The organism is Methylobacter sp. BBA5.1 (assembly GCF_000746145.1).
In the GTDB taxonomy this organism is placed as follows: Bacteria; Pseudomonadota; Gammaproteobacteria; order Methylococcales; family Methylomonadaceae; genus Methylobacter; species Methylobacter marinus.
In genome coordinates this window covers 1-57,671 of sequence record NZ_JQKS01000001.1, presented here as the reverse complement: position 1 = coordinate 57,671, position 57,671 = coordinate 1, and the positions used below count along the sequence as shown (strand labels likewise).

The following is a 57,671-nucleotide window of genomic DNA, read 5'->3' as shown; positions in this document are numbered from 1 at the left end:
CCGAACTGCACAATCTTTACGGCCCGACCGAAGCCTCCATCGACGTCACCGCGTGGCAATGCCAAAAAGCCGATACTGACCCTTGTGTGCCTATCGGACGCCCGATTGCCAATACCCGTACCTATATCCTTGATCGCCATTTCAATCCTGTGCCGGTAGGCGTCCCCGGCGAACTCTGCTTGGGCGGGGTGCAATTGGCGCGAGCTTATCTAAACCGCCCCGACCTTACAGCGGAACGTTTTATCCCTGACTCCTACAGCGGGCTTGAAGGTGAACGGCTGTACCGGACCGGCGATCTGGCCTATTACCGCGCCGATGGCAATATCGATTATCTGGGCCGCATTGACCGCCAGGTTAAAATCAGAGGCTTTCGAATCGAGCTTGGCGAAATCGAAGCCTGCTTGCTGCAACACCCCCTCGTCAAAGAAACCGTTGTGATCGTTCAAGAGCAACCGTCGATCGGCAAACGTCTGATTGCTTATGTTGTAAAAAGAGCGTCATCTGTTGATAGTGATGCGCTTCGAGCACATTTAAAAGCCATGCTTCCCGAATATATGCAGCCCGCCCTGTTTATATTCCTGGAAACCCTGCCCTTGACGGTCAGCGGCAAGCTGGACAGAAAAGCCCTACCTGTTGCTGATGGCAATCAGTTAGCAAGCGCCGGTTATATTGCTCCAAGCAATCCAACAGAACAAACACTGGAAGGACATTGGCGCGATGTCTTGGGCATAGAAAGGATCGGCATAAACGACGATTTTTTTGCCTTGGGTGGACACTCCATTTTGGCGACGCAGTTATTATTCAGAGTCAGGGAGGAGTTTAGCTGTGCAATACCTTTGCTGGATTTGTTTCAGACACCGACCATAGCCGCTCAAGCCCGCTTATTGGCTATGGATGAGGCTAATGAACACGCGAATGCGGGTTCTATCGATTGGCAAGCTGAGAGTGTGCTTGATGAATCTATTCGTCCGCTTGCTGCGTATTGTCCGGAAGTTGCATTAAAGTCGGTTTTTTTAACGGGCGCCACCGGATTTCTTGGCGCTTTTTTGTTGCAAGAATTGTTACAACAAACCCCGATGGTCATTTATTGTCTGGTGCGCGCGACCAGCACCGCCCAGGGTTTTGAAAAAGTCAGACATAATCTGGATAGTTATGGCTTATGGCGTAACGATTTCAGCTCCAGAATTTATCCCGTATGCGGCGATTTAACCAAGCCGCTTCTTGGCATTCAAGCCAGCCAATGGCAACAACTGGCCCAAGACATTGATGTCATTTACCACAACGGCGCATTAGTTAATTTTACTTATCCTTATTCAACCTTAAAACCCGCCAATGTGTTAGGGACTCAAGAAGTATTGCGGCTTGCCTGTACAACCAAAAACAAGCCCGTGCATTATATTTCCACCGTGTCCGTGTTCGAAGATAATTTGGATCTCAGTTTAAATACCGTGATGGAAGAAGACTTCCCTGAAGACGGCGCTACCTTAGTAGGCGGTTATGCGCAGTCGAAGTGGGTGGCGGAAAAATTGGTTAGAGAGGCGTCTTGCCGAGGCTTGCCGGCATCCATCTATCGTCCGTCCATTATTACCGGTGATAGCCGCTCAGGGGTTTGGAATACCGGCGATTATTTGAGTAAGGTGATCGGCAGCTGTTTGTTATTAGGCAAAGTGCCGATGCAGGAAGCATTGTTTAATGCCGTTCCTGTCGATTACGCTAGCCGGGCGCTGATCTTTTTGTCGGGGCAATCTCAAGGCATAGGTAAAACCTATCATTTAACGAATCCTAGTCCGCTTTCCAGTAACCAACTGTTTGCTTGGGCGTGTGCTGCCGACTTAGCGCTGGAAAGGGTCGACTTTAATGATTGGCTGAAAGAGTTACGTAATCTTGTCGGCAATTCATCTGACCATCCGTTTTTCTCCTTAGTGCCCATGCTCGATCAAGAACGGGCTAATTTAACAAACAATAACGAATCACCTGAGCGTGTGCTTATCTTTGACCATCGTCATGTCAGTGCTGGATTAAGCGGAACAGGGATTAGTTGTCCAATACCTGACCAGCATTTATGGCAGTTGTATTTTCATTATCTTCAAAAGGCTTATGCCGGATATTCCTCTGTGGCGGTTTTGAAATAGGGGGGAATGGATGAAGCAAAAAAAGTTCTGGCGGATATTTTTTATCATGCTTGTAATGCTAATTGGTAGTGGGTGCATTGGCGTCTATTGGTTCCTACAATCCACATTGTCCACTATGGGGGGGCAACATTATTTGTCGGGTCTTTCTTCCAAAACTACCGTGGCCTTTGATGAAAAAGGAATCCCGGTCATTTCGGCAAAGTCGCGTGAGGACGCATTTCATGCGTTAGGCTTCTTAACCGCCCGCGACCGCTTGTTTCAGATGGATTTAATGCGCCGACATATAGCGGGGAACTTGGCCGAAGTGATGGGGCCTGAATTAAAAGAGACCGACCACTGGCATCGGGTGATGGGTTTTGAGCAAGTGGCGCAGGCCATTGTTCAGCGTCTTCCGTCCGATCAACGCCGAGTCTTGAAAGCCTATGCTCAAGGCGTCAACCAAGCGATGGCCACATTAGCAGTATTGCCGCCCGAGTTTTTGCTATTGGCTTATCGTCCTGCCGCTTGGCGGCCTGAAGACAGTGTGCTGGTAGTGCTGGGTATGGAAGAAGATTTGGGTTGGACAGGCGACGCCGAGCGCCGGGCCAGCGTCATGGAGGCGGCATTGCCGGGAGCGGTCAGAAAATTTTTCATGCAGCCCGTTGACCGCTATACCGCGCAACTGCTGAACACCAACACTACGGAAACACCTGGGTATTCTATTCCGAAGGCAGAGCTATCCGCGTTACTGAATGATCCCGGCAATCATCAGCTGCACACCGCTCTGGTAGCCGACGCTGCGCCGCCTAAAGGCTCGAACGGCTGGGTGGTCGGGCCGTCAAAAACCTGGGATGGTAGGGCTATTCTGGCTAATGATATGCACTTGTCGCTACGCGTGCCGAACATTTGGTATCGGGCTGAAATCCGTTACCGCAATGTGCGCCTTACCGGCTTCACCCTGCCCGGCGTGCCTCTGATGGTAGTCGGCTCTAATGGCAAAATGGCTTGGGGATTTACCAATATTGAAGGCGATTTCGTGGATTTGGTGGCGTTGGAGCTTGATCCTAAAAAGCCCGACAGTTACCGCACGGCCAAAGGCTTTGTCCGCTTCGGCGAGCGCCAAGAAACGGTGCATGTGAAAGGCGAGCCGGATTTAACCTTCAAGGTGCAAACGACTGAATGGGGACCGGTACTGCCCGAACCCTTACTCTCCAAACAGGTCGCTGTACATTGGACGGCGCTGGACCCCGCCGCTACTGATTTAAACCTGCTGAATTTGGACGCCGCCGACACGGTGATGGCGGCGCAAGCGGTGTTTAACAAGGCGGGCGGGCCGCCTTTGAATGCACTGGCGGCTGATGATCAAGGCAATATCGGCTGGACTTACTCCGGTAAAATCCCTAAACGCTTCGGATTGGACGGTTCGGTGAGCCGTTCCTGGGCCGATGGTGCAAAAGGTTGGGCCGGTTATATTTTGCCTGAAGAGTTGCCGCGCTTGCTCAATCCCAAGGTAGGTTTCATCGTCAACGCCAATCAGCGTATGCTCGGCGACGATTATTCTTATGTGATCGGTCATGATTTCGACCAAGGCCATCGCGCTTACCGGATCGCCGAACGTCTGAGCGAGGCAAATAACCTCAGCGAGCGCGATATGCTGGCTTTGCAATTGGATACCCGAGTCGAGTTTTACCGTTTTTACCAACGGCTGGCGTTGTCTCTGCTACACAATAGTAATGATAAAACCCAAATGCGGCTTAAACAGGATTTAACCGACTGGGACGGTTTTGCCGAACGGGAGTCGGTGGGATTCGCCGTTCTGGTCGAGTTCCGCAAACGGTTACTGGAAGCCGTGATGGCGCCTTTCATGGCGAAATGCCGGAACTACGATGCAGCGTTCCGTTTCATCTCGCCGATGATAGACACACCTTTACAGCAACTGTTGGCGACCAGACTGCCGGAGCTATTGCCCGATAAGCGCCATTACCGGGACTGGGATGAGTTTTTGCTTAATCTGCTGATGCAGGCATCTCACAAGCTATCTGCAAACGATAGCGCCGGTTTTTCGGAAAGCTTGGCTTGGGGTGCGGCCAATCAAGTAATTATTTCGCATCCTTTTTCAGAGGACTTACCGGTGTTGAAGCGCTGGCTGGATATGCCGCCAGTGGAGCTACCCGGCTGTGCGCAATGCGTACGCGTAGCAACGCCCGGTTATGGCGCCAGCGAACGGCTGGTGGTCGCGCCGGGCCATGAAGGTAATGGCATTTTGCAGATGCCCGGCGGTCAATCCGGCCATCCGTTGTCGCCGCATTATCGTGATCAACAGCAGGCTTGGGTGGAAGGCATTGCCGTGCCGCTGGAAACCGGAACTGGCGTGTACCGGCTGGAGCTGGTACCGGCGCCAATAAATCGGGACTAGAGAGCTGATGCCGATGATTTTACTGGTCATTTTTTGCACCTGCAAAAATGCGGACCTAACCCATGGTTTACTAAAAATATGATGCTTTTTTTATTGCGTCACTCCAGTTGGCTGCTGGTCTTGTCGATAATCGCCGGTGTGTTCAGCGGCATAGTCGGCGCCGGTCTGATTGCCGTGATCAACATGGCTTTGAATAACGGGCAGGAGGCTTTAACCCAACTGGGTTGGCTGTTTGCCGGTTTGTGCATGCTGCTGGTGCTGGCCCGAATGATTTCGGCTTTTTTATTGATGCGCCTTGGTCAAAAGGTGATTTTCGATTTGCGGATGAAACTGAGTAAGCAGATTTTACGCGCCTCGTTTAAGCGTTTGCAGGCCATTGGACCGGCGCGAATATTGGCCTGTCTGACACAGGATGTCGCCACGTTGGCGGAAGCATTTCGATGGTTGCCAATACTCTGCGTGAATGCAGCTATTGTGGCCGGCTGTCTGCTGTATTTGGGGTGGTTGTCCGGCGTATTGTTGGTTCTTGTGCTATTGGCGATAGTGATGGGAGTGTGTGGTTTTCGGCTAATAGAAAACCGGGCGCTGCATGGGTTGAAAATGGCGAGGGAGTCTGACGATAGGTTGTACACGCATTTTCGCAGTCTGACGCAAGGGATGAAAGAACTGAAATTACATGAACTACGACGCAACGCCTTTATTTCCGAATATCTGGAAGTTGCCGCCTTAGACTATCGGCTGCATTATTTAAAAGGTAGCGGTTTCTATATTCTGGCCGGAAATTGGGGCAACTGTTTGTTTTACCTAATCATCGGCGCAGTGCTTTTTTTACTGCCCAATGCTCAGGAAGCGACTGCCCGATTAGCGGCAATTGCCGGGTTGAACCTGGCAGGACGGGCAATTTGGTTTGAAATGACGCCTGAGATTATACGCGGTTATTGTTTGACCATCCTGTACATGATGACTCCATTAACGGCATTAATGGACGGCTTGCCCGTTTTTGCCAATGGAGCTATCGCATTAAAAAAAATCGAAGCACTAGGCTGTGATGCCAGCGAACCTGAATCGGCAAAGTCAAATGACGCCCTGCCGTTTGCGCATCCGGCGGTTTTGCAGCTCAGCTCTGTAACGCATCGTTACCACCGTGAAGATGAGGACCGTGCTTTTACCTTAGGCCCGCTCGATCTGACCTTGCAACCCGGTGAGCTGGTTTTTCTTACCGGCGGCAACGGCAGCGGCAAAACCACATTGGCGCTATTATTGGTCGGTCTTTATGCGCCGGAGCAAGGCGACATCCGATTGGGCGGACAGCGCATCACCGACGCCAATCGGGAAACTTACCGACAGCAATTTTCAGCGGTTTTTTCTGATTTCTATTTGTTCGATAGCCTGCTCGGCTTTGCCGGCAAAGAGTTGGACGCCGAAGCGCGCATTTATCTGGCGCGTTTGCAATTGGATCATAAAGTCCGGATCGAAAACGGCGAGTTTTCGACATTGGATTTGTCGCAAGGCCAGCGCAAGCGGCTGGCGCTATTGGTTGCCTATCTGGAGGATCGGCCTTTTTATCTGTTCGATGAATGGGCGGCTGATCAGGATCCGGTATTCAAGAAAATTTTCTATACAGAAATATTGCCCGCGCTGAAAGCCAAGGGCAAGACTGTGGCGGTGATTTTACATGATGACAATTATTTTCATGTGGCCGATCGATGTTTGAAAATCGAGGACGGGATGCTCTGTGAAATTGCAAATAGTGCAAATAGTGCAAATGGTTCCCACGCTTTGCGTGGGAACCCAGCCAAGGATGCTCTGCGTCCCGAACCGCTGGAGCGGTTCAGGATGCATTCCCACGCAGAGCGTGGGAACGATAAGAAGTAGCAAAGAAGACACGCACTCAGTTGAATTTGTCGATGGCATGATTACGGGACCCGGAAGTTCATGAGAGTGATAATTGAAAAATAATGTGGAGATGTCGCTATGGTGCAAGAAGTTATTCAACCTGAAATGAGTTACGCTTTCGATGGAGAGCCCTTATTACAGCCGTTTATCGATGAAGAAACGGTTGTTATTGAAGCTCAGGGCAACGACTATTACCTGGATCGGCAGTCGGGGTTCGAGTCTAGCGCTCGAAGTTATCCTCGCCGTCTTCCTATCGCTATTCGCCGGGCGGAGGGTGTGTTTGTTGACGATATGGATGGCCGTCGTTATATCGACTGCCTGGCGGGAGCGGGGGCGTTGGCGTTAGGTCATCATCACCCAGTAGTCGTGGAGGCGATTAGGCGGACCTTGGCGGATGGCGTGCCTTTCCAAACGTTGGATCTGACGACGCCGGTTAAAGACCGGTTTGTCGAGGCGTTATTTTCCAGTTTGCCTAAGGCGTTCGCCGATCAGGCCCGCATTCAGTTTTGCGGCCCGTCCGGTGCCGATGCGATTGAAGCCGCCGTTAAACTGGTGAAGACGGCTACCGGGCGGCGATCGATCCTGGCTTTTCACGGCGCCTACCACGGCATGACGCACGGTGCATTAGGGTTGACCGGCGAAATCGGTCCTAAACTGCACGTATCCGGGTTGATGCCGGATGTGCATTTTCTGCCTTTTCCGTATCTTTACCGATGCCCTTTCAGCTTGGGCGGCGAAGTCGGCTGGCGCTCATCGCTAGCCTATATCGAACGGCTCCTGGATGACAGCAACAGCGGTATTACGCCGCCGGCCGCAATGATTTTGGAAGCGGTGCAGGGGGAGGGCGGCGTTATTCCCGCGCCGGATGAATGGCTGCGGGAAATCCGCCGAATGACCCGGAAGCGGGGCATTCCGTTGATTATCGATGAAGTACAGACCGGTATCGGGCGGACCGGACGCATGTATGCTTTCGAGCATTCCGGTATTCAGCCGGACGTTCTGGTGCTCTCGAAAGCCATAGGCGGCGGATTGCCGTTGAGCGCCGTGGTATACCATAAGGAATTGGATCGCTGGCAACCCGGCGCTCATGCAGGTACCTTTCGCGGCAATCAGCTTGCGATGGCCGCAGGGACCGCGACACTTCAGTACGTAAAAGAGCATAGGTTGGATCTCCATGCCCATGAAATGGGCGAACGGTTGATGGCTATTCTTCGAAATATTCAAAAAGATAAACCGCAAATCGGCGATGTGAGAGGGCGCGGGCTGATGATTGGCATCGAGATAGTCAATCCGGTTGACTCGCCGGATGCGCTAGGCGTCTATCCGCCCAATCGGAAATTGGCTTGCCGCATTCAGACCGAATGTTTGAAGCGGGGGGTAATTGTGGAGTTGGGAGGACGCCAAGGCAGCGTGGTCCGAGTTTTACCGCCCTTGATTGTGACGACCGATGAAATCGATCAAATCGGTACTATTTTTGCCGAAGCTGTTCGGGTATCGATTGTTACATAACCGAGAATACTTTTGGGGGGGGCTGACCTTACATCCGCCAAAACCTTGCCGATAAGCGTAACCCGAGGCCCGCAAGCACGTACTGCACGGCAAGGTTTTACCTGGCTGGACGGCCATCGGCAAGCATCTGGCCAGCGCCTTAAATATCGCGGCAATCCTGCGGAAGTACTCGAACAATCCTTACTGGCGCATAGAATAATCATGGCCTTTAAACCGCAATCAGATAACGAAGACGCTATGAGTGAAATCAACGTCACGCCGCTGGTCGATGTGATGTTGGTATTGCTGATTATCCTGTTGGTGACCGCTCCGCTATTGACGCAATCCGTGCATGTGACCCTGCCCAAAACCGCCGAGACTACAGCTGATGTGGAAAAGCAGCCGTTGCAACTGGGTATCGACGAGCAAGGGATGATTATCCTGAATAAATTTCCGATGGCCGATCTCACTGCATTAGAAACAGCTTTGAAGGATGAACTTGCGAAAAATCCGGAAGCCGCTTTGCATTTATACGCCGATCAAGCCGTGGTTTATGCCAAGGTGGCTGAAGTCATGGCGACTGTTCAGCATGCGGGACTCACAAAAATAGCTTTCGTGACGGTGGAACAGTAGTCTGCATGTTTTACGGAAAGCCTATACGCCTGCCAAAGCAAATGCTGGATATGCGTTATGCCTGCACCCCAGTATGGAGCTATGTTCGCGTGGACTGTGAGAATGATAAAAATATAAAGATGAGTTCATTTGTCCAATGGGCGATTAAGATCACCTCCACAACTGTTATAGGATACGAACTGCGTACCTTTGTTAGGCTTGGGATAGAAAAACGGTACGCGATGCGTACCAGACTGTGAAAGTATTCAGAATTTCTCTCTTCAATGTCTATATGTTGTTATATGCAAATATCAAATACACAATATATTGTGATAAAAATTTCAAAAAACGAATACTTTCACAGTCTCGTACCTTACATGATTTATTCGGCATCTGTCCTCATTCATAGGTCGACGGGCAAGCATGAGTAAAAAGACAAGCATCTCAGCCTTGTTGACGGCATTGCTTCTGAACGCATGCAGCGGCACACCGGAGCGCCATTCCACCGATGTGGGGGTTTCGGTGCCATCCCATTGGAGCACGGCCGGTGGCCCCAAGGGTCCGGTAGCCGAACAATGGCTGAGGGATTTCAATGATCCGGCGCTGTCCGGCCTGGTCAGGGAAGCCTTGTCCGGCAATTACGATCTGAAGGCGGCGGCGGCGCGCGTGAAGGCCGCGCGCGAGCAGTCGCTGATCGAAGGGGCCGCACGCTGGCCGCAGCTGTTCTTCATAACGGGCATCAACCGCGAGAAGGATTTCGAGACCCCTGAATCCGGTTCGTTCGACGCCCTGTTCAACCTGAGCTGGGAAATCGATGTCTGGGGCCGCATCCGCGCGGCGCAGCGGGCGGCCGAGCAGGAAGCCGATGCTACGCAGGCCGACTTTGACGGCGCCCGCCTGTCGCTGGCCGCGCGCACGGCCCAGACTTATTTCGAACTGGCCGAGGCGCGCCAGCAGGCCGACGTGGCGGCGCAGTCGATCCGCGACCGCCAGACCATCGTCGAACTGGTGCGCGGGCGGTTCGCGCGGGGCCTGACGCGCGGCCTGGATTTGCGTCTGGCGCTGACCGATCTGGCGAATGCCGAAGCGCAGCTGGCGCAGGCGCGCAATCAGGTGCAAAACAGCGCGAAGCAGTTGGAATTGCTGCTGGGGCGCTATCCGGGCGGCTTATTGAAGGAAAATTCAAATCTGCCGGCGCCGCCGGCCGCAATACCGGCAGGACTGCCATCCGAGTTGCTGGAGCGGCGGCCCGACATCATCGCCGCTTTCGCGCGGCTGCGGGCGATGGATTATCGCGTGGAAAGCGCGAAAAAAGCGCTGTTGCCGCGAATCACGCTGTCCGCGAACGGCGGCGCCAGCAGTCCGGCCCTGACTGAGCTGATCGACCCGCGCGCTGCGGCCTGGAACTTTGCCCTGGGACTGGCGCAGCCCTTGTTTACCGGCGGCCGCCTGAAAGGCGATATCCGGCTGAACGAGGCGCTCACGGACGAGGCGCTGAATCGGTACTGCGGCACGGCGCTGAACGCGTTCCGCGAAGTGGAGCAGGCGCTGGCGGCCGAGCGCTGGCTGCGGGAACAGGAGCAGGCGCTCAAGGAAGCCGTCGAACAGACGGAGGCCAGCCGCAAGCTCGCCGTGTATTCGTATCGCCAGGGGCTGATCGAGATTCTGACCCTGCTCGACAGCTATCGCAGCACCCTGAATGCGCAGAGCGCCTATCTGGCAGTCAGGCGGCAACTGCTCAGCAACCGCATTAACCTGTATCTGGCGTTGGGGGGCGGCATTTGATGAGGTCGACAAAATTTCTGAAAATCCTGCTGCCCGTCGTGGTGCTGGCCATAGGCATCGCATCGGCCTGGGGCATCGTCGCTTACAAGCCATCCCTGGAACAGCAGCCAGCCAAGATTGAACCGCCGCGGGTCACTGTCATCCGGGCCGAGCCGCAGACAGTACGGCTGAATATTGACTCCCAAGGCGTCGTCAGGCCCCGAATGGAGATCGATCTGGTGCCGGAAGTGGCCGGCAAGATCGATCAGCTGAATCCGGTTTTTTTCACCGGCGGCGCCTTCGCCAAGGATGAGCTGTTGGCCGCCATCGATCCGCGCGATTACGATCTTGCGATCGCGGAAGCCGAGGCGCGGATCGCCGAAGCCCGGCGACAACTGGCGATGGAAGAGGCCCAGGCCGAGCAGGCGCATGACGAATGGCGCGCCTTGGGCGACGGGCAGCCCACGCCGCTGGCCATGCGCGAACCGCAGCTGGCGGAAGCGCGCGCCAAGCTCAAGGCGGCCGAGGCCGACCGGGCCAAGGCGCGCCTCAGACGCAGCCGATGCGAATTGCGCGCGCCGTTCGCCGGCATCGTGCATGCCCGGCATATGGGCGTAGGCCAGTATGTCCAGCCCGGCGAAAAGCTCGCGCACCTGTATTCCACCGAGGCGGCCGAAGTCCGCCTGCCGCTGTCCACCGATCAGCTCGCCTTTCTGGACTTGCCGCTGGGCGCGGGCCGCAGCGCGCCCGCGCAACATGTCAAAGTCACCTTGACGGCCGATTTCGCCGGCGTGGCCCGAACCTGGGAAGGCCGTATTGTGCGCACGGAGGGGATGCTGGACGGGACCAACGGGCAGTTCTATGCGGTCGCGGAAGTGCCGGCCCCGTATGCGCAAAAAGACAGCCAGCCGCCGCTGCTGGCCGGCCTGTTCGTCAAGGCGGTCCTGCAGGGCAGGGAAATGCGCAACCTGTTCGTCCTACCGCCGACGGCGCTCAATGCCGCCCAAGAGGCGCTGCTGGTCGACAGCGAACAGCGCCTGCGCATTCGCCGGTTGAGTGTGATCCGCACTGAGTCGGACCGCATTCTCGTGGCTGGCGGGCTCAATGCCGGCGACCGCATCATCGTTTCGGGCGTTCAGGTGCCCGTTGAGGGCATGTTGGTCAATGTGGATCCGAATCCGCCGGCCGAACCGTCCAGGACGGCCGCCCGGTGACGGCGAACCGACCGTCTTCCGGGCTGATCGCTTGGTTCGCATCCAATCCCGTAGCGGCCAATCTGCTGATGCTGCTGATCGTCATCGGCGGCCTGTACGGCCTCAGGACCACAGACACCGAAGTGTTCCCGCACTTCAAGCCGCACCAGATCGAGGTCATGGCGCATTACCCGGGCGCCGGGCCGCTGGAAATCGAGGAGTCGGTGTGCGTGCGCATCGAAGAGGCGATTTACGATGTGCCGGGCGTCAAGCGCCTGAATACCGAAATCTGGGAAGGCCGATGCCGGGTCATGGTCTCGATACTGCCCGACCATGACAAGGAAATCATGATGAGCACGCTGCGCGGGCGCATCCAGGCGATACAGCGCTTGCCGAAGGGCATGGAGAAGATCGAGGTGCAGGAGGCTTCCCGCGCCAATGACGACGGCGTCATCTGGGTGGCGCTGCACGGGCCGACCGATCCGCTGACCTTGAAGCATGTCGGCGACCGCATACAGGAAGAGCTGGCGGCCATTCCCGGCGTCACCCGCGCGCTCAACTACAATGACATTCCCTATGAGATCGCCATCGAAGTGCCGGCCGAAAAACTGCGCCAGTATCGTTTGTCCCTGCACGATATTGCCGAGGCCGTGCGCCGGACTTCGCTGGATCTGCCGGGCGGGCTGGTCAAGACGCCGAACGGCGAGTTGTTGCTGCGGGTCAAGGGCAAGGCGTCGGATGCTGCCGCCATCGGCGCGCTGGTGCTCAGAACCGAGCCTGACGGCACGCGGCTTCGGCTCGATGCGGTTGCCCAAATCAAGGACGGCCTGGAAGAACGCCTGTCGGAATGGCATCACAACGGCGAGACCGCGCAGGGCTGGGAAATTCACGCCGAGCACGATACCGTGGCCGTCGCCAGGCGCGTCAAGGACTATATCGCCGAGATGCGGCCGAAACTGCCGGAAGGGCTGGTGCTCATCACTTGGTGGGACGATTCCCAGGCCTATGACGAGCGGGTCAGGACATTGGTCGAGGACGGCCTGAGCGGATTCGCGCTGGTCTGCATCGTGCTGACCCTGTTTCTGCGCCTGCGCGTGGCGCTGTGGGCCGGCGCCGGCATCCTGACCTCGATTTTCGGCGCGCTCTGGCTGATGCCGGCATTCGATGTCTCGCTGAACATGCTGTCGCTGTTCGGCTTTCTGCTGGCCATGGGCATACTGGTGGATGATGCCATTATCATCGGCGAGAACGTGCACGCGCATCAGATCAGCGGCGCCCATGCTTCAAGCCTGGCCGCGACGATTTTCGGCGTACGCGAGGTGGCGCTGCCGGTGGTGCTGGCGGTCATGGTGGCGCTGACGGCTTTCCTGCCGGGGCTGTTTCTGCCGGGCTGGGCCGGCCAGATGATGCGGCCGATTTGTCTGGTGATGATGCTGACGCTGATTTTTTCGCTGGTCGAAGCCATGCTGATCTTGCCCGCGCATCTGGCTCATGCATCTGTCCGCCGAGGCGCGCCTTCCCGGCTGGAGCGGCTGCGGGACTGGCTGAACGCAGGGCTGGAGCGGTTCGTAGACCGGTTCTACCGGCCGCTGCTGAACCAGGCGCTGGAATGGCGCTATCTGACCATCGCCTGCTTCATGGTGCTGCTCATGATCAGTCTGGCGCTGGTCATGAGCGACCGCGTCCGCCAGTCGCTTAATCCCGATGTCACCAAGGACAGTTTCTGGGTCAACCTGACCGTACCCCAGAGCGCGCCCTACAATGAAGTCCGCAGGCTGTCCGCGCAGGTCGAGCGGGCGCTGTTCGATCTGCGCCGGGAGCTGGACGCGCGGCAGCCCGACAAGCCCGGCGTGGTCGTCGGCCTGGAAACGCTGATCTGGGAGCATGACGCCGGATTCTGGATCGAATTTTCGGAAGAAGGCCGCAAGCGCATCGTCGTGGACGAGTTCGTGCGCCAGTGGCGCAGGCGCATCGGCGACATAGGGCGCGCCAAGATCGATTTTCTGTACAAGGAAGGCGATGTGCCTTACGACATCGAGCTGGATCTGGGGGCCGCCGATCCCGATAGGCTGGCGCCTGCCGCCGAGCAGCTCAAGAGCCGGCTTGCCGCTTATCCGGGCGTTTACGACGTCGTCGACTCAAACGAGCCGGGCAAGCCCGAAATCCGCCTGAGCCTGAAGCCGGAGGCCGAGCGCTTGGGCTTGCGCCTTGAAGATCTGGCCGAGCAGGTCCGTTACGGCTATTACGGCGAGGAAGTCCACCGCTTGCAGCGCGGCCGCAGCGAAGTCAAGGTCATGGTGCGCTATCCGCGCGAGGAGCGGCAGTCGCTGGAGAATCTGCGCGCCCTGCCGGTCAGCCTCGCCGACGGCGATTCGGCGCCGCTGGGTTCCCTGGCGACGGTGGCGCCGACGCCAGGCTACGCCAAGCTGATCCGGCAGAACCGCCACCGCGTGCTCAAAGTGCAGGCGCGGGTCGATCCCAGGCAGGCCGACGTCAACGCGATTTATGCGGCCTTGGAAGAAAGGGATCTCAAGGCGCTGAAGCAGCGTTTCCCGAGCTTGAATGTCAGCATCGGACAGGACCGCCTGGAGCAGGAAGCCATGGCCGAAACGCTGGGCCTCAACACCCTTATCGCGCTGGTCGTGATTTACGCCCTGATCGCCGTGCCGTTCCGGTCTTACCTGAAGCCGCTGATATTTTTGCTGGCCGCGCCCGTGGCCTGGTGCGGCGCGGTGCTGGCGCACTGGCTGGCCGGTTTGCCGCTGTCCATGGAATCCTTGGTCGGCATGATCGCGGCCAGCGGCGTGGTCGTGAACGACAGCCTGGTGTTGCTCGATTACATCCGGGAACGCGGCGATTCCGGACTGCCGGTAGCCGACCTGATCAGCGAGGCCTGCACGGCACGTTTTCGGCCGATTCTGCTGGCGTTCCTGACCAACTTTGCGGGCTTTCTGCCCACGCTGCTGGAAACCAGTCCCCAGGCCCAGTTCCTGATTCCGATGACATTGTCCCTGTCGGCCGGCCTGCTGCTAGGCATGGCGGCCAGCCTGATCTTGACGCCGGTCTGTTATGCCGTGCTGGGGCGAAAATGAGGCTTAGGAACGCGCATAAAATAACTTCCTCAAGTGTGCGGATGAATTTCCGGTGTAGGTGCGAATTCATTCGCACTGTGCGAATAAATTCGCACCTACAATTCCCTGATTTATTCCATGCCCATTACTTAGTTAGTAGTGATCGTTTCTGGTAAGTTATACGCTCAATCAACATCGCTTAAACCACCTGCATGATCGTGCGCCCCTGGTTTCCGCGCCCCCCGAGTTATGTGGCTTATGTTCAACGTTTGAATCGGGTGACCGAGGTGTTTGCGCCTTTGCTGGAAACCATACAACAAGAGCAGGCGCCTGCAAGCCATCATCAAGCCTGGCTGATCGATTCCTTTCCCGTGGCCTTGGTCAAACAGGGGCATCGTTTTAAAGCTCGTGTTGCGAAAGAGCTGGCGGACTCAAGCTATCGTGCCACCAAGAAGCTGTACTATTATGGCGTGCGTGTGCATGTGATCGGCAGCCGTCAACCGGGCAGCTTGCCGGCACCTGAATATATTGGGATGAGGGGCGCCAGCATTCATGATGGCAAGGTGCTGGATCAGATTCGTCCGTACGTGCATGACCAGGATCTGTACGGCGATAAAGCTTATCAGCGGCCCGATGCCGATGCCGTCAGGCAGACCCAGAATCTGACTATCCTGACACCGGTTAAAAAACAAAAAGGGCAACACTATCTGGAGCCGCAGGATCAATGGCTGTCCACCGCGGTTTCTCGCGTTCGCCAGCCGATTGAAGCTTTATTTGCCTGGATTGAAGAAAAAACAGGTATCGAATGTGTCAGTAAAGTACGCTCTTACAATGGACTGATGGTGCACGTCTTCGGCAAGCTCGCGGCGGCTCTGTTTTTCTGGAATTTTTTACGAACCAGCTCTTAATTCACATTTAACATTAGATCAATGAAGGAACAATTCTCTTATGCGCCACTCAGTAGTTATTGCCGCCGCTTGGATGGCTGGTGCGTTGATCTCGTTTTCCGCAATGGCCGTGGCGGTACGCGAGCTCTCAGCTGATTTTGGCACGTTCCAGCTTCTAGCCATCCGCAGCTTTATCGGTTTGCTAGTTATCTCGGCCATACTCACAAGAGTGGGCTGGACGCAGGTCTCAGTGCGGAATATAAAAACGCATTTTGCTCGTAACCTTGTTCACTTCGGTGGGCAGTTCGGTTGGTTCTATGCTATTGCCCTTATTCCACTGGCCGCGGTGTTTGCCATTGAGTTCACCGTGCCGCTTTGGACAATGATATTTGCGGCGCTTCTTCTGAATGAGCGCATCAGCGCGACTCGGCTGCTAGCCATTGCCCTTGGCATAACCGGCGTCGTCGTTATCCTCCGCCCCGGTTGGTCTGTGGTGCATCCAGCCGCCTTTGTCATGCTGTCCGGCGCCTTTGCGTATGGTCTTTCTCATACGCTGACTAAGAAACTGGCAGAGCAGGACACGCCGCTATGCATCCTCTTTTACATGATGATGATTCAACTTCCTCTGGGTTTAGTCCCTGCAGTCTTTAATTGGGTCACTCCCGCAGCAGCGCAGTGGCCCTGGTTGATTGTGGTCGGCATTACGGGCTCAGCGCGCACTACTGTATGGTGCGAGCTCTTTCCTTGGCAGATGCATCGGTGGTGGTGCCCTTGGATTTTCTCCGGTTGCCACTTATAGCGCTCGTCGGCTATGCACTTTACAGCGAGCGCGTGGATGAGTTTTTGGTTTTGGGTGCTGGCTTGATAATGGCAGGCAACTTAATTAACCTGCTTTGGGAGCAGAAGAGAAATCAGTCTTTGCAACTCGTCCAGCAGGTAAACACCAATTCTGACACTAGGCCAAGCCGGCGTTGGACATTTCGGTAAATGCCCAGGATCTGCGTCATATTTGATTTGGACGGTACGCTCGTCGATAGCGAGGGACTGTGCAATCAAGCATTTCTCGATCTGCTTCCGCAGTTGAACGAGACGGTGGCGGCATTGACCCGACGGAACCGGGGCAAAAAATTGGCTCAAATTCTTGCCGATCTTGAGCGCCGTCTCTGCCAGACATTGCCTGATACTTTTGAACAACAGTATCGCCAGCGTGTGGCGGAACTCTTCTCTCATGAACTGAAGCCGATGCCCGGCGTTCTTGAAATGCTCGATGTCATGAACTTCCCTAAGTGCATCGCCTCAAGCGGGCCGCCATTGAAAATCCGTCAGGCGCTGCAAGTCAGCGGCCTCGCACCTTATTTTGGCGATAATCTCTTCAGTTCGTATGAAATGGGTTCTTGGAAGCCGGAGCCTGGGTTATTCCAATATGCCGCCGAGGCGATGGGGTTTATGCCTGGCCAATGCGCGGTGATAGAAGATAGTGATGTGGGGATTGAGGCGGCCGCAGCAGCCGGCATGAGAGCATTCCGGTATGTGCGAAATGGCGAAACCTCGCCGCGGAAAGCCGGAGAGACAGTGCTATTTGACGATATGCTGGAGCTGCCTGAATTGCTCGCTCACTTTGCCAAAGGCTAAATGAACAACTATCGAAGACTCAATGGGTTGCGTGTTGGCGGAATAAACTTAATTGTCGAAAAGCCGTTAACTAGAAAAAATCAATTGTTTGCAGCCTCTTTTTGGGCTAAAAACAGGCTATTCCCACTGCTTTGTTATAACTTATAGGAACCGGAATGAGTACACACGCAACTTCCCAAAGAATCACCATTCCCCAGATTAGATCGACAAAGGGAAGAGGGCGGCTTGTCTCTCTTACAGCGTACACAACGCCGATGGCGAAACTAATGGATGAGCTCGTGGATATCATTATCGTAGGGGATTCCACGGGAATGGTTGCGTATGGCATGGATTCAACCTTGCCGGTTACGCTTGACATGATGATCAATCACGGGAAGGCCGTCACTCGCGGGGCATCTCGCGCTTGTGTCATTATCGATATGCCCTTTTCAACATATCAGGAATCTCCTCAACAGGCTTATCGAAACGCTGCTAAAGTAATGGCGGAGACTGGCGCTCAAGGCCTTAAGTTAGAGGGCGGTATTGAAATGCTGGAAACCGTCGACTTCCTTACCAGTCGTGGTATTCCGGTAATGCCTCATATCGGCCTAATGCCCCAATACGTCAATGCCATGGGGGGATTCAAGTTTCAAGGACGTACACCAGACGAGATAGAACGACTTGTCGCGCTTTCGTTGGAACTCGAAAAGTGCAACGCATTCAGTCTCCTGATAGAAGGGACATGTGAGGAAGCGGCACGGAAAATCACTAATTCTGTAAAAATTCCAACCATTGGTATTGGAGCTTCGCCCGAATGCGATGGTCAAGTATTGGTAACTGAAGATGCTCTAGGTCTATTCTCTGACTACACCCCGCGATTCGCGAAACAGTACATCGACTTGAGTGCATTGATACGGGAATCGTTCGCGAGATTCGAGGATGATGTTCGCTCCGGTGCCTTTCCGACATTGGAACACTGCTTTGATGTTGCCAATAAGTCATAATTCCCCATTTCACCAGACCAACGGGAAAGCCGGGCAGGCCAGTGTATTTCAGGCATTAGATTAACCAAAGGAACGTAGGATAATATCGATGAATCGCAAGGACATAGGACTGGCCGTCTTGGTAGTGGCCATTTGGGGATTCAACTTCGTCGTTATTAAAGTGGGTCTGAAAGAAATTCCGCCCATTCTGCTTTGCGCGCTCAGATTCTTTCTCTCCGCGTTCCCAGCGGTCTTTTTTATCAAACGTCCCGCCGTACCTTTCCGTAGCGTTATGGCCTTCGGACTGGTGATGTTCGCCTCTCAGTTCGCGCTGCTGTTTTCCGGCATGTATGCCGGAACAACAGCCGGCATGGCGTCTTTAGTGCTTCAGGTTCATGTGTTTTTCACGGTTGCATTGGCTGTCGTATTTCTGGCTGAACAGCCCTCTGTCTGGCAGATCATTGGCGCCTTGACGGCATTCTCGGGCATCGGGCTGGTTGCCGCCCATACAGGCGGCGAAATCTCGGCGCTGGGCCTGATTTTAATCGTTGCTGCCGCTGCCTCATGGGGCATAGGCAACCTGATTGCCAAGAAGCTCGGTAAAGTCGATATGCTGGCACTGGTGGTTTGGGGAAGCCTGGTTGCCTGGCCGCCGCTTTTGCTGCTGTCGTATCTACTGGAGCAAGACAGCTGGAGCCTTGAAGGCATGGCTTATCTTTCATGGCCCACTATCGGGGCAGTCGGCTATATCACCTATCTGTCAACTCTGCTGGGTTTCGCCGTGTGGAGCTGGCTGCTGAGTCACTATCCCGCGGCGACAGTGGCGCCGTTTACGTTGCTGGTGCCGGTATTCGGCTTTACGAGTTCAGCGCTGGCCTTGGGGGAGCCGCTGTATCCGTGGAAGCTAGCCGCCGCCGTTCTGATTATCGCTGGGCTGTGCATCAATCTGGCTGGCGCTCGTATCGCCATGCGCCTCCGTCCGGCATGAGCAACCTGGTACCGGAACCGTCCGAGAAGCCGTATTGGCCAAGTTTGAACAATCAGTTCATGGAAAATCAAATACATATGATCCCGCTTTTGGCTGGCGGGTTTTTCTACCACATCATCAGACCACTCAAAGGAGTTGAACGTAATGCGTAAATCGATAGCCCTGCTTGGTGAATATACACCGACATTTCCACCCCATGCTTCAACCGATGCGGCCATCAAGCATGTCCGAAACTTTTTGGCTATAGACATAACAGCGGAATGGATTTCAACGGAAGATATTGACCAAAGCCTGTTTGATCGCTATTCCGGCATATGGGTGGCGCCTGGCAGCCCGTACAAGAACATGGAGAAGACGCTATGGGCCATTCGCTATGCGAGGGAAAACAAGATTCCCTGTTTGGGCACTTGTGGCGGGTTTTAGCACATTGTGATTGAATACGCCCGTAATATCCTGGGCTTTAAGGAGGCGCAGCACGCCGAATACGATCCATACGCCTCAAGCCTGTTCATTTCGCAATTGGCTTGTTCACTCGCTGGCCGTGAGATGCAGCTTAATTTTGTACCGGAATCTCAAGTGAATGTAATTTACGACAGTTTGTCGGCGAAAGAGCGGTACTACTGCAATTTCGGCGTTAATCCGGATTGCATCCCTCTATTGAAGCAAGGGCCGATGATTATTTCCGGCTCAGATGCCGAGGGTGAAGTGCGCGTCATTGAGTATCCGAATCACCCCTTTTTCATTGGCACATTGTTTGTACCGCAGGAGCGCTCTACACCTGAACAGCCACATCCGCTGATTACAGCTTTCTTAGCGGCTGTAGTGAGTTATTCAGTTTAACATCCCTAGCGTTCAACATTAGCCATCAAAGACCTACATGATCACTTGCTATCTACGTTACATCATTGACCCCTACAAGCTTAAAGAGTTTGAGCATTACGGGAAGCTGTGGATTCCTCTCGTGGAAAAGTTCGGCGGAAAACATCATGGCTATTTTATGCCTTCGGAGGGTGCGAACAATGTTGCGCTGGCTCTGTTTACCTTTCCGAGTTTTGCACGCTATGAGGAATACCGAGCCCAATCGCTCCAGGACCCAGCGTGCCAAGCTGCGTTCGAATATGCCGAACAGACACGTTGTATCCTGAGTTATGACCGTAGCTTCTTCCGTCCGGTTTTTGAATGAGCTCAAACGCTATGTACCAATCCGACCGTTCGCATCGCCTTACACATCCGTTCGGCATCACGGCGTACCTCATCCATTAGTTCAGCGAAGACCAACGTTTGACATCACTAGGAGACTGAATCATGTTTGACATCCAGAACTACGCGAGCTTTATCGCAGCAATTCTTATTTTTCAGCTGATTCCTGGACCAGGCACACTGGTGATTCTCACGGCCACGGCACGCCACGGTATCGGCGCGGGATTCGGTGCCGTTATGGGTACCTTGCTCGGTGATTTCATATACATGAGCGGAGCGGTTCTCGGCCTGGCCACCGTGATGCATGCGTACCCGCTTGTGTTCGAGGCACTGCAAGGGGTTGGTGCTGTTTACTTGGGCTGGCTGGGCATTCAGTTGCTCAGGTCGCCTGCTGCCAACGTAGCGAGCACACCCCCACAGAAAAAGAGCAGCTGGCGCTATTTTCAACAGGCCTTCCTGGTCAGCCTCACCAATCCCAAAGTTATTCTGTTCTTTCTGGCCTTCTTCCCGCTGTTCCTGTGTGCGGATGCATCGTCTATTACGCTGGGTGGCCTGATGGCGCATGTTACGCTCATCAGCTTTTTGTATCAGGCAGGCCTCGTGCTCGTTGGCAACGCGTTGGCTCGCAAGCTGTCGCCATTGCCATCGGTGCGTAAAATCGCGGCCCGGCTTGCGGGCGTGGCGCTCATTGGCTTTGGCGTAAAACTGGCGGCAAATAACCGATGAAGTTAGATCCCATCCCTTATTTCACTAGATAAGCCGCTGAATTCGGCATCAAGCATTTTATTACTTACTGTTGTTACGCACGGAAGATTTTATCCCGTTTGCCGCGCCGAGCACCGCAGCTTTCGGCGAGAACAGCCCGAAGGGGCGCTGCATGGATGCAGCGCGTTGCCAAAGGGACAGGAAGTCCCTTTTGGCAACCCTCGCCGAAAGCGAGGAGCGCAAGGAAAAAGCGGCAACGGGCGGCCTTTTCTTTGGTTACTTTCTTTTGGCCGCGCAAAAGAAAGTAACTCGCCTTCGGGTGCGATAAACCCGATTCAAATAATCGTCGCGCTAGCGACACCTTGCTAAACCGATCTGAATTCAACTTACTGCGTAACATCAGTTACTTATGGCTAGAAATATTGAAATCAAAGCTCGAATTGAAAGCGTCGAATCACTGCAGTCGGTGGTAGCAAAGATCGCGGACGAAGGTCCCATCGAAATACACCAGGACGATACGTTTTTTGCTTGTCCCAACGGCAGGCTGAAACTTCGCGCTTTCTCTGAGCATGATGGGCAGCTGATTTTCTATCAGCGCCCAGACAGTGCAGGCCCCAAGGAATCTTTCTATGTCATCTCGCCGACCGCTTCCCCTGATTCAATCCGTCAGGTGTTGTCGCTGGCCTATGGCGAAATTGGACGTGTGCGCAAACACCGCACCTTATTCTTGGCAGGGCGAACGCGAATTCATTTGGATAAAGTGGACGAATTGGGAGACTTTCTGGAACTGGAAGTCGTCCTGGCTGATGGCGAACCTAACGAAGCCGGTGTATCAGTGGCTCATGAATTGCTGGAACAATTGACTATCTCCCCGCAACAGTTAGTAGAAGAGGCCTATGTGGACCTACTGGCAAAATTGCCCAATAAAGCGATCCTTTCTCCGACTTCTGTCGGCAGGTGAGTTGAAGCGCTAAATACTATAAAGAGACAATCATGAATTCCGCCATCAAAATAACTGTCGGGGCCGAAGCAGGGGCAACTACAGTAGTAACAAAGGAGCTAACCGTGCGCCACTCCCATTCAAACATGCCGGAGGTCTATGCGACTCCCTGCATGATCCACTTGATGGAAATCGCGGCAAGTAACGCCGTCCAGCCTTACCTGCCAGCCGGGTGGGTCTCTGTTGGCGTCGACGTCAATATACGTCACTTGGCGCCTACGCCAGTTGGCCGCACCGTTACCGCATATGCTAGAGTTACCAAAGTCACGCACAAGCTAATTGAGTTCGAAGTGCTGGCGCACGACGGCAAAAATCTAATTGGGAAAGGTACACATTCCCGTGCACCAGTCAACCTTGCGCGCTTCGAACAAACCCTTTCAGGTCTCTCTGCATAAACGTAGCATATAATCCTATGGCCAAACGGAACTGTGCGAAAAGCCACGCAGCTCAGTTAGCCTCACCTTAGGATTTGGCTAAAAATGACTTCCTGAAATCAGAATCTTGCATAGGATATGCTGACCAAAAGTAGGCGTTCCAGGCGGCGAAGCGAAGCGCATCGCTCGCGAACGATACCCTAAAGGGCACAAGTGCGCCTCCTGTCGTCGGCACATCCTATGTTTAAACAGGGACATTATTGACGACCAAATCCTTAGCAATGTCAAGATGGAATAAATGACATTGAATCGGTTTGTTTTTATAAATATTTCTATACGCGCAGGCAATAAAATAACACCGAGATCGGCAAATCAGTATGCCATTTTATAGTGTTGTGCCCAGGTATCGTTCAATTACTCCAGTCGTTGTCAATCCTCTTTGTGCAATCGGCTCTCGAGCTCTTCCCAGCAAGCAAGAAGATCGATTCGGGAAATGATGCCAACCAGTTTTCCCGCTTCCACTACCGGCAGTGAGGTCACCTGATACTCCACCATCAGCCGGGCGGCTTCGAACAAGCGCATGTCTGGTTCAACGCTGTACACATCCTTACTCATTATCTCAGCAGCCGTACGGCCCTCGGCTTTGCCGGGCTGAGGATCTTTAGGGGCAAAATAGGAAATCCAGAAATTCTCCTTCCAGATGGATTCGCGCGGTTTGAGCCGTTCGTCTAGTCCTCGGTCAATTAGATCCTCGGCTGTGACGATACCGAGCAACAAGCCTTCGACATCAACGACGGGAACGCCATTGATGCGATTGGCTATCAGTAGGTCCGCCACCTCTTTAACCGGCGTTTCCGGCTGAACGGTAATGGGTTTGGGGGTCATAAAGTCTCGGATTAACATGAGCAGTTTCCTCGGCTTGTAAATTGATGAGCCTGCGTAGCAGTGTATACGCCTGCCGGCTCTCTCGTAACAGCGGCCCAACCGGATAGTGCCGGGCATAGCGTCGATTTCACTCAATTCATATAGCATGCTGGCTCAGCGATAACGGTTGGCCTCTGACGCGGCGTCACTTATGCAAGATGCTCCAGGTCCAAGGCCCCACTTCACGGTGATAAACGCCGATTGCATCTAACAGCGACAAGGTTTGTCCGGTGGGGGCGGCATTCATTGCCATAAATGCTTGCTAGCCATACGGATATAAAGTTTCGCCCCCCCTGTGACCCGGTTTGAATGGACAGGACGCTTTTCAGCTCAGACAGCGCCGGTTCTAAAAAGACTCCAAACGTTTATACACGATTGCGTCAAGAGACCATAATCCAGTCAGTTTCGGCTTCATTGCATTTCCGCTGAATGCAAAAAGTTCCGTGCTATAATGGCGAACTTTAACTTACTATTTATAAGGTTTTAACCATGCAATTTACTCGGTTTTCTGTTTGCGCTCTGATGTTCTTGTCTTTTTCCGCGAATGCGGACGTTCCATTGACTCAGTCCGATCTGATCGGCAGCTGGCAAATCGACAAGGAATCAGTTGATCGCGAAGGTACCAAGTCAAGAAGCTTGAACACTGTTTGGACCTTCAGGGCAGATGGTACGATGGAAGGCATTTCCCAGGAATCGGATGCCCACGCACGGATCGATCAGCTGCGCGCAGTACTCAATTATTCCGTCGAAGACGGTAAACTGGTCAAGCAAGCCGCTCCCGGCCGCTCCAGAATGGAAACCTGCACTGCAGTTGAAAAAGAAAACAACAAAATGATTCTTAAATGCCAATCGGCTTATTTTTTCATGACAAAAAAATAATTAATGTTTATTGATGTTCGATAAAGTCTTTAATTCCTTGTTTATCATGGTGTTTAGCTGCTTTGTCTATTCATTGAAGTACATCAAGATGCAGTAACATTCGACATTTTAAGCAGTAACATTTACAGTAACTCTAAAATACCAATGAGGAGTTACTGTAAATGGCTAAAGAGTTACTGAAAGACAGCGCAATCAAGAGCGCCAAGCCCGATATAAAAGATAAGCGGCTAAATGATGGCGATGGTTTGTATTTGCTCATCAAGCCCAGTGGTGCGCGGTGGTGGCGATTCGACTACAGCATAGACAGTAAGCGCAAGACATTATCATTAGGTACATATCCTGATACCAGTTTAGCGGATGCGAGGCGCAAGGCAGAGGAGGCGCGAAAGCTGGCCGCTAATGGCATAGACCCCAGCGATACAAGGAAGGCAGTGAAAAAGGCCCGTCATGAGGCCACAGAGAACGAAAAAAGAATAAAGGCGGGGTTGCCTATTGTCGGCTCATTCGAGGACATAGCGGGGCAGTGGTTCCGCTCTATCAAGCATCAGATAGCCGAGCAAACCTACAATATCAAGCTGTCCCGGTTTAGAACCTATGTTTTCCCCGTTATTGGCGGCATGGACATTAAAGCGGTCAAATCGCCCGATATTATGGCTGTCATTAAAACTATCGATTCAGGAAAAACAGCCACCGCTAAAGCCCTGAGAGCCGAAATCAGCGCGGTTTTTGGCTATGCAATCGCCCACGGTCTGGCGGATTATGACGTTGCTCAGCCAGTAGCAAAGATGCTGAAATCCCATCAAGGCAATCACCGGCCCGCTCTTACAAATCCCGCTGATGTAGGTAGGCTCTTACGCGATATTGACGCCTATAACGGCACATTTACCGTTAAATCGGCATTAAGGCTGCTTCCGGTGCTATTTTGCCGGCCCGGCGAGCTGAGATTGATGGAATGGGCCGGGATTGATATTGAAGCAAAGGAATGGCGCTATTTGGCATCTAAAACCGGAATCAATCACATCGTTCCCCTTTCTTCCCAAGCAATCAAAATACTGACCGAATTAAGGCCCGTTACAGGGCATTCCGAGTACGTTTTCCCCAAAGGCAGCGATTACACCAAGCCGATGAGCAAGCGGACCATTCAGAACGCATTGCAGATCATGGGTTACGATGATATTCATTGCGCCCACGGATTCAGAACCACGGCTTCAACATTACTGAATGAACAAGGTTGGTCTCCAGATGCCATAGAGCGGCAACTGTGCCATATGCCGAAGGATGCCGTAAGAGCGGCATATAACCGGGCGCAATACCTGGAAGAACGTCGAAAGATGATGCAAGCCTGGGCGGATTATCTGGACAGCTTAAAGAGTGGTGCTGATGTGATTCCGATTGGCAAGCGAGCATAAACACATGGACAATTCACTAGAAAATGCAGGAAATAAAGAAGGCCGATGGTGGTTCCGCTATCCACTCGCCGCACTTATGCTTTATGCGGCCTGGGTTCTAACCAATGAATATCCAGAAGATGAATGGAAAAGTTGGGCTTGCTTGATTTTTGCAGCGGTCCAGGCGCGAGAGCTTTCATTATTGATTTTGGCCGGGGTGTTTATTTACCTATTTTTTAAAGTAGTAGCGATTCTTCCGGCGAGTGTTGCCATTATTATAGGCGCCATAATTATCGCGAACTCTCTTAGCAGAAGATAAGCCGATATAATCGAATTTGACCGGATAGCGCGACGGCGCAACAAACAGGACTCGTTACCCTGTTTCCGGTCAAACCTTTCGTAACGATTGCACTTTAACGGAGTGTTATTTGATGTTTTTTACTGGACCTTCTACAGATGATCCCACACTAATACCTGTACCCCTTTGGCCTCCTGTACCGGGTTTGTTAGATTCAATTACTCTAAAGCTAGATTTTTCTCGGAAGAATGAATGGGGTGCGGATGAATGGCGCACCTATGCCATGTTTCTTGAAATGAAAGGCGCTGGTTTAGTAGTTGACTTGTGTAGGACAAAAATTGCATTGATTGAGCAAAAGAAAAAGGCGAGCCGCCGAAAAATCCAAACTAAACAACCAATAAAACCAATAAAGGGACTTTTATCAATTCTCACTGAGCCTGGTACTAAGCGTGGACGCAAGAAAAGCGATAATTTAGAGTCTTTGGAATATGCAAGGATGGCTTTATTGAAACGGGCTGAGCTTGAGGCAGATGGGCAGAAAGTTACCAACTCACAGGCGCTAGAGGCTGTTTGTAATGATCTTAAATTAACCAGACTGCAACGACAACGAATAATTAACAACAGAAATATTCTCAATCGGATTTCCCATATCAGAAAATCATAAAAATTATTCAAGGTGAGGTTTTTATTTTTTTATGAAAACCCCCTTATTAAGATTTGTTCCGTACTTAATTGAACAGGAATTTATCCTAATGAACACATTACCAAATACTGGCTTTCTTAGACTCCATAACATCATTGGTAATAAGAAAACCAACACCCCCGCAATCATCCCCGTTTCCCGGACATCATGGCTTGAAGGCGTTAAATCCGGCAAATATCCAAAACCTGTAAAACTTGGAGAGCGCTCTGTTGCATGGCGCGTTGATGATATCCGCGAATTAGTCAAAAAGCTCTCAGCACAATAATTATCAATCTACCGTCGTGATGACGGAGGGAATCATAATGAGACTATTCACCACCATGCCCTTAGTACCAACAGCTTTAGCCGCCAGCGCAACCATGAGTTCCTTGGAATTGGTTGATCTAATTAACAAAATGCGAGAGCCAGGACAGGCAGAGCTGGCACACTCTGATTTTATGAAGAAAGTCGTAAAAGTTCTGGGCGAATCTAATGCGGGAAATTTTTCCGGCATCTACAAAGACGGCAGGAACCGTGATAAACCTTGCTACCACCTGCCAAAACGCGAAGCATCGCTAATGGTTATGAGCGAGTCATACAAGGTTCAGGCGGCCGTCTATGATCGTATGGTTGAGCTAGAGAGCAAAACCCTGTTCACCCTGCCAGACTTCACCAACCCGGCAGAAGCGGCGCGGGCCTGGGCCGACGAAGTAGAAGCCAAACAGAAGGCGCTTGAAATCATCGGCAAACAGCAATCGAGCATTGCCGAAAAAGACAATTTAATCCTGGCATCCAATGAGGCAAGTATCAAAGCTGGTGAGATCCTTGTCCGTGAGTTCGTTAAATCCGTCGATATTGTGGACCTGGGAGAGAAACAGTTCTATCAATGGATGAAGAAACATAAATTGATTATGGACAACCGCCAACCATACCAGCAATACGTTAATCGAGGGTTCTTTACTTGGAAACCAACTGAAGAAAAACACGGCGGCGAATATCGGTATACGTTGAGAATTACGCCGAGGGGCAAGGTATGGTTGGCGGCTAAATATATGTCGCTTTTGGATCAGGATTTTACTTAATGCCGCTTTCCCGTGTCGCATAAAAAAGCCCAGAACCGATAAAGAACAGGGCTTCTATTTACTCATCACTGCCGGGAGGCAGAGGACTACACATGAACAATTATACACTCATCATGCGCTTTGCAATAGCCAAAGCTACCACGGCAACAGCAACCTTACTGCCCGAATATACCGCCTTCTTGATCTTTTTGGCATGGGGGGCGTTATGAGATTGACGCCAAGAGAAAAACGCGCACTATCCGCATTGATCAACCGTCCTATCATGCGAGAAAACCTTGATCTGATAGTCGGCTGTTCAAATGGGCCTGACTTAATAGCGGGATTGCGTCGTAAAGGCTTAGCTGTGCCATGTAGCCGAGTTGAAAGGTATGACAAGGACGGGAACGCTTGCTACCCTGGGCAATACAGCCTGACGCCCACGGATAAAGCCACGGCTCACACTTGGTTAAGCGGGAGCGGTCAATATGGGAATTGACAGCATATTGAATCGACTTGAAAAAGTCAGGCGAACCGGCCCCGGCAAATGGATCGCTTGCTGTCCTGCTCATGACGACAAAAGCCCCTCATTGGGGATCAAGCAAGCCGACGACGACAAGATTCTGATTCATTGCTTTGGCGGGTGCGATGTGCAAAGCATTGTCGCCAGCGTGGGCCTGGAATTATCCGACCTGATGCCGCCTAAGCCGCAAGGCTACGACCACACCAGATCCAGAGCGCCACGGTTTAGCAAATCAGAGATGTTCGACCGAGTTGTATTTGAAGCAACCATTTTAAGGCTGGCTATCAGTCAATTATTGATTGGTGCAAGCTTAGCACCGGACGACCTGAAACGAATAAGCCAAGCTGAGGCGCTTATTGATGATGTGGTGAAGGAGTGTGGGCGGTGATTGCAACATTAGATGAACTGCAGGATAGGTATTTTAATCATCAGGACAGCGGCGGCGCGACTAGCAAACCTGAATTTGAACTGGTTGCAGCAAGTGAACTTACCCTTAAGCCTAAGCCGATAAATTGGTTAGTGAGAAACCTACTCGAGCGCGAAAGCATCAGCCTGTTATACGGCGCGCCAGCAAGCGGAAAATCACTGTTTGCACTGGATTGGGGATTTTGCATTGCTAAGGGGATGGGGTGGGAAGGCCGGCCGACACAGCAGGCAGGCGTTGTCATTATCGCGGGTGAAGGTTTTGCCGGATATGCACGACGGCTTAAGGCGTTAGAGATCAAGCATGGAATCAAAGCCCCCGGTAACCTGTTATTGAGCAAGCAGTCCGCGCAATTACAGGCCCCTGGAAGTTGTGACGATGTTGTAAAGGCAATGCAGAAATCAGGCATCAAGCCCGGCTTAATCATCATCGACACATTAAACCGCAATATCGACGCCGACGAGAACAGCAGCCGGGACATTGCCGCCTTTATCTCGAATCTGGATCAGTTCTTTAAGCCATTAGGGGCAGCCGTTTTAGTGGTTCATCACTCAGGCCATAACGAATCCGGGCGCAGCCGAGGAAGTAGTGCCATTCGTGCCGCCATGGATGCCGAATATTGCGTTTCCAAGGACGAAAACACGGTAACTCTATCATGCACTAAGGCTAAAGATTTTGAACCGCCAGAACCGCTAGATTTTGCATTACAACAGGTTTCACTTGATTGGCTAGATGATGAAATGAAGCCATTAACGAGCGTCTATTTAGAGTATTCCGGCAAAACGATCAAACAGCCGAAGAAGCCTAAGTTAAGCGTTCGTGAGCGACAAATACTCGACAGCCTTACCGATGCCTTACGAATTCATGGAATCGAGCCTACAACGGAAATTCGGCAGAAATTCGGCGGCTTTGGAACGGGTACGTTTAAGAACGTCGTACCAATAGAACAATGGCGCGAGTTTGCCTTCAAGGTTATCCCGTCCGATTGTAGTCAGCCGCGCGTTACATTTAAAAGAGCGCGTGACAAGTTTCTGGAACGTAATCTGACAGCCGAGCATGACGGGTATATTTGGCGAATTGATGCCGATGCAGGCGTTACAAAAGCGTTACAAAACGACTCTGTAACGGGTGAAGCCAATGTAACGGCTAAAACGACGGCGTTACATAGCGTTACAGAAAATAAAGAACCGTTAGATCCTATGAATATCAAGGCTTCGAGGGAAGCGTTACATGGCGTTACATAGCGTTACATTTACAAAAGTGTAACGGTTGAGGGGCGTTACATACGTTACACACTCCTATAGGAGTGTAACGCTTGTAACGCCCTATCAACACCGACTTAAAACTTAGCCTTAACGGATACTTTATGACAACGAACAGAATAGAACGAATGTTGAAAAAGCAAGGAGTAAACAATTATGGCGTTTAAAAAAGGACAAAGCGGGAACGCGGCAGGCAGGCCAGCAGGCAAGACACCGGGCGCTAAGCTTAGAAAGGCCATTGAGCAAAGAGCCGATGATATTTTGCAATCGCTTATTGATGCGGCAGTCGGTGGCGATACGGCGGCAGCAAAGGTTCTTATTGACAAGCTTATTCCCAATTTAAAGCCAATAGCGGGGCAATTAACGATAGCCCTGCCTGCTGGCGCGGGATTGGCAGAGCAAGGCGCAGCGGTCATCCAGGCGGCTTTGAATGGATCCATTCCGCCAGATATAGGCAGTCAGTTAATTACCGCGCTGGCGGCACAGTCGAAGATTATTGAAATAGACGAACTCACAAAACGTATCGAAGCACTTGAAGGAAAACAACAATGAGTATTTTAGATGATAACCAACAACCATTAGATGAAGATGAATTTGAACTTCTGGGCGCGCTTGCTGAAATGCTGGTAAATAGCGGTGACCTTGATCCTGAAGTTCTGGAGTTATGGAGCGATACCGATGAATCTTAAAGCCAGATTAGCCAGGATGGAACAAAAACACGCAGTAAAGCCCGTACAGGCGCTTGATTGTCCGAATGCGCGCCAATGGCTGAATGACACTATCACGGCCATTAATAACGGCACACATCAACCAACTAAGCCGAGAAAGCCATTATCACCAGATGCCAGTCCTACGCATAGATGGCTTGATGAAGTACTGAATGAAATAGAGGTAGCATCATGAGCGGCATTAAAACCCGAGTAACAAAGTTAGAAGCCAAGAGCGGCAATGATGACAGGTTGAAATACTGGGCTGTCATTCGGCATCTTGTTTGCCCAAAGTGCAAATATTTGTCAGCGCGCAGAATGTGGAATGTTTTAAACAAGGACAACAAGATAATCATTGATCCCGACGAAACAGAGCAAGCGTTTATTGATAGAGTTAAGGCCGCTCTTAGTGTTCCCGGCAAAATCGTTTCTATTGTTGCCGATGACGGCCACGACCACAGCCAATGCAGAGGGGCATAGAATGAGTACTATTAAAAATCGCTTAATTAAACTTGAGCAATTGCAACCCCGTGAAAAAAAAGGCCCAATTGAATTGATTGGCGTTAGAGTAGGCGAAACCACAGAGGCGGCCTGTGATAGATGGCTTATGGAGAGTCCCGACCGTGAGAGGCCCGAGGACATTATTTTTTTGGTTCCTTTTGAGCAAAAGACAACAGGGGCAGCATGACGAATTGAACTGAATCACAATTAACCATGATCTTTAATTTTTATTGCCGGGAGGCAAAACAATGTATGACAGACTTTTCAATTCTATCGGTAACGGACGTTCAACAATGGGCAATGGATTGTAACCAGGTATTGCTTCACATGGCTGTGATATTGGCATTGGCCACACATCGTAATTAATATTTAATTTATTGTCGGGAGACAACACATGAACTTTGATCTTTTAAACTCATTCGGTAACACGTTGGGACAGGGTATTGGGCAGGTTGGCAATGGCCTAAGCTACATGGACGACGCCATTAGCGCCGGTTACGACAGGGCTAGCGGTTTTGATGCTTTCGGGCTTGGTTCCGGTTTACGTTCGGGCATGGCCGATGCCGGGCTTAGCCAGAACGCCATTGATAATTTAATGAGTGCCGGCAAATGGGGCGCAGGCTTGGGGCTGGCTGGCGCGTTTATGGATGGTGGTCAAGGGGCTATGCAGGGCTTGGGCATGGGCTTATTGGGAGGCGGCTTAGGATCATATCTGCAGCAGCACAATAACGGCACAGACGAGAAGGGCAACATTTTCAACAGCGGCCTTCTTAGTTCTTTGAATCAGGGTATTTCGCCACAATTCCAAAGTTTACCGGTACCGCGGCCAATAGGTCAAAGTAATTGGATGCCTTATCAACCTATGCCTATGATGCCAGTCGGGAGGATTTAATCATGGCGTCATTAGAATTGATCGAGAGAGCATTACGCAACGCGCATAAGGCGGGCGACACTGACGCAGCCAAGCGACTTGCGCGAGCTTATCAAACAACCCGGCAACAATTAGCACAACCGGGCGACCAAAGATCCGAGCGCATTAAGCAACTGGAAGCGGAGCTTGAGCAGCTTAAAGCATACAATCCAGCCGACAGCATGAGCGATACGGAGCGGTTTGTTGCTGGCGCGGGTATGGGTGCCGCTAATTTGGTAAAAGGCGCCGGGCAACGTCTCCGGGGCGTATTACCGGAACAATGGTCTAACAGTCTGGGATTGCCGACAGCCGCAGACGTAGCAGCAAACCGGAAAATTGACAGCCACTTAAAGGACACGACCGCAGGCAGTTTAGGTAACCTTACCGGCGAGATTGCAGCAACCGCCATATTACCGGGCGGCACATGGGCGCAGGCGGCAAAGTCTGGCGCGGCTATCGGTGCTTTGCAACCGACCACAGAGAACGAGAGCGCGATGCAGAACGCGCTAACGGGCGCGGCTGGCGGTGCGCTTGCGCATGGTGCCATAGCCGGGCTTGGCCGCGTATTGCGCCCGGTTCGGTCTGAATTGTCGGCAGCTGAGCAGGCATTAGCGCGTAAGGCGCAGGCAATGGGAATCGACTTAAACGCGGCTCAACTGACCAACTCCAAGCCTATGCGCTGGATAAATTCCGTTATGGATGACTTACCATTGACAGCCGGAGCGCAGCAGACCACCAAAGAAGCGCAACGCAAGCAGTTTAACGCGGCGGTAGCTAAAACGATGGGGACTAATGCGGATAATCTTAATGAAGGCGTCATGTCCGAGACTAAGCAGCGAGTGGGGCGCGCCATCGGTGATATTGCGAGCCGGAACCGGTTTAATCTGGATGATGTGACGCTTAACCGATTGGCACAGCATAGCCATAATGCACAGCGTTTTGAAGCCGGGGATGTTGGGAAGGTTGTAAATAATTATATTGATGACTTCTTAACAAAAGTTAACCGCGGCGGAAAAGTATCAGGCGAAGCTTACCGGAAGTTTGATAGCGAACTTGGGCGCAGGATGCGCGGGACGAGCAACGGCGACCTGAAGCACGCGCTTGGGCAAATCAGAGATACATTGCGTGAGGGTATGGACAAATCCATATCGCCGCAGGATGCCGCGGCGTGGGCGCAATTACGCAAGCAATACGCCAACATGAAAAAGATAGAACCATTGGCGGAAAAGTCGGTTGACGGCAATATCAGCCCGGCGGGTTTGTTGGGCGCGGCTATCAGGAAGGACGGTAACGCGGCTTATCGTTCCAGTGAGCTTAAGGATTTGGGCAAAATCGGCAAAGCCTTTATTCAGGAGCCTGCCAGTTCGGGAACGTCACAGCGTAGCTTCTACACGCAAATGCTGACGAACCCTGCAAGCATTATATCCGGGGGCGCTGGTTTCTTGGTGGGCGGCCCTCATGGTGCGGCTATCGGCGGCCTATTGCCATCCATGCTGACCAGCGGGGCCGCCGCAGTGCCATTGCAGAAGCTGATGAACAGTAAAACGGGTAAAAAGTATCTGACCGAAGGTTTGCTTAAGTCAATACAACAGCTTGAAGCCCCGGCGCAACGGTACTTAGCCGCTCCGGTGGGCGCCAATGGTTTATTGGGCGCTTACAATTAAGAGCTGACATAGAGAGCCGGTTAACCATGCCGGCTTTTTTATTATTTATCAATTTGATAAAAATTAATCATCAATGGATAAGGATGGGTATATTGCAGGGCGGTTATTCATAAGCAAATACTTATGTATTGACGCTTCCCTCAGCCAGGGTACTGGCAAGGTTATAGCAAGGGCGAGTTTAGGGCGAGGGTTCGCCATGATGGTGAACGGGCTAACAATCCTTAGGTCGTCAATGGGGGCATCAACGCAGTGCTTCCTTAATACCCCGAATCGGGTGGTTAACGACGCTGAAACTCAGCATAAATGTAGAGTTTAGGCAGTCAATGTGGCGATGGTTCGACGTGTCTTCGATACCCTGACAGAGGGTAACGGGAATTTAACCGGCGCAATTTTGCGCCCGCTGAATATACATTTGGTATGGTCCTAAATCCTCGTAGCGATTTAAGTCGCTTCCACATTCGCTAATGCCGGGTGGGGATCTTGACGCCGCAATTTTGCTGAGTCCCCCAATACGGGGAGACCTCTTGTTTCAATCTCTACAAAATTGCAGGGTTTTCTTAATGTCTTGCGCTGAAAGATGATCCAAATATGGATCATATTGATATTAAAGGAAAAATCAGCCAAAAGGACGAACAGCCGTCCTTTATCCAAAAGGGGAAAAGTCCTATCTGCCAACGGGAATAGAAAAGGGCGGGATTCCGCCTATTGAAAACTCTAAATATGTGGAATCAACACAATTAGGAAGCTGAGCCGGGTTTTCGGCTCACCTAAAGCGAATCCAGCAGCGGCAGCAAGGCTAAGTCGGCCTTTTTACGGTTGCGTATCGTGGTGATGTGTCGCAAACATTAAACAATCAAATCTCTAGCATGATTCCATGCCAATATGATGATTTATTCTAAAAAACATGGTCTTATATGATGGCACGATTCTTGATATAGGTAATTGTAGGTATTGTTTCCAAAACGCATCACTTGACCGCGCGGAGACCAGCGCGGATACAGCATGAAAACCTCATAAAACATCATATAGCAGGAATTCCTTCTATTCAGTTGACTATCTCACTTTTGACGGCTATGCTTATCTTGCACTGTACATTCAGCGCCGGGCGTGAGAACCCGCATATTCAGGCCAATAGCGCCTTATGGCGTTTTTTTATGCCCATCGTTTTTGCATGGGCCTAGTATCTATGTTCGTTCTGTTATGGCGGGCTTATTTGGGCAGTCTTCGGGCTGGCCGTCTGAATACGGTATTCTCACCCCATTTAAGCCTGCCACCCATCAGTGGCTTATCATCAATAATAATAAGAGATTGCCGTTATGAAAAAAAACAGAGACAAAGCCAGCTCAAAAAGAACAATATACAACTTTAGATAAAATAAAATTCACCCATGCTGAAAACGGCGCGATACGTGCGAGTAATGGGAATACCTCTTTTTCTGACTTGTTTACGATTGGAGCATTTTCACTAACAAGCAAGCACAAATTCACCAGTAAGACAGGGTATAAAGAATATCCAACCGACATAGAAGGCTTAGAAGCGCTTAAATCAAAGAGCGATGGAGCCTTGGACGCAATATCAGACACAATCGCCACGTTAGGCCTAATGCTGGTCTATGTTGATAAGGACGAACTGGGAGACAATCACCTTGGTACTTACGCTTGGTTGGTGGCTGGTCTTGGTGAGCTTTTAGGGCAGTTAACGTTTGAACATAGTGAAATTTGCCATACGCTGAATCATCTTAGTAAACAGAACGAGAAAACTTGAAAAACAAATAACAAATAGGAGCCGACTCATGACAGTCCTTGACGCACACGAAGCCGCTGCATTCCTGCGGGTGCATTACAACACCATTACCATTTGGGCCAAGCAGGGCAAGATCCCAGGCCGAAAAGTCGGCAACCAGTGGCGTTTTATCCGCGAGCATCTAGCCGATTGGATTTCCGGCAATTATACTGAGCAACAAGCGCCAGAAGAGCGCGTTGAACTCAAGATAATTGGAGGAACGAAATGTCAATCTACAAGCGCGGCAGCACGTGGTGGATCAACTTTAGATCACCGAACGGCGAGTACATACAACGACCTGCTAAAACTAAAGCAAGACAAGAAGAATACTTATAGGAACGACACCAAGAGCAGCTAAGTCATAAAACGTCATTCAATGTGAATCATCAAAGCCGGGTAATACCGGCTTTTTTGTGCTCTATGGCTCTTAATTGACAGTTAACTACCTATCTGTTCCAATCCAATATCGGAAGTATTGAATATAATAAAAACAGGGAATATTCGTATGAAAAAATTAATAATAATTTCTGGAATTCTTTTAACTGGATGCGCTAATTTGCTTACTAATGATAACGTTAGATACGCTTCAAATAGAGGACTATGCGACATTGCAGCCGGCTATGGCTTTGCATCTGAGGAAACAAAAGCAATTGCATCTGATGAACTGATTCGCAGAGGCACATTTAATGATTGTATAGAACAACCAAGAGCGGCATCATCCAATTCAAATGCAGATACAAACGCCGCATTAATGCAATGGGGATCGCAAATGATGCAACAAAGCCAGCCTAGAGCTTTAATTGCAGCACCACCAGTACCACCAGCGCCGACTAGAACTAATTGTGTTACATATGCTAATGGAATGACTAGCTGTAATACGTGGTAACTTGTGAGCGGTCTAATTCAATCAAGGCCGGTTTCGACCGGCCTTTTTTGTGCCTGGGTAAAAATCAATGTTACAAAGTAACAATCTTGAGCGTTTTTCAGGCTTAAAGCAGAGTCACAGATAAAAAATGCAGTAACATTTACAGTAACTTAATTATGACGTTCTTCCAATCCCTTTATTTTTGCGGCATTCAGTGCGGCTTATTTTTTCATGACAAAAAAATAATCAGCCGGCAGGTGATCAAGGCAAATGCCTCATCGCTACATAGTGATTGACGCATTTGCCGAAAGACTTAATAAACGTTTTGCCCACATCAATACCGGTGGCGGAGATTTAGCTCGACGGTAAGCGTATTATCGGCGATTTGCTCCCACCCATCCGGCTTTTTACCCTGACGGAAAATCTGTTTATCATTCAGGCGTATTTTTGTTTATCATCGCGCTGATTGCTGATTAAATGCATCTATCCAGCAGAAGCGAGAACGATCTGTTTGTCTTCCCATTATTCCGGTTCTGAACATCTTTCAGGCTCCATCGAGCGCGTCACCTTCCACAGCGAGGCCTCCGGCTTCTGCGTGCTGCGCGTCAAGGTCAAAGGCAACCGTGACCCGGTGACGGTCATTGGCTCGGCCGCCAGCGTATCGGCCGGCGAATTCATCGAGTGCCTGGGCGTGTGGATCAACGACCGGCAGCACGGCTTGCAATTCAAGGCCAAAGAGCTGAAGGTCGTGCCGCCGACCACGTTGGAGGGCATTGAAAAATACCTCGGATCGGGTATGGTCAAAGGCATCGGGCCGCACTTCGCCAAGAAGCTGGTTAAGGCCTTCGGCATCGATGTGTTCGACGTGATCGAGCAAACACCCGAACGTTTGCGGGAACTGCCGGGTATCGGCAGGAAGCGTCAGGAGCAAGTCACGAATGCCTGGTCGGAACAGAAAGCCATCCGCGAGATCATGGTGTTCCTGCAATCGCACGGCGTCGGCACGTCCCGTTCCGTCAGGATTTATAAAACCTACGGTGACGAGGCCATCGCCAAGGTACAGGAAAATCCCTACCGGCTGGCGCTGGATATTCACGGCATCGGTTTCAGGACCGCCGACACGCTGGCGCAAAAACTGGGCATCGGCACGCAGTCCCTGATCCGGGCGCAAGCCGGCGTGCGGCACGTGCTGCAGGAATGGTCCGGCGAGGGGCATTGCGCCGCATTCCGGTATCAGCTGATCGAGATGGCCGTCAGGCTGCTGGAGATCCCCGCTGACATTATCGAGCAGGCGATTGGCGAAGAATTGACCGAGGAAAACCTGGTGTCCGAGATCATAGATGGACAGGAGGCCTTGTTTTTGACGCCGCTGTACCGGGCCGAGATCGGCTGTGCCACGCATTTGCTGCGCCTGAAAGAGGGCAGGCCGCCGTGGGGCGATATCGATGCCGGCAAGGCCATTCCCTGGGTCGAGGAAAAGACCGGTCTGGCGCTTTCGGAGTCGCAAAAGGCCGCGATCGAGCAAGTGCTGAACAGCAAGGTGTCGGTCATTACCGGCGGCCCCGGCGTCGGCAAGACCACGCTGGTCAACAGCATTCTCAAAATTCTCAGAGCCAAGCGCATCAATATCGGCCTGTGCGCCCCGACCGGCCGGGCGGCCAAGCGCCTGGCCGAATCGACTGGCCTGGAAGCCAGAACCGTGCATCGCTTGCTGGAGTTCGACCCCCAGGCTTTTGCCTTCAAGCACAATGACGACAATCCGCTCGCTATCGACTTGCTGGTGATCGACGAGGCCTCGATGATGGACGTGGTGCTGACGAACCAGCTGCTGAAAGCCATACCGACTCACGCCGCCATGCTGATCGTCGGCGATGTCGATCAATTGCCGTCGGTCGGCCCCGGCGCCGTGCTGGCCGACATCATCGATTCCAGACAAATCACTACCGTGCGCCTGACCGAAATCTTCCGCCAGGCGGCAACTTCCAAAATCATCGTCAATGCCCACAAGATCAATCAGGGGCTGGTGCCATCAGCCGAGAAAGCCGATGGCTTGTCGGACTTTTACTGTCTTCATGCCGAAACGCCTGAAGAAGTCTTCGCCAAGCTGATCCAGGTCGTGACCGAACGCATCCCGAAGCGCTTCGGTCTCGATCCGATCGACGACATCCAGGTGCTGACGCCGATGAACCGCGGCGGCCTGGGCGCCCGCTCGCTCAATGTCGAGCTGCAAGCCCGTCTGAACGGCCATAGCGAGCCGAAGATCAGTCGGTACGGCTCCACTTATGCGCCCGGCGACAAGGTGATCCAGAATGTCAATAACTACGACAAGGACGTGTTCAACGGCGACATCGGCCGCATAAAGCGCATCGATCCGGAGGAAAGCCGGCTGTCTATCCGCTTCGATGACCGGGACGTGGACTATGAGTTCAGCGAGCTGGACGAAATAGCGCTGGCCTATGCCACCAGCATCCACAAAAGCCAGGGTTCCGAGTATCCGGTCGTGGTCATGCCGCTGGCCATGCAGCACTACACCTTGCTGGAGCGGAATCTGGTTTACACGGGCGTGACGCGCGGCAAGCAGTTGGTAGTGATCATAACGCAGCCGAAAGCCTTGGGGATGGCGGTCAGGACGCAAAAATCGGGGCGGCGGCTGACCCATCTGGCCGGGCGGTTAAGGCAGGCAGCCAGCGCGGCCTGAGGTAATACCGTGACGCAGTCCTGGTTCAGGCCGGGATGCGGCGTGGTGCTTTCAAGGAGACTGAAACGGCACATCGAAAACCGGATGGTCTGATGCGCTGATTCGTTTCTGGACTTCAGCAGGTTCCGCATCTTGATTCAGTCTTCATCCAACTCCACCCAATCAATTTGTTTTTCGACGATAGTGCTTAATTCCAACGGGGTCAGCGATGCGGTCATCTTCAGCTCCGAGCTGATCTGTTCCAACTGTTCCAAATGCGACACCAACTCGAATAAATCGGTTTGATTGGTATTTTTCTTACGTTTCCTCATGTTTTCGTATCAAAACCCGCTGATATAAATGAATAGTAAAAGTGAAAAATGCGCCGCCGTTTTACGGCACGAGCATTTTTTTGTTCCATTTTATCCTGTTGCAGGGCGGGTGCAATTTAGACTTGGTCTTTGTCTGCTTTTTTATGAAATATCGGGGTGCGGAAGGTAGCCCGGTCAGGATGGTAGTCGCTGTTCCTAACGGGGTAATGGGAAAACAGATTCGACGCGAAAAACCTAAGCTTCTGATATGCAGGAAGAGGTTTTCAACGCGGGTATGTTTGGCAAGAGGCTTTTGCCTAGGAGATCATCATTATGATGGACTATGGCAATGCCTTCTTCGATGTCAGCAATCAATAAGATTTGCCCTAAGAATGGATGGTAACAGCGAGCGATAATCATTTCCGTATGTTCAACTCGTTCTGATTGCTCCCGGGATTCCAGATAAAGTTGATTAAACTGATCCAGGGTTAGTTTTTCAATACTCAACGATTGGCCTAAATAATTGAACTAAAAATAACCCTGATATTGATCCGGTAATATTAAAATACACTTAAAAAATCATTAAAAAACGCTCAATAAAAAAATTGAGACGCCCGTCACGCTGGATAAGCGGTCACATCGAAAGTGGTCAGTGCCAAAATGCCCGATCGCAGCTGCTCTAACCGATTGTTAAGGCCTTGTTTCCCCTTGCCAGGCAAAATTCAACATGTCTGTGATTCCCTTCAGGCCGTACCGAAATTTGAACTGCGAAAGGCGGTGCTTACGCGCGGGACTGAAGTGAGTTTTGTAACCTTCTGATTTTATGTAATTAAGAGGTGATGCTATAACTCAGCTATACTGAAAAGCGGATGTATGAAAAATAACAAATTTTTCCAGGAGAGCATTATGAATTGGTATCTTGACGTGGTGAAGAATAAATATGCCGTGTTTACCGGGCGGGCACAGCGACAGGAGTTCTGGTATTTCATTCTGTTTTATTTTCTCATCTATTTTGCCTTGTCCGTCATTGATCAAGTAACGGGGACGTTTGATGAGGAGACAGGCACCGGTTTACTCAGCGGCCTGTTTATGCTGGCCATGCTGGTTCCATCTCTAGCCGTGGGCGCGAGAAGACTGCATGATATTGGCCGCAGCGGCTGGTGGCAATTGCTTATGCTGATTCCGATTATCGGCGGCCTGATTCTGATTTTCTTTTTTGTCCAGGACAGTCAGCCTGGTGACAATCAATACGGGTCGAATCCCAAGCTCGGTTAAAAGCCGTCCAGACGTGATGCCGCGAGTTGCAATTACCGTTTGTCGCAACCGCGGCACTTCCCCGTCAATTGCTTTTTTCCAGCGCGACAGTTGACTCCCAGCCTCCGCCCAGGGCCTTGTAAAGCGCCGCCAGCGCCGTTGCCGTGGCGGTTTCGCTCTGAGCCAGCTGGCTCTGGTCCTCCAGTAAACGCAATTCAGTGTCCAGTACGGTCAGGAAATCGGCCACGCCTTCCTCGAAGCGCAGGTGAGCCAATTCATGGGCTCTTTCGCTGGCTTTGGCGGCTGTAGCGAGCAATGCCTGCCGGGCCCGCTCGCGATTGTAGTTGACCAGCGCGTTTTCCGTTTCCTCCAAAGCGTTCAGCACAGTTTGCTCGTACTGGGCCAGACTGGCCTCGGCGCTGGCATCGGCGGCCTTGATGCGGGCATACACACGTCCCAGGTCCAGGGCGGCCCAGCTGATCCGGGGGCCTACGGAATAGGTGTCCGAACCCGCCGCGCCGACGCCTGACAGTGTGGTGGCTTCCAGGGATATGGTGCCGACAAATGTCACGCGCGGAAAAAGATCGGCCGTGGCGACGCCGATGCGGGCGGTGGCGGCGGCCAGCGTGCGTTCGGCAATGCGGATGTCGGAGCGGCGCCGCAGCAGTTCGGCGGGACTGCCGATCTGAATGGTCTCTGGAATTTTGGGCATCGGCGCCGGCTGTTCCAGCTCCCTGACCAGCGCATCCGGCAATTGGCCGGTCAACACGCCGAGCCGATGAATAGCCTGGTAGATAGCGTTTTCCAGCGGCGGGATGGTCGCCCGGGTGGAGTCGAGCTGGGCTACGGCCCTTGAGGTATCGAGTTCCGTGCCGCGTCCGCTGTCGAGCCGAACGCGTGTGATTTCCAGGGTTTGCGCCTGGTTTTCGGCGTTCTTTTTGGCCACGGCCAGCTGGTTTTGCAAACCGCGCAATTCGAAGTAATTTCGGGCCACTTCGGCGATCAGGGTGACGCTGAGATCGCGCAGACTGGCTTCCTGCGCCTCGACTTCATCGCTGCTCGCTTCGACGTTGCGCCGTACGCGGCCAAAGAAATCGACTTCCCAGAAAGCATCGAAGCCGATATTGTAGAGTTTCAGCTGACGCGGTGCATAACTCAGGTTGTTTAATGCGCCTCTACTGCGTTTCTGCTCGGTGTAATTGGCGTGCGAGCTTACGATGGGGGCCAGATTCAGCCCCGCTTCCAGGTAGAGCGCTCGTGCCTCGCGCAGATTGGCGCGGGCTGTTTCAAGGTCGCGGTTATGCTGAATGGTCTGATCGACCAGCGCCGTCAGTTGCCGGTCATCGAACAGCGTCCACCAATTTACTTCCACGCCTTGCCCGGAGAATTCAGGATGGACGGCATGGGTGAAGGCCTGGGGCGCGTCGGTCGCGGGCATTTCGTAGTCCGGGCCGACTGCGCAGGCGCTCAGCAGCGTAGCGCCCAGCAATGTCATGACGGTGCGGAAGTGAGTTCTGTGCTGGATCATAGGTCGTTACCGGATGAGGGCTCTTGGGGCAGTATATGGCTGGTCTTGGGACGGGCCGGCCGCAGGCGCTGCGCCAAGGCCTGTACGGTCACATAGAAGACCGGCGTCAGCAGCAGGCCGAAAAAGGTCACGCCGATCATGCCGCTGAACACGGCCGTGCCCAGCAGGCGCCGTGATTCGGCGCCCGCGCCTTCAGCGACCACCAGCGGAAACACGCCCATGATGAAGGCGAACGAAGTCATCAAAATAGGGCGCAATCGGACCCGGGAGGCTTCCACGGCGGCCTCGAAGCGGTTGAGACCGCTTTCCTGCCGCTGCTTGGCGAATTCCACGATCAAAATCGCGTTCTTGCTGGCCAGGCCCACCAGTACGATAAAGCCGATCTGCGTCAGAATGTTGTTGTCCATGTTGCTGAGCCATATGCCGGTCATCGACGACAGAATGCACATCGGCACGATCAGGATGACCGCAAACGGCAAGGACCAGCTTTCGTACTGGGCCGCCAGCGCCAGGAATACAAAGATGACGCTGAGCGGGAAAACCAGCAGGGCCACGTTTCCGGCCAATACCTGCTGCAGGCTGAGCTCGGTCCATTCGAAGTCGAATCCCGGCGGCAGTTCCGCATCCATCAGCCTGGTCATGATGTCGATGGCCTGCCCGGAGCTGACCCCCGGCAACGTGCCGCCATTGATTTCCGCCGATGGGTACATGTTGTAGCGGGTAATCTTGTCGGGTCCGGTCATTTCCTTGACATCGACCAGCGAGCCTAGCGGCACCATGCCGCCTTGCAGGTTGCGCGTCTTCAATTCCGCGATGTCGCCGGGCTTCATGCGGAACTCGGAGTCGGCCTGCGCCATGACCTGATAAGTCCGCCCGAAGCGGTTGAAGTCATTGACATAGAGCGAGCCCAGATAGATCTGCAGGGTATCAAACACTTCCTTCAGGGGCACATCCATGGATTTGGCGCGCGTGCGGTCGACATCCAGGAACAATTGCGGCACGCCGGACCGGAAGGTCGTGAATAATCCCACCAGGCCGGGCTGCTGATTGCCCTGGGCGATCATTTCCGTAGTCGCGCGTTGCAATTCCTCGATGCCGGCATCGGTTCGGTCCTGGATCTGCAGTTTGAAGCCTCCCACCGAACCCATGCCCCGGATAGGCGGCGGCGCGAACACGGCGATATGGGCATCTTCGACCTGGGCCAGACGCTGCTGGAGGTTTTTGATGACGGCGTCGGCATGCAGGTTCTCGTGACCGGCGCGCTGTTCGAAATCATCGAGCCGGGCGAACATGGTGGCGACGTTGGACTGGCTGGAGCCGCTCAGGATCGAAAAACCGGCGTAGGCGTTCAAGTGTTTGACGCCTTCGGTATTCAGAATGATATCCGTGGCCTGCCGGACCACGGCCTGGGTGCGCGCCAGCGAAGCCGCATCGGGCAGTTGCGCGTACATGATCAGGTAGCCTTGGTCCTGCTGCGGGATGAAGCCGGTCGGGACTTTTTCGAAAGCCAGGAAATTCAGCCCGTTCAGTCCGACGTAAAGCACCAGCACGACCGCGGTCGTGCGGATCAGCCGGCCGACCAGACGCGAATAGCCTTCGCTGAAGCGGTCAAAAAACTTGTTGAAGCCGTTGAAGAACCAGCCCAGCAGGCGATCGATCACCCGTGTAAGTCTGTCTTTGTTGCCATGCGCCCGATCCAGCAGCAATGCGCACAACGCCGGGCTCAGGGTCAGCGAGTTGAAGGTCGATATGACCGTGGAAATGGCGATGGTCAGCGCGAACTGTTTGTAGAAAGCGCCCGACACGCCGGTGATAAAAGCGGTCGGCACGAATACCGCGACCAATACCAGAGATGTGGCGATGATCGGGCCTACGACCTCGTCCATGGCCTTGCGCGTGGCGTCCCGGGCCGACAGGCCCATGGCGATGTGGCGCTCGACGTTCTCGACCACGACGATGGCGTCGTCCACGACGATGCCGATGGCGAGGACCAGGCCGAACAACGACAACGTGTTCAGGGACAGGCCCATGGCCGCCATGACGGCAAACGTACCAATCAACGAGACCGGTACGGCGAGCAACGGGATGATCGTCGCGCGCCAGTTCTGCAGGAAGATCACGACCACGACCACGACCAGCAGTATGGCTTCGAACAGCGTCATGACCACCGCATTGATGGATTGCTGAATGAAGACAACGGTGTCGTAGACCATATTGTATTCAAGGCCTTCGGGGAAGCGCGTCTTCAGTCTTTCCATGGCCTCGACGACCGCTTCCTTGGTGTCCAGGGCATTGGAGCCCGGCAACTGGAAAAGGGCGAGGCCGACGGTGGGTTCGCCGTCCAGGAACAAGCCCGAGTTGTAGTCCTTGGCGCCCAGTTCGATGCGGGCCACGTCCTTAAGCCGCGTCACCTGTCCGTCGGCACCTTGCTTGATTACGATGTCGGCGAACTGCTCGGCCTCCATGAGCCGCCCCAGCGTGCTGACCGTGTATTGAAAGTCGGTATTTTCCTTCGACGGCTGTTGGCCGACCACGCCGGCCGCGACCTGGATATTCTGCTCACGGATGGCGTTGACCACATCGCTGGCGGTCAGGTTGCGCGCCGCCACCTGTTCGGGATTCAGCCAGAGCCGCATGCTGTAGTCGCGGGCGCCGAACACCAGGATTTCACCGACGCCGGGCAGACGTGCCAGGGTATCCTTGATTTGCAGCAGCGCGTAGTTGCTCAGATAAACGCTGTCGTAGCGCTTGTCGGGAGAGATCAGGTTGACAACCAGACTCAAGTCCGGGCTGCGCTTTTTGACGCTGATGCCTTGCCGCCGGACTTCTTCCGGCAGCTTGGGTTCAGCCAGCGCCACGCGGTTCTGTACCAGCACCTGGGCCTTGTCCAGGTCCGCGCCTGGCTTGAAGGTGACCGTAAGAGCCATGTTGCCGCTGTTGGTGGATTGCGAGGACATGTACAGCATGTCCTCGACGCCGTTGACTTCCTGCTCTATGGGCGTCGCCACGGTTTCGGCCACCACCTGGGCGTTGGCGCCCGGGTAGGTGGTGCTGATGACCACGGTGGGCGGTGCGATTTCCGGGTATTGGGCAACAGGCAGGGCGATCAGCGCCAGGCCGCCGACCAATACGATCAGGATAGACAAGACCGACGCGAAGATCGGCCGATCGATAAAAAAGTGGGTGAAGCGATTCATGGTTTATTGCTCTTTAATACGGGGCGGCGAGCGAGAGGCGTTCCGGATTCACCTTAATGCCTGGTCTGAGTTTTTGCAGGCCTTCGATAACGACCCATTCTTCGGGCTTGACCCCTTCCTTGATCACGCGAGACTGGCCAATGTGAGCCCCCAGGGTCACTGGACGGTATTCGACCTGATTATCTTGATTGACGACCCAGACGAAGCGTTGCGCCTGATCCGTGGCGATGGCCCGATCAGGCAACAGAATAGCCGGGTAGGGGGTGCTGCCGCGCACACGCATGCGCGCGAAAAAGCCGGGACTCAGCAAGTCATCCGTGTTGGGGAACACGCCGCGCAACGTTACCGTGCCGGTGGCAGTGTCTTCGCGCGGCGAAATGTAATCGAGCGTGCCCTGATGCGGGAAATCATCCTCGTCCGCCACGGCCAGCCGCACAGGCGTTTGCCCGGCGCCGATATGCTGGCCCAGGCGGCGATACTTCAGCACCGAGCGCTCATCCGCGTCCACGTAGACATAAACCGGGTCGGTAGAGACGATGAAAGTCAGCCGGGTGGCATCGGCGCCGCCGCCGTTGACCAGGTTGCCCTCGGTGATCAGTTCACGGCCGATGCGTCCGTCTATCGGCGCGCGCACCTTGGTGTAATCCAGGTTCAGCCGGGCTGTATAAACATTGGCTTCCGCGGACTGAACCGCCGCCACGGCCTCGCGCAAGCCTTTGCTGCGGGCGTCGTGCTCTTCTTCGGAAATCGCTTTGGCGCGGAACAGGCGTTTAGCCCGTTCCAGGTCGTTCTTGGCCAGTTCGTGCTTGGCCCTGGCCCGTTCCAGTTCCGCTTCGGCATAGTTCAGTTGGGCTTTGAAGGGCTTGGGGTCGATCAGGAATAACAGGTCGCCTTTCTTTACCTTTTCCCCGGCCTTGAAATTGACTTTCTCAAGATAGCCGCTGACTCGTGCGCGCACATCCACTGAACTGACGGCTTCGATGCGGCCTGTGTATTCGTCCCATTCGGTAACATCCTGAGCCAACGGTTGGGCGATTTTGACATTGGGCGCCTGGCCCTGCGCCATTTGGGCTTCCGGTCCGTTTTGCTCACCGCATCCGGCCATTGCCGCCAAGGCGACGAAGGCTAGCAGGCCTTGCCACATGCGTTGCATTGATCTTTTTGGCGGGCCTGATCGATGGATGACAGTCGACATGCGCATTGCTTTTTTCATCCCTTTTGCACCTTGTTCTTGAAAGGAAAAATAAATGGTAAAAAATATTACCGTTTAATTTACGGTATGATCGTTGCCCGAGTCAACAAAGTTTTAAGAGTGCACACATGATTAAATGCGGACGGCCACGCAAGGGCGAGGAATCCCAGAGTCGAGATCGATTATTGGATTCCGCCCTCAGGCTTTTTTTGGAACATGGTTATGGAAGTGTGAGTCTGGAAACCGTTGCCAAGGATGCGCATGTGTCAATGCGCACCATTTACAATCAATTCGGCGGCAAGGCCGGATTGTTCGGCGCCGTCATAAAGCGTTGCAGCGATCCGTTTGTGACTGTGCTGTTGGAGGATGGGATCCTGGAAGGTCAGCCGGAGGACGCTTTAGCCGCCTTCGCCAGTCAGTTTCTGTACGGCATCACGCGACCCGATGCGGTACGCATACGCGCCATATTGATCGGTGAATCGCTAAAGTTTCCCGATCTCGCCATGCAATTCTATGAACAAGGGCCGCAGCGCACATTGGATCATCTCAGGCAATTTTTTGCCCGCCATCAACGGCTTGGCTATTTCGCCATCATGGATCCCCATTTTCTCGCCGAGCAGTTCCTGGGCGCATTGCGCGGTGAACGGATTCTGAAACTGCAGCTGGGTTTAGAGCCTACACCTGATGAGGCACAAATCAATACATGGGCGCGGCAGGTTACGACTTTATTTCTGCAGGGCTGCCTGACCGTCAGGCGGGAAAAATAGTTTACGCCTTCAGTATTACTGGATTTGAATAGCCCGAAGGCCGTGTCGGCATAAGAGGCAAGACTGAAAAGAAAAATCTCCCAAGGCAGGATGCCCTGGGAGTCATCCAATGACTACTTTGAAAAGTAGTCCAGATGGAGCACGTTAAGGGGAAAAACTCAATAATTAGATTCGTTTGGCGTTTTTTAGTTTAAGGTTCATGGCCAACACTGTTGGCAACAGCCGTAGATGCAAGCAACGTGGATGAGATTATGCAGTCGCCCGAAACAATCCCGAAAAACTCCGTTACCAAATCACTCCAGTAACAAATAGCCTTGGATGCTTCGTTCATTCTCAGTCCTTTTATATACGGTCAGAATCTGTTTTTGAAAGTCTTGATGCGACTATACGGATAGATTGGATAATTAACAATGAGCCAAAAAGAACATGGATCGTTTCTTTTATTGCAGTAGTCGTGCGATAAACATTAATGCCTTTAGAGTAGATCGGTTTTATTCGGGCGATGAAATCAATGCCAAACAGTCTGGTCTAATTTTTTGACATTACCCCATTTGCGCACAGACGGTTTTCTATCCTGTTTACCGCGCTAGAAAAAACGATATCGGGCGGATTGTCATTAGTTATTTTCAGAACTGATTTGCAATATAAAGGTAGGTGCCGAATCGACATGATGGATTCGCCGAGAACATTTGCATCCTTGGTCAAGCAGCATTCCTATAAAGGCAAAAAGGCAGCCCCATTGTGCAGCTTTTCATTTTTTCTCGGGGCCGGTTTTCCTAAATCGTGGGATGAAAGATTTCCGCTGGAAAACCAGTTGTTCGAATTCAAGTATCAGGAATGGAACCCGTGCGGCAGGGCTTTGGAGCAGTTTCTTATGCTCAATAACTACCAAACCCACAAACTGGATATTTCTCCCGAGCTTTTTAAGGATATAGTTTATCAGATAGGCATGATGAAAAAATATGCCTCTGTCAGGTCCAGATATCTTGATGAACAGAATATCGCTATCGTCGAAAACGAGCTCAAGGCGCTGATCGTTAAGAAATTTAAAAACACGGCGCCTTTATATGCTTTCAATCAGGATCTGAACAAGATTTGTTTTGATGCCCCATTAACCGATGAACAGGATACTATCCAGCAGCTCTTCTTACGGCTGTTCAAGGACTCTGACGGCGCCGAACGGTTGCCCGAAGGCATCCGGCCGCACTTTATTACCACCAACTATGATGCCGCTATTGAGGCCATTCTGGACAATTGTGCCGGATCGAATGGTTCGTTTCTGCGCTATACCTATCGGGGGATTACGCCGAGACAGTGTTCCGGTGAAAACAGCGGTACGGCGATACACGTTCATGGACTGGTCAATAATCTGCTAAAAATCAACGGCGGCTTTGAGATTTATGAAACAGCTGCCGGCTACGAATTTGACTACAGCGAAAGAGACTTTCACAGCTTGAAATTAAATCCGCCGCAGATCATGCTGCCCTCGCATGAGCAGGATTATCAGCAAAAATATTTTCAGGCCATCTTTCCCAAAGCGATCCGGCTACTGCAGGAGTCGATCGTGTTAGTCATCGTCGGCTACAGCCTGCCGGAAGAAGACGCGTTGGTGCGGTTGATGCTCAAGCAGTTCGCGGAAGACCGCAGCGACGGTTATAACAAGACAGTGTTCTACATCGATCTGGCTATCGACGATACGCAAATAGGCCGCATCAATGAAATCTTCCACCATACCGGCGAACGAAAAGGCTTAACCGTTATTTCTTATACCGGCAAGTTCTCCGCCTGGGCAAAAGCGGTATTGGAGGCTCTGGATTGATCAACTGAATGGGCCGATGCCGAGGCCGCGCCATCGATCGCATTCGTGCGCACAATACCGGGCTTATTTTTATCCGCCCGCATTTAAAGATGCCTGCAATTTGCCATTAATTGAATATTCGTTATATAACATTCGGTTATTCCATGCAGACCGGATGTCGCGAAATAGCTAATGAAAAGATTTTTTTTATTGATGATCAAGCTTTGGCGGCAACAGCTGAAGCTCTACTTTGCCGCTGCGATTGTTGGGGCATTAATCGGCATTTTCATTTTGGCGCCGAGCTACGACTATATCAATTCGCACGAGCGGGCGGCCGATCCCGTCTCGTCCATTGAATATGTCCTGAGTCAAGTCAAGGACATGCTGATGGGGCGGGTGGCGCCGAATAATCTTATCGTATTCTATGCGGAAATCGGCGCAATGTTGGGCTTGTTATCCCTGGGGCTATACAGGGTCTTGCATCAGCGCTTATTACGCATCGAACAATTAAAATTGGAGCTTGATAAGGATTTGCCTTCGATTATCAGGCAAGGGGAGGGCCCGTTGCTGGAATTCAAGTCTTCATTTCGCTGGGATATGGCGGAGTCGCGCATTAACCGGGCTCTTGAAGGTGTGGTGTTGAAAACCCTGGCCGGTTTTTTGAATAGTCATGAGGGCGGCACATTGCTGATCGGCATTGCCGATAACGGTGAAGTGGTTGGCCTTGAAAAAGATTATCAAACGCTTAAAAGACAGGATCAGGATGGCTTCGAACAAACTATCATGACGGCCATTTCGACGAATCTGGGCGCCGATCTTTGTTCTTTCGTGCATGTTTTATTTCATGTCATTGACGGCAAGGAAGTTTGCCGCCTTATCGTTTCGCCTTCTATCAGGCCCGTGTTCTTTAACCAGGGCAACACGCCAAAATTTTATGTCAGAACTGGCGGCGGCACGCGCGATCTGAATATTCAGGAGGCATTGGGCTATATTTCCGGCAGATGGAAGCATGCGCAATGATTCAACCTCCTTGGCGTTTCTTATGGCTAACGCTCATTATTTAGAAAAAAAGTCCACTTCATCGGGTTTGGCATAATCGACGCCGACGCTGATCACGAAGCTCGAGACCTCTTCAATATTCATGTTTGACTTGACGACCTTGTCCTTGTGAACCATGACGGTAAAGCCGGAGGTGGGGTTGGGGGAGGTTGGAATATACAAAACATAGCTGTCATTTATACGATTGGTGACATAAGCCGGCACCCACATGCCGTCTTTAGGGTACTCGACATAAACAATTTCACGGACTTGAGGGTCTTTGGTCGTGAAAAACAACCGGATCAGCTTTCTTGTGACCCGATAAATGCTGCCGATAATGGGGATACGCTGGATCAGTCCTTCCAGATAATACAGCAAATGCGCTCTGTCATGCTTGAGCAGTTTGCCGAAATAAGCCAGTAACGCGATGGCCACCATAAACAAAGCAATGGTCACCAGCGGGTTTTCGTATTGGCCATGGACGAGTAATACAAAGTCCGCCAATAAATGTTCAACATAGATAACAATCTGAAATACTAGGGCTATCGGGAGAAACGCGGCCACGCCGATCAGTACGTAATCTATCAACAGTTTAAGTTTGTCTTTCATGGTTGTTTCCTTATTTACCGTTATAATGAAGCGCTTTTTCATCTTAACGCTATTGTCAATTATGGGCTATACCATCTAGGTTTTTGTCAATCATAAACCGGTATTTGGATTTCATGCGGTCTTTATTATCCCAGACAAGTTTCCGCAAGAGGACAGAAACTTCATTGCGCATTTTTTTAGTCCGGTTCAGATTTTGCATGGTGTTATGAAATATCTTCATCCTGCTAACCCCCCAGAGTCAACGCAACCAAGGCATTTGCCTTGCAAACCATTCTGAGTATCACCGGGCTTGCCGGACAGGTAAAGATAGCCGGCATCATCGCGGCGGCAATAACAGGTAAAAATCCATCGCTGTGCTCTGCGGGCATAGCGCAAGGGTATGTCTATGCAGTAGAGCGATGCTTGTCATGTTCGGAAGACGACTGTGCCATTTTAATTGCTGGCCTGGGTCTGCCTTGTGGTCAGGAGTTCCGATCAGGCTACGGCTGTTTAGCGATGAGGTATATAATTTTTGACGACTCATCCGTTTGGCCGCACAATCATATAATCAGACATGCAAGTGACTGTTTTTGAATAGTTAAAAACAGTCTTGATGTTCTTCACGGATTGCTCCGCGAGGTGTAGAGCCATCACAAGCGAACCATCAGGGAGATCTGGCTCAAACCAAAATGCAGGCTGTTGAATTCAAAACAACTCGCTGCGATTAAAACATTTTTATTAACAATTATTTGTATCACTATTTATTGAAATTATTCGAATATAACAGGATATGTAATACATGATGGAATTAATTTGGGTGGGCTCGGCTTATCTCATCGGCATGATCGCCAATCGTTTATCTTTTCCGCCGCTGGTCGGTTATTTGGCTGCAGGCTATATTCTGCACGCCATGGGCGTGGAATCCGCACAAACCCTGACACATCTGGCGGATATCGGCATCGAGTTACTGCTGTTCACGGTAGGCTTGAAGCTTAAATTAAGTTCCCTTGTGCGGCGCGAAGTGTTAAGCGTCGGCGGCTTGCATTTAGCGCTGGTAACCGGTTTTTCCGGCTTTGTTTTTCTGTTATTGGGCGAACAGATGACCGGCGGTTTGATACTGGGCGCGAGCTTGGCTTTCTCCAGCACCGTGCTTGCGATCAAGGTGCTGGAGGACAATGGCGAGCTTTCTTCCCTGCATGGCCGGGATGTGCTCAGCATTCTGATTTTTCAGGATATCGTAGCGATCGTGTTGCTGGCTTTTGCCGACGGCAGACAGCCCTCGTATTGGGCCTTCGCGCTATTGCTTGTGCCGTTGCTGCGTCCGCTGGCGCATCGCTTGCTCACATATACCCGTGCTAATGAGCTAAAGCTGCTGTTGGGTGTCTCTCTGGCACTCGCCGGAGGGGTAACATCTGAAAACGTCGGCATTTCACCCGATATCGGTGCCTTGCTGATGGGCGTGATGCTGTCTGCTCACCCTGAAATCGACGAACTTACCAGTAAACTTTGGGGGCTCAAGGAAGTCTTCCTCGTGGCGTTTTTCCTGCAAATCGGTCTGTCCGATCTGCCGAATACCGACCAAGTCATCGACGCGCTTGAATTACTGCTAATCTTGCCGCTGCAGGGACTCTTGTTCTTCGTATTGTTTTTGCTGGCCGGATTACGTGCGCGCACCGCCTTCATTTCATCGCTGGCTTTGATGACCTATAGCGAGTTCGCATTGATCACGACCGGTGCGGTAGTGAAAGCGGGCTTGTTAGCGCCGGAATGGAACGCCACCATCGCCTTGGCCGTAGCCGGATCGCTTGCGGTCGCGGCGCCGTTGAACCGGTATTCGCATCGCCTGTTTTCATGGCTTGAGCCCGTGCTGGTCCGTTTCGAGAAGAAAACCTGGCATCCGGACCGACTTCCCGAGTCCATCGGCGCGGCGGAATGGCTGGTCGTAGGCATGGGCCGTACCGGACTTTCCGCCTATCTGACCCTGCATCGGCAGGAGAGGCGGGTCGTCGGCCTGGATGCCGACCCGACCGTTCTGGAAAGTCTGCTGGCCGAGGGGCGACGCGTAATTTACGGCGATGCCGGCGACCCCGAGCTCTGGTCGGGACTAGCCTTGAACAAGGTCAGAGGCATTATTTTAACGCTGCCTGAATTTGATGCGCGTTGCTGGGCTGTGAGCCAGCTCAGGAAGAATGGCTATTCAGGGCAGATAGGAACAATTTGTTATCATGCCGAAGAGGAAGAGCAATTGGAGCAGCTCGGAGCGAATTTTATTATCCATCCGCTGGTTGAGGCCGGCAATCAGTTGGCCCGGCAAATAGTTGAGTCCCAAGCCGGGTTCAATGCCTTGGGTAATCAGATGATCAAGAGCGCATCTGCGGGTGATCCCTGCATTGAAACGGCCCCTTGTGCTTTCAGTGAAGAAGCCGTGCCGCTGGAGCAGGAAGGCGCCGAAAAGGTTGTTATCCGGCAAGATTGAGCGAGAGCGAAACAGGAAGCTGTCGAGAATCGCTAGCTTTAGATGTCAGCTCCGTGTGGATCGGCGTTATTTTCTGCTGGTGACGATGGCGGTCAGCCTGGTCGCCTCGCCGCATAGCTGCATGGCTTATTCGCCGATTTCCGGCACGCCATGCGGCGCGAACGTACAGGCAGCGGATTGAATGCCGCTCATCAAGGTAAGGTTGTGCCGATGCTCGTCGGCCAAAACAATATCCAAATTCCACTAAAAAGGAAATCGTACACTTACCGAGTCAAGAGACGGCTTCCGCTGCTGTCTGGGCTTCCTGTCCGGTTGGTTTTTTCAGGCAGAAGAAAAATAAAAATTGACCCGCTGATGAAATTTATATATGGTTATCCATATATTTATAACTGAAATCCCCATGATGACACCAGCTCAATTTTTTAAATCCCTGTCTGACGATACGCGCTTGCGCTGTGTGACGTTGCTGCAAAAAGAGGGAAAGCTCTGCGTTTGCGAGCTGACAGCGGCGCTGGGTTTGTCCCAACCCAAAATTTCGCGGCATCTGGCGCAATTGCGTCAATGCGGTCTGTTGCAGGACAGCCGCGAGGGGCAGTGGGTTTATTACCAGATCAATCCGAAACTGCCTGACTGGGCGTTTCCGATTCTGGAAAACGCGCTAATGGCTGTCAATAAAAACGGCCAGTTTGAAAAGGACCTCGAGCGCTTGCATGACATGGAGTGCCGGCCTGAAATAGCGGCATGCGGCTGATTTAGTTTCATCGAAATATATGCTTATTCGTATATCAGTTTAAGGATATTTTTATGAAAAGACTCGATATGCTCCCTGCAACAGTAAGCCTCGATCAGATACACAGGCCATGCCGTTTTACCCGGAACCTGACTGGCGCCGGCGGCGCTGCAAAACGTCCGATATGCCTGAAAGTCGGGCTGGACCGCATAATCAACCTACAACCTAAAGTTTTAAGGAGAACCTTTATGACAAGCCTAGTATTCGACCCCGTGCTGTACCGCGGCATGGAAGATAACAACATGGCGATGGAGCAGGAGAGAAAACATGTCTGATTCATTGAATGATTTACCCAATATTGAGCGCGACCTGTTCCGTATCCCGGATCCGGAGCAGTTGCGGCCGGCGAATCCTTCCACGCATGCCCCGCGTTTCCTGATGCTGTACGGCTCCTTGCGTGAGCGTTCCTTCAGTCGCTTGCTGGCCGAAGAAGCCGCCCGACTGCTTCGAGCCATGGGCGGCGAGGTGCGGATCTTCAATCCCAGCGGCCTGCCGCTGCCTGACGATGCACCTGAGAGTCATCCCAAGGTGGTGGAACTACGGGAACTGACTCAGTGGGCCGAAGGCATGGTCTGGTGCTCGCCGGAACGCCATGGCGCCATGACCGGCATCATCAAGACACAGATCGACTGGATTCCTTTGTCCCTGGGGGCCGTGCGCCCAACCCAGGGGAAGACCTTGGCGCTGATGCAGGTGTCGGGTGGCTCGCAGTCCTTCAACGCCGTCAATCAGATGCGCGTCCTGGGGCGCTGGATGCGCATGCTCACTATTCCCAATCAGTCGTCGGTCGCCAAGGCCTTTCTGGAATTTGACGATAACAACCGGATGAAACCGTCCGCTTATTACGATCGGGTCGTCGATGTGATGGAGGAACTGTTTAAGTTCACGCTACTGACCCGGGATGTGGCGCCTTATCTGGTTGACCGCTACAGCGAACGCAAGGAAAGCGCCGAGGAACTGTCCCGGCGGGTTAATCAACGGGTAATCTAGTCAGACCATGCTGCCGGAACGTGACTGTTATTTTTAATTTTATGTTTTTTGGAGACTCCAGATGAAACTCATTCAAGTATTCGATCCCGCGTTGTGCTGCAGCACCGGCGTCTGCGGTGTTGATGTCGATCAGCAATTGGTCGATTTTTCCGCCGACATGAACTGGGCGAAAGAACAGGGCGCACAAATCGAGCGTTTCAACCTTGCACAGCAGCCCACGGCCTTTGCGGAGAACGCTGTCGTCAAAGGTTTTCTTGAACGCTCCGGCGCGGAAGCGCTGCCGCTGATTCTGGTCGGTGGCGAAGTGGCTTTGGCTGGCCGTTACCCCAGTCGTGCGGAATTGGCCGAATGGCTAGGTCTCGCTGTGGCTTCCTCGATTTTTACGGAACAGGTCGCCGAACTCGTGGCCATCGGCGCTGCTATCGCCGCCAATTGCGAACCTTGCTTTAAATACCATTACGACCAAGCGCGTAAACTCGGCGTCAGCAACACGGATATGCGCCGAGCTGTGGATCTTGCCCAGATGGTCAAGGATACACCCGCCCGGGCCATGCTGGATATTGCCCAGCGCTATCTCGGGCCGCAAGTTTTGCCCCATGCTGAGGTGAAAGCGAGCCCATGTTGCAGCACAGCTTCGGTCATCACCGTTTGATAAAAAATGCCATGTGTGTCTATCCGAGCGAGATATTAGGAGTCGCCCATGAAATTTCTTGACCAGCCGCCGCGCTTCCTGTTTTTTACCGGCAAAGGCGGGGTGGGAAAAACCTCGATTGCCTGCGCCACGGCGATACAACTCGCGGAAGCCGGACGGCACGTGCTGCTGGTCAGTACCGATCCGGCATCCAATGTGGGGCAGGTGTTCGGCATCGGCATCGGCAACAAAATCACCGCGATTGTCGATGTGCCGGGTCTGGCTGCCCTGGAAATCGACCCGCAGGCGGCGGCCCAGGCGTATCGCGACCGGATCGTCGGCCCGGTGCGCGGGCTATTGCCGGATGCGACGGTAAAAGGCATTGAAGAACAGCTGTCTGGCGCCTGCACGACCGAAATTGCCGCCTTCGACGAATTCACCGTGCTGCTGACCGAATCGGCGTTGACGGCCGGCTATGACCACATTGTTTTCGATACCGCGCCCACCGGCCACACCATCCGTCTGCTGCAACTACCCGGTGCCTGGAGCGGCTTTCTTGAGGCGGGCAAGGGCGATGCCTCCTGCCTCGGCCCCCTGGCCGGCCTGGAAAAGCAGCGGGAGCAGTACAAGGCGGCAGTGGATGCGCTGGCCGATGAGGCCCGCACCCGGCTGATCCTGGTGGCCCGCGCCCAGCAGGCCACCTTGCGCGAAGTCGCCCGCACGCATGAGGAGTTGGCCGCGATCGGCCTGTCCCAGCAATATCTGGTGATCAACGGCATCCTGCCACACGCCGAAATCGACAAAGATCCACTGGCCGCGGCCATACACGAGCGTGAGCAGGCCGCGCTGAAGGCCATCCCGGAAATGTTAAAAACACTGCCTTGCGATCAGGTCATGCTGAAACCGTTCAATCTGGTCGGCGTGGAAAACCTGCGCCAGCTGTTGCTGGATACGCCCGTGCAAGGGGAAGCCAGGGTGGCTGTCCCGGCCGAGCTCGACGTACCCAGCCTTTCCGAGCTGGTTGATGATATCGCCAAAGACGGTCATGGCCTCGTGATGCTAATGGGCAAAGGCGGCGTGGGCAAAACCACGCTGGCCGCTGCGGTCGCCGTGGAGCTGGCGCATCGCGGCCTGCCGGTGCATCTGACGACCTCCGATCCGGCCGCGCACCTGGCCGAAACGCTGAACGGCGCGCTCGACAACCTGACCGTCAGCCGCATCGACCCGGAAGAGGAGACCGAGCGCTACCGCCAGCATGTGCTGAAGACCAAAGGCGCCAAGCTCGATGCCCAGGGCCTCGCCCTGCTCGAAGAAGACCTGCGCTCGCCCTGCACCGAGGAGATTGCGGTATTCCAGGCGTTTTCCCACATCATCCGCGAAGCGGGCAGGCAGTTTGTGGTGATGGATACCGCACCCACCGGCCACACCCTGCTGCTGCTCGATGCGACCGGCGCCTATCACCGTGAGGTGACGCGCCAGATGGGCAAGTCCGGCCTGCATTACACCACGCCGATGATGCAATTGCAGGATACCCGGCGGACCAAGGTGCTGATCGCCGCGCTGGCCGAAACCACGCCGGTTCTGGAGGCCGCCAGCCTGCAGGACGACTTGCGCCGGGCCGGCATCGAACCCTGGGCCTGGATCATCAACATGAGCGTCGCCGCGGCCGAGCCTGAATCATCCCTGCTGCGCCGGCGCGCCGCCAACGAGCTGCGCGAGATCGACGCCGTGGCCAGTCGTCATGCCCAACGCTATGCGGTCGTGCCGCTGTTGAGGGAAGAACCGGTAGGCACAGAACGCCTGCGTATGCTCATCAATCCGCAGGCTTAGGGAGATGTTGATCCGAGATTTCATCTCCCGAAGAAGTTAGGAACGGGAATGAAATAAGACCCGCAATTGAGGCAGGATTTCTGTTCCTATTCAACGACTTGTATGATTAAAACCAAGCAACTTAACGCGTTTTCATTAGAATAGGAATTCTAGTGAAAAAAGGCTGAGGTAGACCGACACGACTTAGGTGTATTTAATAACATCGTCATGCAGCAAAGATCGCTTCAGCCTACTTTTTAAAACTCGAACAGTTGTCAGGAACACGTTGTGATTCCGTATTTTACAAGAATGAGTGCTAAAGGTAATTATTATGTCAGACCCTATAGAGGTTCAATCAGCGCCTATCAAAAAATTGCAGATGATTGGTGTTGATGTTGCTAAACAAAAGCTTGATGTCTCTGTTGACGACAACACCGCTCTAACAATTGATAATCATGA

At 52.8% G+C, this 57,671-nt stretch carries 56 protein-coding genes and 1 pseudogene (1 of these 57 running past the window's edge); 50 read left to right on the top strand and 7 right to left on the bottom strand.

From position 1 onward, the window contains the following. From EK22_RS00260 to EK22_RS00165, 19 genes are all read left to right on the top strand, one after another. Nucleotides 1-2,132, top strand: the 3' end of a protein-coding gene (locus EK22_RS00260; protein ID WP_152564962.1) for a non-ribosomal peptide synthetase. The gene continues 2,377 nt to the left of window position 1, outside the view; only the last 2,132 of its 4,509 coding nucleotides appear in the window; its start codon lies beyond the left edge, outside the window; its stop codon occupies nucleotides 2,130-2,132. A gap of 10 nt (nucleotides 2,133-2,142) precedes the next feature. Next, complete coding sequence (locus tag EK22_RS00255; RefSeq protein WP_036246946.1) at nucleotides 2,143-4,527, top strand: penicillin acylase family protein; 2,385 nt, start codon at nucleotides 2,143-2,145, stop codon at nucleotides 4,525-4,527. A gap of 78 nt (nucleotides 4,528-4,605) precedes the next feature. Next, the gene (locus EK22_RS00250) at nucleotides 4,606-6,402 is read left to right on the top strand and encodes a cyclic peptide export ABC transporter (RefSeq protein WP_235209185.1); all 1,797 of its coding nucleotides are present in this window, start codon (nucleotides 4,606-4,608) and stop codon (nucleotides 6,400-6,402) included. A 99-nt stretch (nucleotides 6,403-6,501) separates the two neighbouring features. After that, the gene (locus EK22_RS00245; RefSeq protein WP_152564961.1) at nucleotides 6,502-7,932 is read left to right on the top strand and encodes a diaminobutyrate--2-oxoglutarate transaminase; all 1,431 of its coding nucleotides are present in this window, start codon (nucleotides 6,502-6,504) and stop codon (nucleotides 7,930-7,932) included. A 201-nt stretch (nucleotides 7,933-8,133) separates the two neighbouring features. Next, nucleotides 8,134-8,544, top strand: a complete 411-nt coding sequence (locus EK22_RS00240; protein WP_036247142.1) for an ExbD/TolR family protein — start codon at nucleotides 8,134-8,136, stop codon at nucleotides 8,542-8,544. Between the two features lie 402 nt (nucleotides 8,545-8,946). Next, entirely contained in the window at nucleotides 8,947-10,308 is a 1,362-nt protein-coding gene (locus EK22_RS00230) for an efflux transporter outer membrane subunit (RefSeq protein ID WP_036246942.1), read from the top strand. Next, nucleotides 10,308-11,501, top strand: a complete 1,194-nt coding sequence (locus EK22_RS00225) for an efflux RND transporter periplasmic adaptor subunit (RefSeq protein WP_036246940.1) — start codon at nucleotides 10,308-10,310, stop codon at nucleotides 11,499-11,501. Before EK22_RS00230 ends, EK22_RS00225 begins: the two co-directional genes overlap by 1 nt. After that, nucleotides 11,498-14,572, top strand: coding sequence for an efflux RND transporter permease subunit (locus tag EK22_RS00220; RefSeq protein ID WP_036246938.1), 3,075 nt, complete (start codon nucleotides 11,498-11,500; stop codon nucleotides 14,570-14,572). The genes EK22_RS00225 and EK22_RS00220 overlap by 4 nt, the downstream gene beginning before the upstream one ends. Before the next feature lie 230 nt (nucleotides 14,573-14,802). Next, complete coding sequence (locus EK22_RS00215) at nucleotides 14,803-15,459, top strand: transposase (protein ID WP_235209184.1); 657 nt, start codon at nucleotides 14,803-14,805, stop codon at nucleotides 15,457-15,459. Between the two features lie 40 nt (nucleotides 15,460-15,499). Then, nucleotides 15,500-16,237: a DMT family transporter gene (locus EK22_RS00210; RefSeq protein ID WP_235209183.1), complete on the top strand. Its 738-nt coding sequence runs from the start codon at nucleotides 15,500-15,502 to the stop codon at nucleotides 16,235-16,237. 215 nt (nucleotides 16,238-16,452) lie between these two features. Beyond that, entirely contained in the window at nucleotides 16,453-17,070 is a 618-nt protein-coding gene (locus tag EK22_RS00205; protein ID WP_235209182.1) for an HAD-IA family hydrolase, read from the top strand. A gap of 155 nt (nucleotides 17,071-17,225) precedes the next feature. Next, on the top strand, nucleotides 17,226-18,053 hold the full coding sequence (gene panB, locus EK22_RS00200) for a 3-methyl-2-oxobutanoate hydroxymethyltransferase (protein ID WP_036246933.1): 828 nt from the start codon (nucleotides 17,226-17,228) through the stop codon (nucleotides 18,051-18,053). A gap of 88 nt (nucleotides 18,054-18,141) precedes the next feature. Beyond that, nucleotides 18,142-19,020, top strand: a complete 879-nt coding sequence (locus tag EK22_RS00195; RefSeq protein ID WP_036246931.1) for an EamA family transporter — start codon at nucleotides 18,142-18,144, stop codon at nucleotides 19,018-19,020. A 144-nt stretch (nucleotides 19,021-19,164) separates the two neighbouring features. Continuing rightward, the gene (locus EK22_RS25100) at nucleotides 19,165-19,443 is read left to right on the top strand and encodes a glutamine amidotransferase-related protein (protein WP_235209181.1); all 279 of its coding nucleotides are present in this window, start codon (nucleotides 19,165-19,167) and stop codon (nucleotides 19,441-19,443) included. Between the two features lie 6 nt (nucleotides 19,444-19,449). Next, a complete protein-coding gene (locus EK22_RS25095; RefSeq protein ID WP_235209180.1) occupies nucleotides 19,450-19,860 on the top strand; it encodes a CTP synthase in 411 nt (136 codons plus the stop codon). Between the two features lie 37 nt (nucleotides 19,861-19,897). Then, nucleotides 19,898-20,203, top strand: a complete 306-nt coding sequence (locus EK22_RS00185; RefSeq protein ID WP_020157056.1) for an NIPSNAP family protein — start codon at nucleotides 19,898-19,900, stop codon at nucleotides 20,201-20,203. A gap of 122 nt (nucleotides 20,204-20,325) precedes the next feature. Next, nucleotides 20,326-20,946 (top strand): LysE family translocator, encoded by a 621-nt coding sequence (locus EK22_RS00180; protein ID WP_036246929.1) that lies wholly within the window; start codon nucleotides 20,326-20,328, stop codon nucleotides 20,944-20,946. 388 nt (nucleotides 20,947-21,334) lie between these two features. Next, nucleotides 21,335-21,886, top strand: coding sequence for a class IV adenylate cyclase (locus EK22_RS00170; protein WP_036246926.1), 552 nt, complete (start codon nucleotides 21,335-21,337; stop codon nucleotides 21,884-21,886). Nucleotides 21,887-21,918: 32 nt separating this feature from the next. Beyond that, nucleotides 21,919-22,320, top strand: a complete 402-nt coding sequence (locus EK22_RS00165; RefSeq protein WP_036246924.1) for a thioesterase family protein — start codon at nucleotides 21,919-21,921, stop codon at nucleotides 22,318-22,320. A gap of 408 nt (nucleotides 22,321-22,728) precedes the next feature. On the opposite strand, the gene EK22_RS00160 is transcribed toward EK22_RS00165, so the two are convergent. Beyond that, on the bottom strand, nucleotides 22,729-23,202 hold the full coding sequence (locus tag EK22_RS00160) for a CBS domain-containing protein (protein WP_036247140.1): 474 nt from the start codon (nucleotides 23,200-23,202) through the stop codon (nucleotides 22,729-22,731). Nucleotides 23,203-23,712: 510 nt separating this feature from the next. Here EK22_RS00160 and EK22_RS00155 point away from each other — a divergent pair. The 19 genes from EK22_RS00155 (at nucleotide 23,713) to EK22_RS00080 (ending at nucleotide 38,864) form a co-directional block, all read left to right on the top strand. After that, entirely contained in the window at nucleotides 23,713-24,102 is a 390-nt protein-coding gene (locus EK22_RS00155) for a hypothetical protein (RefSeq protein ID WP_020157047.1), read from the top strand. Nucleotides 24,103-24,263: 161 nt separating this feature from the next. After that, the gene (locus tag EK22_RS00150) at nucleotides 24,264-25,511 is read left to right on the top strand and encodes a tyrosine-type recombinase/integrase (protein WP_036246922.1); all 1,248 of its coding nucleotides are present in this window, start codon (nucleotides 24,264-24,266) and stop codon (nucleotides 25,509-25,511) included. 4 nt (nucleotides 25,512-25,515) lie between these two features. After that, nucleotides 25,516-25,809 carry a hypothetical protein gene (locus EK22_RS00145; RefSeq protein WP_020157045.1) on the top strand — a complete coding sequence of 98 codons (294 nt, stop codon included), beginning with the start codon at nucleotides 25,516-25,518 and terminating at the stop codon, nucleotides 25,807-25,809. 109 nt (nucleotides 25,810-25,918) lie between these two features. After that, nucleotides 25,919-26,452 (top strand): hypothetical protein, encoded by a 534-nt coding sequence (locus tag EK22_RS00140; RefSeq protein ID WP_152564960.1) that lies wholly within the window; start codon nucleotides 25,919-25,921, stop codon nucleotides 26,450-26,452. Nucleotides 26,453-26,540: 88 nt separating this feature from the next. Further along, nucleotides 26,541-26,756 carry a helix-turn-helix transcriptional regulator gene (locus EK22_RS00135; RefSeq protein ID WP_036247138.1) on the top strand — a complete coding sequence of 72 codons (216 nt, stop codon included), beginning with the start codon at nucleotides 26,541-26,543 and terminating at the stop codon, nucleotides 26,754-26,756. A 37-nt stretch (nucleotides 26,757-26,793) separates the two neighbouring features. Then, a complete protein-coding gene (locus EK22_RS22945; protein ID WP_152564959.1) occupies nucleotides 26,794-27,552 on the top strand; it encodes a phage antirepressor KilAC domain-containing protein in 759 nt (252 codons plus the stop codon). A 464-nt stretch (nucleotides 27,553-28,016) separates the two neighbouring features. Then, nucleotides 28,017-28,439: a CHC2 zinc finger domain-containing protein gene (locus tag EK22_RS00125; protein ID WP_036246918.1), complete on the top strand. Its 423-nt coding sequence runs from the start codon at nucleotides 28,017-28,019 to the stop codon at nucleotides 28,437-28,439. Next, nucleotides 28,436-29,719, top strand: a complete 1,284-nt coding sequence (locus EK22_RS00120; RefSeq protein ID WP_036246916.1) for an AAA family ATPase — start codon at nucleotides 28,436-28,438, stop codon at nucleotides 29,717-29,719. The genes EK22_RS00125 and EK22_RS00120 overlap by 4 nt, the downstream gene beginning before the upstream one ends. Nucleotides 29,720-29,893: 174 nt before the next feature. Next, nucleotides 29,894-30,289 carry a DUF5681 domain-containing protein gene (locus EK22_RS00115; RefSeq protein WP_036246914.1) on the top strand — a complete coding sequence of 132 codons (396 nt, stop codon included), beginning with the start codon at nucleotides 29,894-29,896 and terminating at the stop codon, nucleotides 30,287-30,289. After that, a complete protein-coding gene (locus tag EK22_RS24590; protein WP_161786358.1) occupies nucleotides 30,286-30,426 on the top strand; it encodes a hypothetical protein in 141 nt (46 codons plus the stop codon). The genes EK22_RS00115 and EK22_RS24590 overlap by 4 nt, the downstream gene beginning before the upstream one ends. Beyond that, nucleotides 30,416-30,640 (top strand): hypothetical protein, encoded by a 225-nt coding sequence (locus tag EK22_RS24055; protein ID WP_152564958.1) that lies wholly within the window; start codon nucleotides 30,416-30,418, stop codon nucleotides 30,638-30,640. Before EK22_RS24590 ends, EK22_RS24055 begins: the two co-directional genes overlap by 11 nt. Next, on the top strand, nucleotides 30,637-30,924 hold the full coding sequence (locus EK22_RS00110) for a hypothetical protein (protein WP_036246912.1): 288 nt from the start codon (nucleotides 30,637-30,639) through the stop codon (nucleotides 30,922-30,924). Before EK22_RS24055 ends, EK22_RS00110 begins: the two co-directional genes overlap by 4 nt. Nucleotide 30,925: 1 nt before the next feature. Next, nucleotides 30,926-31,132, top strand: a complete 207-nt coding sequence (locus tag EK22_RS00105; protein WP_036246910.1) for a hypothetical protein — start codon at nucleotides 30,926-30,928, stop codon at nucleotides 31,130-31,132. Between the two features lie 207 nt (nucleotides 31,133-31,339). After that, entirely contained in the window at nucleotides 31,340-31,837 is a 498-nt protein-coding gene (locus EK22_RS00100; RefSeq protein WP_036246908.1) for a hypothetical protein, read from the top strand. A 2-nt stretch (nucleotides 31,838-31,839) separates the two neighbouring features. Then, nucleotides 31,840-33,519 carry a hypothetical protein gene (locus tag EK22_RS00095; RefSeq protein ID WP_036246906.1) on the top strand — a complete coding sequence of 560 codons (1,680 nt, stop codon included), beginning with the start codon at nucleotides 31,840-31,842 and terminating at the stop codon, nucleotides 33,517-33,519. Nucleotides 33,520-34,959: 1,440 nt separating this feature from the next. Then, nucleotides 34,960-35,283 carry a hypothetical protein gene (locus EK22_RS00090; RefSeq protein WP_036246904.1) on the top strand — a complete coding sequence of 108 codons (324 nt, stop codon included), beginning with the start codon at nucleotides 34,960-34,962 and terminating at the stop codon, nucleotides 35,281-35,283. 28 nt (nucleotides 35,284-35,311) lie between these two features. Next, nucleotides 35,312-35,659, top strand: a complete 348-nt coding sequence (locus EK22_RS00085) for a helix-turn-helix domain-containing protein (protein ID WP_036246902.1) — start codon at nucleotides 35,312-35,314, stop codon at nucleotides 35,657-35,659. Between the two features lie 147 nt (nucleotides 35,660-35,806). Beyond that, entirely contained in the window at nucleotides 35,807-36,187 is a 381-nt protein-coding gene (locus EK22_RS24050; protein ID WP_152564957.1) for a hypothetical protein, read from the top strand. Between the two features lie 490 nt (nucleotides 36,188-36,677). Further along, complete coding sequence (locus EK22_RS00080; RefSeq protein WP_235209179.1) at nucleotides 36,678-38,864, top strand: SF1B family DNA helicase RecD2; 2,187 nt, start codon at nucleotides 36,678-36,680, stop codon at nucleotides 38,862-38,864. 137 nt (nucleotides 38,865-39,001) lie between these two features. On the opposite strand, the gene EK22_RS24820 is transcribed toward EK22_RS00080, so the two are convergent. Both EK22_RS24820 and EK22_RS00075 read right to left on the bottom strand, forming a co-directional pair. Next, on the bottom strand, nucleotides 39,002-39,175 hold the full coding sequence (locus tag EK22_RS24820; protein ID WP_020157032.1) for a hypothetical protein: 174 nt from the start codon (nucleotides 39,173-39,175) through the stop codon (nucleotides 39,002-39,004). Nucleotides 39,176-39,409: 234 nt separating this feature from the next. Then, nucleotides 39,410-39,661 carry a hypothetical protein gene (locus EK22_RS00075; RefSeq protein WP_036246900.1) on the bottom strand — a complete coding sequence of 84 codons (252 nt, stop codon included), beginning with the start codon at nucleotides 39,659-39,661 and terminating at the stop codon, nucleotides 39,410-39,412. 399 nt (nucleotides 39,662-40,060) lie between these two features. On the opposite strand from EK22_RS00075, the gene EK22_RS00070 reads away from it, so the two are divergent. Beyond that, nucleotides 40,061-40,429, top strand: coding sequence for a DUF805 domain-containing protein (locus EK22_RS00070; RefSeq protein ID WP_027146899.1), 369 nt, complete (start codon nucleotides 40,061-40,063; stop codon nucleotides 40,427-40,429). Nucleotides 40,430-40,493: 64 nt separating this feature from the next. Here the strand turns inward: EK22_RS00070 and EK22_RS00065 are convergent, their stop codons facing one another. The 3 genes from EK22_RS00065 to EK22_RS00055 are packed head-to-tail and all read right to left on the bottom strand — an operon-like array spanning nucleotide 40,494 to nucleotide 46,277. Then, nucleotides 40,494-41,936, bottom strand: a complete 1,443-nt coding sequence (locus EK22_RS00065; protein WP_036246898.1) for an efflux transporter outer membrane subunit — start codon at nucleotides 41,934-41,936, stop codon at nucleotides 40,494-40,496. After that, entirely contained in the window at nucleotides 41,933-45,133 is a 3,201-nt protein-coding gene (locus tag EK22_RS00060; RefSeq protein WP_036246896.1) for an efflux RND transporter permease subunit, read from the bottom strand. The genes EK22_RS00065 and EK22_RS00060 overlap by 4 nt, the downstream gene beginning before the upstream one ends. 13 nt (nucleotides 45,134-45,146) lie before the next feature. Further along, a complete protein-coding gene (locus EK22_RS00055) occupies nucleotides 45,147-46,277 on the bottom strand; it encodes an efflux RND transporter periplasmic adaptor subunit (RefSeq protein WP_036246894.1) in 1,131 nt (376 codons plus the stop codon). Nucleotides 46,278-46,453: 176 nt separating this feature from the next. On the opposite strand from EK22_RS00055, the gene EK22_RS00050 reads away from it, so the two are divergent. The 3 genes from EK22_RS00050 to EK22_RS00040 all read left to right on the top strand — a co-directional run bounded on the left by EK22_RS00050 (nucleotide 46,454) and on the right by EK22_RS00040 (nucleotide 49,910). Beyond that, nucleotides 46,454-47,092: a TetR/AcrR family transcriptional regulator gene (locus tag EK22_RS00050; RefSeq protein ID WP_036246892.1), complete on the top strand. Its 639-nt coding sequence runs from the start codon at nucleotides 46,454-46,456 to the stop codon at nucleotides 47,090-47,092. A gap of 667 nt (nucleotides 47,093-47,759) precedes the next feature. After that, nucleotides 47,760-48,911, top strand: a complete 1,152-nt coding sequence (locus tag EK22_RS00045) for an SIR2 family protein (protein WP_051961546.1) — start codon at nucleotides 47,760-47,762, stop codon at nucleotides 48,909-48,911. A 171-nt stretch (nucleotides 48,912-49,082) separates the two neighbouring features. Then, the gene (locus EK22_RS00040; RefSeq protein ID WP_020157025.1) at nucleotides 49,083-49,910 is read left to right on the top strand and encodes an AlbA family DNA-binding domain-containing protein; all 828 of its coding nucleotides are present in this window, start codon (nucleotides 49,083-49,085) and stop codon (nucleotides 49,908-49,910) included. Nucleotides 49,911-49,946: 36 nt separating this feature from the next. Here the strand turns inward: EK22_RS00040 and EK22_RS00035 are convergent, their stop codons facing one another. Next, nucleotides 49,947-50,537, bottom strand: coding sequence for a DUF502 domain-containing protein (locus tag EK22_RS00035; RefSeq protein WP_027146896.1), 591 nt, complete (start codon nucleotides 50,535-50,537; stop codon nucleotides 49,947-49,949). Between the two features lie 778 nt (nucleotides 50,538-51,315). On the opposite strand from EK22_RS00035, the gene EK22_RS00030 reads away from it, so the two are divergent. The 8 genes and pseudogenes from EK22_RS00030 to arsA all read left to right on the top strand — a co-directional run bounded on the left by EK22_RS00030 (nucleotide 51,316) and on the right by arsA (nucleotide 57,233). Then, a complete protein-coding gene (locus EK22_RS00030) occupies nucleotides 51,316-52,992 on the top strand; it encodes a cation:proton antiporter domain-containing protein (RefSeq protein WP_036246888.1) in 1,677 nt (558 codons plus the stop codon). Between the two features lie 55 nt (nucleotides 52,993-53,047). Continuing rightward, nucleotides 53,048-53,173 (top strand): hypothetical protein, encoded by a 126-nt coding sequence (locus tag EK22_RS25400; protein WP_255360556.1) that lies wholly within the window; start codon nucleotides 53,048-53,050, stop codon nucleotides 53,171-53,173. Between the two features lie 222 nt (nucleotides 53,174-53,395). After that, a complete protein-coding gene (locus EK22_RS00025) occupies nucleotides 53,396-53,743 on the top strand; it encodes a metalloregulator ArsR/SmtB family transcription factor (RefSeq protein ID WP_304413691.1) in 348 nt (115 codons plus the stop codon). Nucleotides 53,744-53,796: 53 nt separating this feature from the next. Further along, nucleotides 53,797-54,057, top strand: a complete 261-nt coding sequence (locus tag EK22_RS00020; RefSeq protein WP_036246886.1) for a hypothetical protein — start codon at nucleotides 53,797-53,799, stop codon at nucleotides 54,055-54,057. Then, a complete protein-coding gene (gene arsH, locus EK22_RS00015; protein WP_036246884.1) occupies nucleotides 54,050-54,772 on the top strand; it encodes an arsenical resistance protein ArsH in 723 nt (240 codons plus the stop codon). The genes EK22_RS00020 and arsH overlap by 8 nt, the downstream gene beginning before the upstream one ends. A gap of 61 nt (nucleotides 54,773-54,833) precedes the next feature. Further along, nucleotides 54,834-55,148 (top strand): annotated as a pseudogene (gene arsD / locus EK22_RS25090) (arsenite efflux transporter metallochaperone ArsD); the annotation flags it as partial. After that, nucleotides 55,137-55,424: a carboxymuconolactone decarboxylase family protein gene (locus EK22_RS25085; RefSeq protein ID WP_235209192.1), complete on the top strand. Its 288-nt coding sequence runs from the start codon at nucleotides 55,137-55,139 to the stop codon at nucleotides 55,422-55,424. The pseudogene arsD and the gene EK22_RS25085, both read left to right, overlap by 12 nt. Nucleotides 55,425-55,472: 48 nt before the next feature. Then, complete coding sequence (gene arsA / locus EK22_RS00005; RefSeq protein ID WP_036246882.1) at nucleotides 55,473-57,233, top strand: arsenical pump-driving ATPase; 1,761 nt, start codon at nucleotides 55,473-55,475, stop codon at nucleotides 57,231-57,233. Nucleotides 57,234-57,671 lie beyond the last annotated feature (438 nt).

Bases quoted from the DNA above. Each gene is read 5' to 3' on its own strand.
- EK22_RS00255 (WP_036246946.1), top strand. From the start codon at position 2,143: ATGAAGCAAAAAAAGTTCTGGCGGATATTTTTTATCATGCTTGTAATG.
- EK22_RS00250 (WP_235209185.1), top strand. From the start codon at position 4,606: ATGATGCTTTTTTTATTGCGTCACTCCAGTTGGCTGCTGGTCTTGTCG.
- EK22_RS00245 (WP_152564961.1), top strand. From the start codon at position 6,502: ATGGTGCAAGAAGTTATTCAACCTGAAATGAGTTACGCTTTCGATGGA.
- EK22_RS00240 (WP_036247142.1), top strand. From the start codon at position 8,134: ATGGCCTTTAAACCGCAATCAGATAACGAAGACGCTATGAGTGAAATC.
- EK22_RS00230 (WP_036246942.1), top strand. From the start codon at position 8,947: ATGAGTAAAAAGACAAGCATCTCAGCCTTGTTGACGGCATTGCTTCTG.
- EK22_RS00225 (WP_036246940.1), top strand. From the start codon at position 10,308: ATGAGGTCGACAAAATTTCTGAAAATCCTGCTGCCCGTCGTGGTGCTG.
- EK22_RS00210 (WP_235209183.1), top strand. From the start codon at position 15,500: ATGCGCCACTCAGTAGTTATTGCCGCCGCTTGGATGGCTGGTGCGTTG.
- panB (WP_036246933.1), top strand. From the start codon at position 17,226: ATGAGTACACACGCAACTTCCCAAAGAATCACCATTCCCCAGATTAGA.
- EK22_RS00195 (WP_036246931.1), top strand. From the start codon at position 18,142: ATGAATCGCAAGGACATAGGACTGGCCGTCTTGGTAGTGGCCATTTGG.
- EK22_RS25100 (WP_235209181.1), top strand. From the start codon at position 19,165: ATGCGTAAATCGATAGCCCTGCTTGGTGAATATACACCGACATTTCCA.
- EK22_RS00185 (WP_020157056.1), top strand. From the start codon at position 19,898: ATGATCACTTGCTATCTACGTTACATCATTGACCCCTACAAGCTTAAA.
- EK22_RS00180 (WP_036246929.1), top strand. From the start codon at position 20,326: ATGTTTGACATCCAGAACTACGCGAGCTTTATCGCAGCAATTCTTATT.
- EK22_RS00170 (WP_036246926.1), top strand. From the start codon at position 21,335: ATGGCTAGAAATATTGAAATCAAAGCTCGAATTGAAAGCGTCGAATCA.
- EK22_RS00165 (WP_036246924.1), top strand. From the start codon at position 21,919: ATGAATTCCGCCATCAAAATAACTGTCGGGGCCGAAGCAGGGGCAACT.
- EK22_RS00160 (WP_036247140.1), bottom strand. From the start codon at position 23,202: ATGTTAATCCGAGACTTTATGACCCCCAAACCCATTACCGTTCAGCCG.
- EK22_RS00155 (WP_020157047.1), top strand. From the start codon at position 23,713: ATGCAATTTACTCGGTTTTCTGTTTGCGCTCTGATGTTCTTGTCTTTT.
- EK22_RS00150 (WP_036246922.1), top strand. From the start codon at position 24,264: ATGGCTAAAGAGTTACTGAAAGACAGCGCAATCAAGAGCGCCAAGCCC.
- EK22_RS00145 (WP_020157045.1), top strand. From the start codon at position 25,516: ATGGACAATTCACTAGAAAATGCAGGAAATAAAGAAGGCCGATGGTGG.
- EK22_RS00135 (WP_036247138.1), top strand. From the start codon at position 26,541: ATGAACACATTACCAAATACTGGCTTTCTTAGACTCCATAACATCATT.
- EK22_RS22945 (WP_152564959.1), top strand. From the start codon at position 26,794: ATGAGACTATTCACCACCATGCCCTTAGTACCAACAGCTTTAGCCGCC.
- EK22_RS00125 (WP_036246918.1), top strand. From the start codon at position 28,017: ATGGGAATTGACAGCATATTGAATCGACTTGAAAAAGTCAGGCGAACC.
- EK22_RS00115 (WP_036246914.1), top strand. From the start codon at position 29,894: ATGGCGTTTAAAAAAGGACAAAGCGGGAACGCGGCAGGCAGGCCAGCA.
- EK22_RS24590 (WP_161786358.1), top strand. From the start codon at position 30,286: ATGAGTATTTTAGATGATAACCAACAACCATTAGATGAAGATGAATTT.
- EK22_RS24055 (WP_152564958.1), top strand. From the start codon at position 30,416: ATGAATCTTAAAGCCAGATTAGCCAGGATGGAACAAAAACACGCAGTA.
- EK22_RS00110 (WP_036246912.1), top strand. From the start codon at position 30,637: ATGAGCGGCATTAAAACCCGAGTAACAAAGTTAGAAGCCAAGAGCGGC.
- EK22_RS00105 (WP_036246910.1), top strand. From the start codon at position 30,926: ATGAGTACTATTAAAAATCGCTTAATTAAACTTGAGCAATTGCAACCC.
- EK22_RS00100 (WP_036246908.1), top strand. From the start codon at position 31,340: ATGAACTTTGATCTTTTAAACTCATTCGGTAACACGTTGGGACAGGGT.
- EK22_RS00095 (WP_036246906.1), top strand. From the start codon at position 31,840: ATGGCGTCATTAGAATTGATCGAGAGAGCATTACGCAACGCGCATAAG.
- EK22_RS00085 (WP_036246902.1), top strand. From the start codon at position 35,312: ATGACAGTCCTTGACGCACACGAAGCCGCTGCATTCCTGCGGGTGCAT.
- EK22_RS24050 (WP_152564957.1), top strand. From the start codon at position 35,807: ATGAAAAAATTAATAATAATTTCTGGAATTCTTTTAACTGGATGCGCT.
- EK22_RS24820 (WP_020157032.1), bottom strand. From the start codon at position 39,175: ATGAGGAAACGTAAGAAAAATACCAATCAAACCGATTTATTCGAGTTG.
- EK22_RS00070 (WP_027146899.1), top strand. From the start codon at position 40,061: ATGAATTGGTATCTTGACGTGGTGAAGAATAAATATGCCGTGTTTACC.
- EK22_RS00065 (WP_036246898.1), bottom strand. From the start codon at position 41,936: ATGATCCAGCACAGAACTCACTTCCGCACCGTCATGACATTGCTGGGC.
- EK22_RS00060 (WP_036246896.1), bottom strand. From the start codon at position 45,133: ATGAATCGCTTCACCCACTTTTTTATCGATCGGCCGATCTTCGCGTCG.
- EK22_RS00055 (WP_036246894.1), bottom strand. From the start codon at position 46,277: ATGTGGCAAGGCCTGCTAGCCTTCGTCGCCTTGGCGGCAATGGCCGGA.
- EK22_RS00050 (WP_036246892.1), top strand. From the start codon at position 46,454: ATGATTAAATGCGGACGGCCACGCAAGGGCGAGGAATCCCAGAGTCGA.
- EK22_RS00045 (WP_051961546.1), top strand. From the start codon at position 47,760: ATGATGGATTCGCCGAGAACATTTGCATCCTTGGTCAAGCAGCATTCC.
- EK22_RS00040 (WP_020157025.1), top strand. From the start codon at position 49,083: ATGAAAAGATTTTTTTTATTGATGATCAAGCTTTGGCGGCAACAGCTG.
- EK22_RS00035 (WP_027146896.1), bottom strand. From the start codon at position 50,537: ATGAAAGACAAACTTAAACTGTTGATAGATTACGTACTGATCGGCGTG.
- EK22_RS00030 (WP_036246888.1), top strand. From the start codon at position 51,316: ATGATGGAATTAATTTGGGTGGGCTCGGCTTATCTCATCGGCATGATC.
- EK22_RS00025 (WP_304413691.1), top strand. From the start codon at position 53,396: ATGACACCAGCTCAATTTTTTAAATCCCTGTCTGACGATACGCGCTTG.
- EK22_RS00020 (WP_036246886.1), top strand. From the start codon at position 53,797: ATGAAAAGACTCGATATGCTCCCTGCAACAGTAAGCCTCGATCAGATA.
- arsH (WP_036246884.1), top strand. From the start codon at position 54,050: ATGTCTGATTCATTGAATGATTTACCCAATATTGAGCGCGACCTGTTC.
- arsA (WP_036246882.1), top strand. From the start codon at position 55,473: ATGAAATTTCTTGACCAGCCGCCGCGCTTCCTGTTTTTTACCGGCAAA.